This is a genomic window from Comamonas sp. Tr-654, from assembly GCF_011752915.1.
GTDB lineage: Bacteria > Pseudomonadota > Gammaproteobacteria > Burkholderiales > Burkholderiaceae_C > Comamonas.
This window is the reverse complement of the sequence record NZ_VWWQ01000001.1, coordinates 1,136,715-1,193,639: the sequence shown is the minus strand read 5'-3', so window position 1 is coordinate 1,193,639 and position 56,925 is coordinate 1,136,715. Positions and strand designations below refer to the sequence as shown.

The following is a 56,925-nucleotide window of genomic DNA, read 5'->3' as shown; positions in this document are numbered from 1 at the left end:
TTAGAGCCGATTGCCTGTCGGACCATAGCTTGCCTATGGCCGCTATAGGGGGAAATAGGCGTCCTGGGCGCTTGAAACACCTAAAATGAACCTCAACTAGGTCTGGAGTCCCCTCCGGGCCTTTACGTCTGAATATTCCATTGGAGCCCCGCTTGAACAATCAGTGGTTTTCAAAAGTCGCCGTCTGGCTGGTCATCGCCATGGTGCTGTTTACGGTGTTCAAACAGTTTGACACCCGAGGTGCTGGCGGTGCCTCTCATGTTGGCTACTCGGAATTCCTGGAGCAAGTGCGCAACAACCGTATCAAGAGCGCCACCATTCAGGAAGGTGCCGGCGGTACCGAGGTCGTAGCCACCACCACCGATGATCGCAAGATCCGCACCACTGCCACCTATCTGGATCGTGGCCTGGTGGGCGACCTGATCAACAACAACGTCAAGTTCGACGTCAAGCCACGTGAAGAAGGCTCGCTGCTCATGACGCTGCTCGTGAGCTGGGGTCCCATGCTGCTGTTGATCGGCGTATGGGTGTACTTCATGCGCCAGATGCAGGGCGGCGGCAAGGGCGGTGCCTTCAGCTTCGGCAAGTCCAAGGCGCGCATGCTCGACGAAAACAGCAACACCGTCACCTTTGCCGACGTGGCTGGTGCCGATGAGGCCAAGGAAGAAGTCAAGGAAGTCGTGGACTTCCTCAAGGACCCCAACAAGTTCCAGAAGCTCGGCGGCCGCATTCCCCGTGGTCTGCTGCTGGTCGGCCCTCCCGGCACCGGCAAGACGCTGCTGGCCAAGTCGATTGCGGGCGAGGCCAAGGTGCCTTTCTTCTCGATCTCGGGTTCCGATTTCGTTGAAATGTTCGTCGGCGTGGGCGCGGCTCGCGTGCGTGACATGTTCGAAAACGCCAAGAAGAATGCACCCTGCATCATCTTCATCGACGAAATCGACGCTGTCGGTCGCCAGCGTGGCGCTGGCATGGGCGGCGGCAACGACGAGCGCGAGCAGACTTTGAATCAGATGCTGGTCGAGATGGACGGTTTCGAGACCAATCTCGGTGTGATCGTGGTGGCTGCAACCAACCGCCCCGACATTCTGGATGCCGCCTTGCTGCGTCCCGGTCGTTTCGACCGCCAGGTCTATGTGACGCTGCCCGATATCCGCGGCCGCGAGCAGATCCTCAATGTGCACATGCGCAAGATCCCTGTGGGCCAGGACGTGAACCCCGCCATCATCGCGCGCGGCACGCCCGGCATGTCGGGTGCCGATCTGGCCAATCTCTGTAACGAAGCGGCTCTGATGGCGGCTCGCCGCAATGCGCGCACCGTGGAGATGCAGGACTTCGAGAAGGCCAAGGACAAGATCATCATGGGCCCCGAGCGCAAGACCATGGTCATGCCCGAGGAAGAGCGCCGCAACACGGCCTACCATGAAGCCGGCCATGCCCTCATCGGCAAGCTGCTGCCCAAGTGCGACCCCGTGCACAAGGTCACCATCATCCCGCGCGGCCGTGCGCTGGGCGTGACCATGAGCCTGCCCGAGAAGGACCGGTACTCCTACGACAAGGAGTACATGCTCAACCAGATCGCCATGCTGTTCGGCGGACGTATCGCCGAAGAAGTGTTCATGAACCAGATGACGACTGGTGCTTCGAATGACTTCGAGCGTGCGACCCAGATCGCCCGCGACATGGTGACGCGCTATGGCATGAGCGATGCGCTGGGCACTATGGTCTACTCCGAGCAGGAAGGCGAGCCTTTCCTGGGTCGTACCTTCAGCCGAGGCTCCAATCTGTCCGAGTCCACCATGCAGAAGGTCGACGACGAAGTGCGTCGCATCATCGACGAGCAATATGCACTGGCGCGCAAGCTGATCGAAGACAACAGCGACAAGATGCACGCCATGGCCAAGGCCATGCTGGACTGGGAGACGATCGACGCCGAACAGCTCAACGACATCATGGCCGGCAAGGAGCCTCGTCCTCCCAAGGACTGGACGCCTCGCAATCCGCCCTCGTCGGATGGCGGCAACTCCTCTGGAGGCAATCCCGCATCGAATGCCGAGCCTTCACCGACTACGGCTTGAGCGCCAAGTCTCCGCAACAAAAGGTCCCTCAGGGGCCTTTTGTTTTTGTACTCTCAGATATCTGAAGATCTATGTCGCAACACTGGCAAACCTCGCGTTTTCTCTTGCAGCTTGACAAGCCCCAGGTCATGGGCATCGTGAATGTGACCCCGGATTCCTTTTCCGACGGCGGCAAGCATGCCGGGGTATCCCAGGCCATGGCCCATGCAGAGTTGCTGCTGGCACAGGGCGCGCATATTCTGGACATAGGCGGCGAATCCACCAGGCCGGGCTCACCCGCAGTCAGCCTGGAGGACGAGCTGGCGCGTGTGCTTCCCGTGCTGCGGGAGGCCGTCAAGCTCGATGTGCCCATCTCCATCGATACCTACAAGCCCGAAGTCATGGCGGCCGCCCTGGATCTCGGAGCAGACATCATCAATGACATCTGGGCGCTGGGCCAGAGCGGCGCCTTCGAGGTGGTGAGCCGGCACGGCAGCTGTGGCGTGTGCCTGATGCATATGCACAAGACCCCGCAGGACATGCATCTGGAGCATATGCAGGGCAACGCCGTGGCGCAGGTGCGGGACTTTCTGCTGCAGGCGACGCAGCCCTTGCTCGATGCAGGCGTCGCGCGCTCGCGCATCGCCTGGGATTACGGTATTGGCTTCGGCAAGAGCGTGGTACAAAATTTTGCCTTGCTTGCACATCAGCGTGAGTTGCTGGACCTAGACTTCCCGCTGCTGGCAGGCTGGTCGCGCAAGGGCTCTCTGGGGCAGGTCAGCGGCCTGCCCGTTGATCAGCGCATGGTGCCCAGCGTGGCGGCGGCATTGCTGGCGGTCGAGCGAGGGGCCAGAATTGTGCGTGTCCACGACGTGAAGGACACGGTGGCAGCGCTGGCCGTCTGGCAGGCCATGCATGATGCGCAAGCACTGCAGGCCTGACGACAGAGTATTGAATCTAAAAAGGACAACGAAACTATGGCAAGACAGTACTTCGGCACCGACGGGATTCGCGGTACGGTGGGCAAGTCGCCCATCACGCCTGACTTTGCCCTGCGCCTGGCGCATGCCGTCGGGCGTGTGCTGCGCCGTACGCAAGAGCGTCCTCTGGTGCTGATCGGCAAGGACACTCGCATCTCCGGCTATATGCTGGAGAGCGCGCTCGAATCGGGCTTCAACTCTGCCGGTGTCGATGTCATGCTGCTTGGCCCCCTGCCGACACCGGGCGTGGCCTATCTGACGCGTGCCCAGCGCGCCAGTCTGGGGGTGGTCATCAGTGCCAGCCACAACCCGTTCTATGACAACGGCATCAAGTTCTTCAGTGCCGAAGGCACCAAGCTGCCCGATTCCTGGGAAGAGGATGTGGAGGCGGCCCTCAAGGAAGACCCCGTCTGGGTGGACTCGGCCTCTCTGGGCAAGGCACGGCGTCTGGCCGATGCTGCCGGTCGCTACATCGAGTTCTGCAAAAGCACCTTTGATCACAGCCTGTCACTACGCGGTCTGAAGATCGTGGTGGACGCGGCCCATGGCGCGGCCTATCAGATTGCACCCAAGGTCTTTCATGAGCTTGGTGCCAGCGTGGTGGAGATCGGCTGCTCTCCGGATGGCCTCAATATCAACGAGGGCGTGGGTGCGACCCATCCCGAGGCGCTGGTCAGGGCCGTGCGCGCCAACAAGGCCGACTACGGTGTGGCACTGGACGGCGATGCCGACCGGCTGCAGCTGGTCGATGCGCAGGGCCGTCTCTACAACGGCGACGAGCTGCTCTATCTCATGGCAGCCGACCGTCTGGCACGCGGAGATGCGGTGAGCGGCGTGGCCGGAACCCTGATGACCAATATGGCGGTGGAGCAGGCGCTCAGGGCGCAGGGCGTGGGCTTTGTGCGTGCCAAGGTCGGAGACCGCTATGTGTTGGAAGCACTCACTGCCAAGGGTTGGCAGCTGGGTGGCGAAAGCTCGGGCCATCTGCTGGCGCTGGACAAGCACACTACCGGCGACGGCCTGGTCAGTGCGCTACAGGTGCTGCAGGCCTGCGTGCGCTCCCAAAAGACCATGGCCCAGTGGCTGGAGTCCGTGAAGCTGTTTCCCCAGGTCATGATCAATGTGCGCCTGCAGCCGGGACAGGACTGGAAAAACAACGCCAAGCTCCCCGGCGAGCAGGCGGCTGTCGAGAAGCTGCTGGGCAGCGACGGCCGCGTGCTGATCCGCCCCAGCGGCACCGAGCCTCTGGTGCGCGTCATGGTCGAGGCCAGAAGTGCGGACATGGCCAACAACTGTGCCGAGCGCCTTGCCGAGGTGGTCAGGACCAGCTGACGCTGCACAGGGCAGGGTGATTGTCATGAACAACGATGACAGTCATATTTTGGTCATGCAATTGTCATAAACCACCGGCAGACTGCGGGCATGCCCTCAGGGGCGCTTCAAGCTTTCGCAGGCTGCTGCCACATGTCCCAATCCGTACCTGGTTCCGATTCTTTCTTTTCCGCTTCCATCACTTCTTCTTCAGGGCAGGATTGCGCCGCAGCCTCGCAGACCGGCAGCCAGTCGCAAGATGCGGGGCCTGCATCCCTGGGGCTGGCGCATCTATCGCTGGTGTCAGCAGCGGAGCAGGGCGGTACCGTGAAAGGCGCTGCGGGCGAGTCGCCTGCAGTTGCGCAAGCCGCCGGCACCGGGCACCATGAGGTGCCTGCTGCCGTTTCCGATGCGGCCCCTGCGGCATCTTCCGTCCCTGCCAAAACGCCACGCCGACGCCGGGCGGCGTCCAAGAACGAGGTAACCATGCCGCCTGTGATCGAGCCGACTCTGGAGCTGCTGGACCGCGATCAGAGCATTCTGGTCTTCAACGAGCGCGTGCTGAGCTGGGCCGAGCGCGAGGATGTGCCGTTGCTCGAGCGCCTGCGCTATCTGTGCATCGTATCCTCCAATCTCGACGAGTGGTTCGAGGTGCGCTGCGCCCCTCATGTCTCGGCCGCCAAGGTGGGGGACGAGCAGGGCACCTACTCGCGTGCCAGCTTCGAGCGACTGATGACCACGGCCCACGGCCTGGTCGCCAGGCAGTACCAGCTCTACAACCAGGCCATCATTCCTGCCTTCGACAAGCATGCGATCCGCCTGGTCTCGCACGGCGAGCGCAGCGTGGCGCAGCGCAAATGGGTGCGCGAGTACTTCATGCGCGAGGTCCAGCCCCTGCTGATGCCGGTGGGCCTGGATCCGTCGCACCCCTTTCCGCAGGTTGCCAACAAGGCATTGAATTTCATCGTGCGCCTCAACGGCGTGGATGCCTTCGGGCGCGCCAACGAGGTGGCCATCGTCAAGGTGCCGCGGGCCTTGCCGCGCCTGATCCGCTTGCCCGAGAAGATTTCGGGCAAGCAAAAGCTGTTCGTCAGCATCTCCAGCGTGGTGCGTGCCCATCTGGCCGAGCTGTTCCCGGGCCGGGAAGTGTCCGAGTTCTCCCAGTTCCGCGTCACCCGCCACTCCGATCTGGCCGTGGACGAGGACGATGTGGTGGATCTGCGCATGGCCTTGCGCCAGGGCCTGCACCACCGCCATTACGGTCAGGCCGTGCGCCTTGAAGTGTCTTCCTCATGTTCCGTGGTGCTCTCTGACCTGCTGCTGGAGCAGTACGGCCTGCCGGCCGAGGCGCTGTTCCGCGTCAAGGGTCCGGTCAATCTGGTGCGCCAGATGCAGCTGATCGATCTGGTCGACGACCCGGCCCTGCTGTTTCCCAAGTGGAAGCCAGCCTGGCCCACCCAGCTCGTGCCCGGCCGCTCCATCCTGGCGCAGATGCGCAAGAGCGACATCATCATCCACCAGCCCTTCGAGAGCTTTGATGGGGTGCTGGAGCTGCTGCGCGAGGCCGTCAACGACCCGCAGGTACTGGCCATCAAGCAGACCATCTACCGCACGGGAACCGACTCCGAGATCATGAGCCTGCTGGCCGAGGCCGTGAGCCGCGGCAAGGAAGTGCTGGCCGTGCTGGAGCTCAAGGCGCGCTTTGACGAAGAGGCCAACATCAACTGGGCGGAAAAGCTGGAATCGCTGGGTGTGCAGGTGGTGTATGGCGTGGTCGGTCTCAAGACCCACGCAAAGATGCTGCTGATCACGCGGCGTGAAAAGCGCAACAACCAGCTCAAGCGCTACGCCCATCTGTCCACGGGCAACTACAACGCCCGCAGCGCGCGTCTGTACACCGACATCAGCCAGCTGACCTGCAATGACGAGATCACGGCCGATATGGATGCGGTGTTCCGCCACCTCTCCAGTCACAACACCATGCCCAAGTTGCAAAAGCTGGTCATGGCACCCTTCCATCTGCAAAACCGCATGCTGGAGCTGATCGGCCTGGTGGCCGCCGCAGCGGCGCGGGGCGAGAAGGCGCGCATGGTGCTCAAGATGAATGCGCTGACCGACGAGCCGCTGATTCGCGCTCTGGTCGAGGCTGGCCGCAAGGGCGCGCAGATCGATCTCATCGTGCGCGGCTCCTGCATGCTGCCGGCCCAGCGCCCGGGCGTGACGGACAATATCCGCGTGCGCTCCATCATCGGCCGTTTCCTGGAGCATTCGCGCGTCTTCTACTTCGCCTGGGGCCAGGAGGAAGAGTTGCTGCTGTCCAGCGCCGACTGGATGAATCGCAATATGCTCAGCCGCGTGGAGCTGGCCTGGCCGGTGCTTGACAAAAAGCTGCGCCAGCGCGTGATTGACGAGTGCCTGGTGGCCTATCTGGGCGATGACCGCGATGCCTGGACGCTGGATGCTTCGGGCGCTTACCAGAAGCCCGAGCGCCCCCTGGAGGGCAAGGGCGCCCAGCAGGCGCTGATGGTGCGCTACGGTGGCAAGAGCCTCTAAGTTATCAAAGAAGGAGCTGGTTGCGCTTGTTAGTAAAGGATTTCAGATGTTTTACATGCTGAAATCATTATCTGACAGCCGTTAGAAGCTCTCTTTTTTGATGGCCGAATGCAAAAAAAGGGACTGCAAGGCAGTCCCTTTATCTTTGCCGGGCGGCGGCCGAATGGCCGGTCACATCAACGCAGCTGCAGCTTCAGGCTCCAGGGCGTCTTGCTCCATGCCATGGCTTCCTCTTCCAGCAGGCGCGCGGATTGTGGATAGGTCAGCATCCAGCCTGCGGGGGTGGAGAACTTGCATTCCGATCCCGAGCGCTTGATCTGCATGCCCTTCATGTCCGGCTCGCGGCGGGTGTGGCACAGCTGCACGGCAATGCGCAGCGCCATCAGCGGCAGGGCCAGCTGGGGCTCGTCGATGGCGTCCTCCAGCTTGCGCAGCTTGCCCTGGTGGCCCAGCACCAGCTGGCAGATGCGCTGGCGCAACTCCGGCTCCCAGGTGGCCAGGCCGCAATGCTCGACGATGTAGGCACCGTGGCGATGGTAGTTGCTCAGGGCCACGCGCATGCCGACTTCATGCAGCTGCGCCGCAATGGCCAGGGCCTGCGCGCTCTGCGCCGCCGTTTCGGCGGGCAGGATCTGTTGGTACAGCTCGGTGGCAATGCGCTGCACGCGCAGGGCATGGGGGACATCCACGCCGAAATCCAGCTGCAGGGCGCTGATTTCGGCGGCCTCCTTGTCGGCAGGAGGCTCGTGATCGAGCAGGTCGTGCAGGGCCCCCTGGCGCAGCGCTCCCTGGGCGACTTCGAGCTCGGTAATCCCCAGCAGGTCGACCACGGCCATCATCACGCTGATGCCGCCCGCGACCACGGGGCGGCGATCTTCCTTGAGGCCCGGCATGCGCAGGCGGTCCACATGGCCGATATCCAGCAGCATCTCGTAGAGGTGGCGCAGCTTGGCGGGGGTGATCACCTGTCCGTCCAGGCCCTGGGCCGTGAGGGCGTCGGCCACGGCATTGGCCGTGCCCGAGGAGGCATAGGCGCAGTCCCAGGCGGTGCCCGGGTAGGCGAACTGGGCCTGGGCCAGGCATTGCTTGGCGGCAGCAACGGCGGCCTGGAAATTGGCCTTGTTCAGTGCGCCATCGCTGAAGAAGCGACTGCTCCAGGAGACGCTGCCCAGCGCAAACGATGCCACCTGTAGCGGCTGACTGTGCTGGCCGATGATGATCTCGGTGGAGCGCCCGCCAATGTCGATGACCAGGCGTTTTTGCTGGCTGGGCGGCAGCGAGCTGGCCACGCCGCGATAGATCAGCCGGGCTTCTTCCTCGCCGGCAATGACTTCGATGGGAAAGCCCAGCAGCTGGCTGCCATGCGTCACGAATTCGTCGGCATTCAGGGCCTCGCGCAGGGTCTGGGTGGCGACGGCGCGCACATGCGTGGCATCGAAGCCTCTGAGGCGCTCGCCGAAGCGCGCCAGGCAGTCCCAGCCGCGCTCCATGGCCTCGCGCGAGAGTTCCTGGCGCGAGTTCAGGCCATTGCCCTGGCGCACGGTTTCCTTGAGGTATTCCACACGCTCTATGCGTTGATGCGAGCCGATGCGGCCTATTTCAAGGCGAAAACTGTTGGAGCCAAGGTCTACGGCGGCAAGCAGCGATTCTGGAGCCATTTCTGAGCCAATCAATGCGTTGTTGTTATGCGGGTTGGAGCACGAGTGGAGCATGAGCGTGAGGGAGCTGACGACACATGCATCGGGCAGTGGAATATGCAATATGCGCCGTCATTGGGCTATCAGGGGGCAAAGTTCAGCCTATGCCAAGTCAGGTATTTGCAGATATTGCCGGTCCTTGCCGTCGCCGAGGGGTCTCACGCTGTGTGACAGACTATGTCATACATTGCCAGTGCCCCGGCATCGGCCTTGCGACAAGCTGTTACCTGTGGTTTTACTCGGAGACCGAGCATGTAGGTCAAGGCTCAGCAGTTTGCGAATGAAATATGACAATTGCATGACCAGATTGAACGTCTTTCACTCGGTTGCGCCTTGAAATTTTCATGTCACGACGCTGTCATAAAAGGTTTTTAAAGTCCACTCCATCGAATCTTTCAACCCTAAGAGGTCGTTTCATGAAGTTGTCCTTGATTCACGTTCTGGTAGCTGGTGCTCTGTCTGCCGCAGGTATTGCCAACGCCAGCCAGGAAGCTACAGGTGCCGGTGCGAGCTTCCCGGCTCCTCTGTATTCCAAGTGGGCTGCTGACTATAACAAGGCCACTGGCGTCAAGATTAACTACCAGTCCGTTGGCTCCAGCGCCGGTGTCAAGCAGATCGATGCCAAGACCGTGGACTTCGGTGCCTCGGACGCTCCCCTGACCGATGAAGAGCTGCAGAAGAAGGGTCTGCTGCAGTTCCCCACCGTGATCGGCGGCATTGTTCCCGTGGTCAACATCAAGGGCGTGGCTCCCGGCCAGCTGAAGCTGTCGGGCCAGGTGCTGGGCGACATCTATCTGGGCAAGATCACCAAGTGGAACGATCCCGCCGTTGTCGCTCTGAACCCCGGCGTGGCGCTGCCTGATGCTGCCATCGCTCCCGTGCGCCGCGCTGACGGCTCCGGCACCACCTTCGGCTTCACCAACTACCTCTCCAAGGTCAACGCCGAGTGGAAGGACAAGGTTGGCGAAGGCACGGCTGTGAACTGGCCCACCGGTGCCGGCGGCAAGGGTAACGAAGGCGTTGCCGCCTTTGTGGGCCGTCTGCCCAACTCCATCGGCTACGTCGAGTACGCCTATGTGAAGCAGAACAAGCTGACCTACGCACAGCTGCAGAACAAGGAAGGCGCTTTCGTCTCTCCTGACGACGATACCTTCAAGGCTGCCGCTGCTGGCGCCGACTGGGCCAAGAGCTTCTACCAGATCCTGACCAACCAGCCCGGCAAGAGCGCCTGGCCCATCACCTCGGCCACTTTCATCCTGATGCACAAGACCCAGGACAAGCCTGCCCAGGCCACCACTTCGCTGAAGTTCTTCGAGTGGGCCTACAAGCAAGGTGACAAGACTGCTGCCGATCTGGACTACGTGCCCATGCCCGAATCCGTCAAGAACGTGATCTACAAGTCCTGGAACGACATCAAGGACACTTCGGGCAAGGTTGTTGCCAAGTAATCTCGTGTAATCAGTGAGCAGCGGACTGCCGTGCCGGACGGCATCTCCGCTGCTTGTTTCAACCCTTTGCGAATAAAGGCGCTCACGTGTCCACTACGTCGCCCTCCAGTTCGCTGGCTGCTGCCTCCACCGATGCCGCCAAGCGACGCTCTCCTTCTCCGCCACGTGCTCCGATGATCTCGGGACGTATGGCGGATCGTTTGTTTGGTGGCCTGGCACGCAGTGCAGCGATTCTGACGCTGGTGCTGCTGCTGGCCATCATGGCTTCGCTGATCGTCGGCGCCTGGCCCGCCATTTCGGAATATGGTCTGGGCTTTCTGACCAGCAGTGTCTGGGACCCCGTCCAGAATCGCTACGGCGGCCTGGTCATGATTTATGGCACGCTGGCCACCTCGGCCATCGCGCTCTTGATTGCCGTGCCCGTGAGCTTCGGCATCGCGCTATTTCTGACGGAACTCTCTCCCGCCTGGCTCAAGCGCCCCCTGGGAACGGCCATCGAGTTGCTGGCCGCAGTGCCATCCATCGTCTACGGTATGTGGGGTCTGATGGTGTTCGGCCCCGTGCTGGCCACCTATGTGCAGCAGCCGCTGCAGAACCTGCTGAGCGGCGTGCCCTATCTGGGCGCCTTTGTCTCCGGGCCTCCCGTCGGTATCGGCATTCTCTCGGCCGGCATCATCCTGGCCATCATGATCATCCCCTTCATCGCCTCGGTGATGCGCGATGTGTTCGAGGTCACGCCGGCACTGCTCAAGGAGTCGGCCTACGGTCTGGGCTCCACGACCTGGGAAGTGGTCTGGAAAGTGGTGCTGCCCTATACCAAGACCGGTGTGCTGGGCGGCGTCATGCTGGGCCTGGGCCGCGCGTTGGGCGAGACCATGGCCGTGACCTTTGTGATCGGCAATATGAACCAGCTCAACTCGCTGTCCGTGTTCGAGGCTGCGAACAGCATCACCTCGGCCCTGGCCAATGAGTTTGCCGAAGCCGGCGAAGGTCTGCATCAGGCATCGCTGATCTATCTGGGTCTGGTGCTGTTCTTCATCACCTTCGTGGTGCTGGCCTGCTCCAAGGTCCTGCTCAACCGCCTGCAGAAGAACGAAGGAGCCCGCTCATGAGCCCGACCTCCACCTCCGCCAAGATGCTTGATGCGGCCGACCTGGCTGCCGTGCGTCAGGCCAAGTACGACAGGCGCAAGCGCCTCAATCAGATTGCGCTGACCCTGTCCATGGCCGCCATGCTGTTCGGTGTCTTCTGGCTGGTCTGGATTCTCTGGGAAACCATTCGCCAGGGCGTGGGCGGTCTGAACTTCGCCCTGTTTACGCAGATGACGCCTCCGCCCAACGAAGAGGGCGGCATTGCCAACGCCATCTGGGGCTCGCTGATGATCGTGACGCTGGCCACTTTTGTCGGCACTCCGATCGGCGTGATGGCCGGCGTCTACCTGGCCGAGTACGACAAGAAGAGCTGGCTGGCTTCCACCACGCGCTTCGTCAACGACATTCTGCTGTCGGCCCCCTCCATCGTCATCGGTCTGTTTGTCTACACCGTGGTGGTGGTGCGCTTCAAGAGCTTTTCCGGCATGGCCGGCGTGATCGCGCTGGCGCTGATCGTGATTCCCGTGGTTATCCGGACCACGGAAAACATGCTGGTGCTGGTGCCCGCCAGCCTGCGTGAAGCGGCTTATGCACTGGGCACGCCCAAGTGGAAGGTCATCATCATGGTGACCCTGCGTGCGGCCCGTGCCGGTGTGATCACCGGTGTGCTGCTGGCCGTGGCCCGTATCGCGGGCGAGACCGCTCCGCTGCTGTTCACGGCGCTGAACAACCAGTTCTGGAATGCCGACATGAGCAAGCCCATGGCCAGCCTGCCGGTGACCATCTTCAAATTTGCCATGAGCCCCTATGAGAACTGGCAGCAACTGGCCTGGGCCGGTGTGTTCCTCATCACGGTGGCTGTGCTGGGTCTGAATATCCTGGCGCGTTTCATCACCCGTCAGAAATAATTCCAAGGTTCAAGATCATGACTGCAACCATTGCTCCCGCCAACGTCAAGCTGGCCGTGCGCGACCTGAACTTCTATTACGGCAAGTTTCACGCGCTGAAAAACATCAACCTCGATATTCCCGAGAAGAAGGTCACGGCCTTCATCGGCCCCTCGGGCTGCGGCAAGTCCACGCTGCTGCGCACCTTCAACCGCATGTTCGAGCTCTATCCCGAGCAGCGCGCCGAAGGCCAGATCATGCTGGACGGCGACAATCTGCTGACCAGCAAGCAGGATGTGGCACTGATTCGCGCCAAGGTCGGCATGGTGTTCCAGAAGCCCACGCCGTTTCCCATGTCCATCTATGACAACATCGCTTTCGGCGTGAAGCTGTTCGAGAATCTCAACGCCTCCGACATGGACGACCGCGTGGAGTGGGCGCTGCGCAAGGCTGCGCTGTGGAATGAAGTCAAGGACAAGCTGCAGCAAAGCGGCTCGGGTCTGTCGGGCGGTCAGCAGCAGCGTCTGTGCATCGCACGCGGCATTGCCATCAAGCCCGAGGTGCTGCTGCTGGACGAGCCTTGCTCGGCGCTGGACCCCATCTCCACGGCCAAAATCGAAGAGCTGATTGCGGAACTGAAGAACGACTACACCGTGGTCATCGTGACCCACAACATGCAGCAGGCAGCCCGTTGCAGCGACTACACGGCCTATATGTATCTGGGGGACCTGGTGGAGTTTGGCGACACCGAAAAAATGTTCTTCAAGCCCCAGCGCAAGGAAACGGAAGACTACATCACAGGCCGCTTCGGCTAAGGACTCAAAAATGACAGAAAAACATTTGTCCACACAGTTCGACTCCGAACTCAACCGTGTCTCCGCCCGCGTCATGGAGCTGGGCGGTCTGGTCGAGTCGCAGATCAGCAATGCCGTCTACGCATTGACCAGCTTCAGCACCGAAGCCGTGGAGCAGGTCATCAGTACCGAGCAGCGCGTCAACGCCATGGAAGTGGAGATCGACCATGAGCTGTCGTCCATCATCGCGCGCCGTCAGCCCACGGCGCGCGACCTGCGCCTGCTGATCGCCTTCTCCAAGGCCACGGCCAATCTGGAGCGCATGGGCGACGAGGCCTGCAAGATGGCCCGCATGGTCAAGTCCATCATCGACAGCGGCGCCGCCCGTTCGCTGCCCAGCGGCGAGCTGCGCATGGCTGCCCAGATGGCTTCCGAGCTGCTGCGCAAGACCCTGGATGCCTTTGCCCGCCTGGACACCAAGGCGGCGGTGGCCATCTTGCGCGAAGACGATCTGATCGACGAAGAGTTCGACGGCTTTGTGCGCAAGCTCATCACCTACATGATGGAAGATCCGCGCACCATCTCCGCCAGCCTGGACCTGCTGTTCCTGGCCAAGGCCATCGAGCGTATCGGCGACCATTCCAAGAACGTGGCCGAGCTGATCATCTACCTGGTCGAGGGCAAGGACGTGCGCCACCAGACCATGGCTGAAATCGAATCTGCGGTGTTGTAAGACGGAGGCTACCCAGGGATGAAGAAGATGCCCATGGTCCTCATCGTGGAGGACGAACCTGCGATTGCAGAGTTGATCGCGGTCAATTTGAGGCATAACGGCTTCCAGCCCGTCTGGGCGGAAGACGGTGTGTCGGCGCAGCGCGAGCTCGATGCCGTGCTGCCCGATGTGATCTTGCTCGACTGGATGCTGCCCGGTGCCAGCGGCCTGTCGCTGGCTCGCAAATGGCGTGCCGACAGCCGCACCAAGGCCGTGCCCATTCTCATGCTCACGGCGCGCGGCGACGAGCCCGACAAGGTGGCAGGCCTTGATGCCGGAGCCGATGACTACATCACCAAGCCGTTCTCCACCCAGGAGCTGCTGGCCCGCATCCGTGCCGTGCTGCGCCGTCGCGCGCCCGAGCAGGTGCAGGACAAGGTCAGTATCGGTGAGCTGGTGCTGGATGCCGCAGCCCATCGTGTGAGCTGGCAGGGCGATCTGCTCAAGATCGGACCCACCGAGTTCAAGCTGCTCAACTATCTGATGAAGCACCCCGAGCGCGTGCACAGCCGTGCACAGCTGCTTGACAAGGTCTGGGGCGACCATGTCTTCATCGAAGAGCGTACGGTGGATGTGCACGTCAAGCGCCTGCGCGAATCGCTGGGCGTAGCAGGTGTTCTGATTGAAACCGTTCGCGGCGCAGGTTACCGTTTCAGCGCTCAGGCCATGGCCTGATAGCACTTCCCCCAAAACCTCGGCCCGGTCTGGCTGGGTCGACAAAAATCACAACTGAAAGCAAATATGGGGTGGCGTGGTTTTCGATTGTTGGCCTCTCAGATCGCGGCAGCCATGGTGGTATGGCTGCTGTGGGCCTATCTGGTCGCACCCGATGCGACGGTGGGGCAGCAATCTGTGGCGGCCATGGCAGGTGCCTTGATAGGTGGCTGGATCTGGTGGCTGGTGGATAGCTGGAATGGTGCGCGCCTGTTGCGCTGGCTGCGCCAGTCGGAGCTGGGTGCCGTGCCCAACCTGGCGGGCATCTGGGGCGAGGCTGGCGTGCGCATGCGCCGCTGGATTCGCCAGAGCGTGCAGCAGGTGCAGCAGGGCGATCAGCGGCTCAACGATATCTTGTCGGCCCTGCAGGCCAGTCCCAATGGTGTGGTGCTGCTCGATGCGCAGGGGCGCATCGAATGGTGCAACCAGATTGCGGCCAAACAGTTCGGCTTCGACGCCGAGCGCGACGTGCTGCAAAGCATAGGCAACCTGGTGCGCAATCCCCAGTTCAGTGCCTATTTCGTAGCGCAGGACTTCACCCACGATCTGGTCATGCAGGGGCGCGAAAGCACGCCTTCGCGACCGGTCAAGCTGTCGGTGCAGCTCTACGGTTACGGCGAGGGGCGCAAGCTGCTGCTGGCGCGCGATGTGACGGCTCTGGAACAGGCCGAAGCCATGCGACGCGACTTCGTGGCCAATGTCTCGCATGAAATCCGCACGCCGCTGACGGTGCTGGCCGGTTTCGTGGAAACGCTGCAGAACCTGCCGCTGGAGGAGGACGAGCGCAATCGTTATCTGGAGCTGATGGCCCAGCAGGCCGAGCGCATGCAGCATCTGGTGGAGGACTTGCTGACCTTGTCGCGTCTGGAGGGCAGCCCGCTGCCCGGCAACAACGACTGGGTCTCGGTGGCGCAGTTGCTCACTCGCTGCGAGAACGAGGCGCGTGGCCTCTCCAATGCCTTGACGCGCAAGCAGGCCAAGCCCCATGTGCTGAACTTTCCCGACGAGCAGGCGCTCAGGCAGGCCGGAGAGCTGGCAGGTGCCAGTGCGGAGCTGCACAGCGCGTTCTCCAATCTGCTGGCCAATGCCATGCGCTACACGCCTGCCGGCGGGCAGATCGATGTGCGCTGGCAGTTGCTGCCCGACGGGGCGGCCCGCTTTGCCGTCAAGGACTCCGGCCCCGGCATCGATGAAAAGCATGTGTCGCGCCTGACGGAACGCTTCTATCGCGTGGACCGCAGCCGCTCACGCGACACTGGTGGCACCGGCCTGGGACTGGCCATCGTCAAGCATGTGCTGCAGCGGCATGGTGCCAAGCTCAGCATCGAGAGCGAGCTGGGCAAGGGCTCGGAGTTCGCTGTGACTTTTCCGCCCGGCCGTGTGAGGGCCGTGACCGAGGTGCCGGTCAAGACGCTGTCTCATTGAGCGCCTCGGGGGCTGGTCTGGGGCTTGGGAGGTCGTATGGTTTTGTGCAGGACGGTGCTGAATGCCAGGGCCGTGATCAGCAGGGCGGCTGCGCTGCATATCCACAAGGGCATGGGTGTGGCCTGCCAGTCCTGCCAGCCGGGAGCGGCCTGCCAGCGGTAGGTCAGCCAGTAGCCAAGGCCCAGGCCACCACCCCAGAGCAGCAGGCAATAAATCACCAGAGGCGCCACGGTCACGCGGTAGCAGCGCAGCACGAAAATGCAGTAGGTCTGCACGCAGTCCGCCACATGGTATGCAGCCACGCAGATCAGCAGCCAGGACGTCATGGCCAGCACCTGCGGGGAGTCGGTATAGATGTCTGCAATCCAGCTGCGGGCGATGAGTAGGGTGGCAGCTGTCACCATGCCTATCATCAGTGCAAGTTTGAAGCACTGCTGAATCAGTGTTCTGGCCTGGGCTTCATCGCCTGCGCCGCGCCAGTAGCTGACGCGGGCGCTGGTGGCAATGGCCAGGGACAGCGGCACCATATAGCAGATGGCGGCCAGATTGGCGGCGATCTGGTGGCTGGCGGACGAGAGCGAGCCCTGTCTTGCCACATACAGGGCCATGAGCGTGAAGGAGGTAACCTCCACCAGAATGGCCAGACCTGCAGGAATGCCAAGGCGGCAGAAACGGCCCAGCTGTAGCCAGTCAGGGGGCTCCAGCTTCTGCCACAGCGCCAGCGGTGCATAGAAATCCTGGGTGCGCATCAGCCACAGGGCCACGGCAAACATGATGTAGTTGACCAGCAGCGTGGCCAGGGCGCAGCCCACGGCTCCAAGGGGAGCGAGGCCCAGGCCGCCAAAGGTGAACCAGACGGACAAGGGGATTTTGATCAGCAGCGAGATGAGCTGCAGCCAGGTGACCAGCTTGGGGTGACCCAGCGCTTGGTTGAGCGCGCTGTATATGCGAAACAGCAGCGCCGGCGGCAGGCCCCAGGCCAGCACGGCGAGATAGCGCTTGACCTCCAGCTGCAGAGTATCGGGCACATCGGTCCAGCGCAGCAGCGCGTCGGGCATGAGCAGCACTGTCATGCCCAGCACGCAGGCCATGGCACACAGATAGATGGACTGGCGCAGCGAATGGCCTATGGCCTGGGGCTGGCCGGCGCCACGCTGCTCAGACCACAGGGGCAAAAGAGCCTGAAAAATACCCATCAGCGAGGCATAGACACTGATGAAAATGGCCGAGCCCACGGACAGGGCGGCCACGGCCTCGTTGGAATAGCGACTGGCGACGATGGTGTCGGTGGTGCCGAAGGCCATGACGGCCAACTGGCCGGCCAGCACGGTACCCGCATGGCGGCCTATGTATTGCAGCTCACCCTTCATGGTGCGGCTTTGGGGCCGGCGTACTTGAGCAGAACCAGAACTTCCTTTTGACCGGCCAGGCGGGTGATGCGGCTGACCTCGCTCCAGCCCTGGCGCAACTTGCGATTGTGGTCGCCTGCCCAGCGGTCTGCATCGACCAGCGCCCAGCCGCAGGCGCCGGGATCGCTGCGGCGCAGCAGTGCCGTATCCACGTGGGTGTAGTAGCGCACGGCCGCAATCTGCGATCGGCCCAGGCCATAGGTCAGCACGCAGCTTGTGGCGCCGTTTTGCCTGAGCTCGTCGTTCAGCTGTGTCATCTGGAATTGATAGCTGCGAGCATGGTCCAGCGGCTCCATCCAGAGCGTGGACAACAACACCCAGCTCAGCGTGGCGCCACCGGCCGGCAGCACCAGGCTCTTCCAGATGGCTGCGCGGTTGCGCGAAGTGCGCCAGACCACCAGCGCAAACCAGCCGGCAGTGGCGACGAGTGCCACGATGACCGTGGGCCAGGAGATGCTGGCTTCAAACTGCGGGGCAAGGCGCGCAATATTGGCGGCGATCTTGGGCGGAAATCCGGTCTGAAATGCCAGCCAGACCACCCAGATGGCAATCGCGGATGCCGTAAAGAACAGCAGCGTGAACCAGTCGATCAGCGCGCTGATGCTGCGCCTGAAGGTGGGCAGGGCGAAGGCTGCCAGGGTGGCAATGGCAGGAAGTCCCAGCAGCAGCGCGCGATCGGCCGGGGTGCTGCTCAGGCAGGCGGCCACCGGGACGGCGGCAAACAGCAGGGCGATGGACAGATGCGGGTTGTGGCCGGGGTAGGCAATCTGGCGGCGCCAGACCCACAGCGTCCACAAAGCCAGGGGCCAGGCAGGCCAGCAGAACCACAACAGCAGCTGCAGCAGTGCGCTCCAGTCCTTGAGCGAATCGACGAGATGCCAGACCCATTGATCCAGTGCAGTGGTCAGGCTGGCGGCCAGCACCGTGGCGGCCATCCAGGCTGCCGCCCAGATGCGCGCCTGGCGGTGTGAGCGGCCCGGATTGTCGCCCCAGCTGCGCTGGGTGAAGGCGATCACGCTGCCCCCCAGTCCGAACAGCACGGCAAGCGTGGGGGCGCCGCTCAGAGCCAGTCCCAGCAGGCCGAATATAAGTGCTGCTGCTGACTTCCTCGGGTGATAGGCCATGGCTGCAGCGGCGAAGAACAGCAGCGCCGTGCAGCCCAGCTGGGTGACGTAGCTGGTGGTTTCATGCGAGAGCTGGGCCAGACCCAGGCAGGCCACCAGGGCCAGCAAGGCCGCGTCAGCCATGGCGCGGGCGTAGTCGATCAGCTGCGCCTCTCCGCCAAAGGCGAAGGCCACGGGCTGCGCGCCTGGCGTGCGTGCCAGATAGTAGGCACCCCACCAGGTGGCTCCCAGGGTCAGGATCAGCAAGGCGATGAACGGAAGGCGCGCCGCCATTTCAGCGCCGAGCAGCCACTCGAAGCCCAGCAGTGACAAGGCGCCCAGCCAGTAGGGCAGCAGGCCGTCGATGCTGGGAGCCAGACCCGACAGCGTGGGAGACAGCCAGTCGGTATGACCCAGCGCCAGCTCGCGCATATAGCCGAAGGCCTCCATATCGTTGGAGCGCCAGGGGCCACGCATGACAAAGCCGGGAATTACATAGGCCAGGCACAGCAAAAGCAGGGCCCAGCGCGGCAGTCGGCGCACGGCGCTTTGGGCAACAATGGCAGGTGTGGGCTGGTTCACGCAATCAATCCGGTAGCGGCGGTGCGAGTCTGCACGGCCTGATCAGGCGAGAGCGCCCGGGTTCGGAGCGCTTGGTGCTCCGATGATAGGAGCATTGAGGGGCCGCAGGGCAGCTCCCAAAAAGAAAAGGCAGCACGGTTGCCCGAGCTGCCTTCCCAGCAAAAAAGTAAGATTTACTTCTTGCCGAAGCGGTTGCGGAACTTCTCCACGCGGCCACCCATGTTGTCCACCGACTTTTGTGTGCCAGTGTAGAAGGGGTGCGATTCAGAAGTGGTATCCAGCTTGAACAGAGGGTACTCTTTACCTTCGAAGTTTTCGGTTTCCTTGGTGGAAACGCAAGAACGTGTCACGAACTTGAAGCCGTTGGACATGTCAACGAACAGAACTTCGCGGTAATTGGGGTGAATGCCTTCTTTCATGATCTTTCCTTTGGTCAAGTGCGGGAGCCGCACCAGCCTGTCCGGTGTACTTTCCGCATAAAAGCTCTCCATTATTGCACACAATGGGGAATCGGTGCCTGACGCGCCGGCCGACTGTGGTCGGCACCTGCCGTTTGCAGGCCATTGCAGACATTGTCTGTAGGTCTGGACGCCGAGTCATTTCACCAGCAGCGCTGCAAGCTGCGCCATCCGGCGTCTAGGGCCGCAGCGCTCGCCAACCTGGATTTGATGTGGCTCAAGCCCCCGTGGACGGCGGCTATGCAACAACTTCTTCAGCACATAAGATGTTGTGATATTGCCATGCAGCAAAAAGGGGCCGCTATGGTTGACCGCGAGGCCGAGAAGCAGTTCAGTTCCAGCCAGCAGCTTGATCAGGCTGTGCGCGCGATGTGGGCGCAGCAGTGGCAGTCGGTTTCTCCCGAGTCCCAATGGCAGGCCTGGCTGGACTGGGCTGGCAATCTTGCCATCAGTCCGGGAAAGCGTCTTGATCTCGCGCGACTGGCGCTGGAGGAATGGGCAAGTCTTTGCTATGGCGGACCCAGGACCTCAGAGCCCGATCAGTTCTTCAAGGCGGCTCAATGGCAGCAATGGCCATTCAATGCCATCAGTGCGGGCTTTGCCGCTCAGCAACGCTGGTGGCAGGCTGCCAGTCAGGGCGTTGCCGGTGTTGAACCGCATCACGCGCGCCTTGTCGGGTTCTGGGGCAAGCAGTGGCTGGATATGTGCTCGCCTGCGAACTTCTTTGCCACCAACCCGATTGTTCAGGAGCGTACCCTCAAAGAGGGCGGGGCGAATCTGGTGCGTGGCTTGCAGTTCCTGATGGAAGACCTCCAGGCCCAGATCGCAATCCAGCGGCCTGCAGGTTCCGACGCATTCCAGCCAGGGCGCGATGTGGCCCTCACGGCTGGCAAGGTGGTGCTGTGCAACCGGCTGATGGAGCTGATCCAGTACACGCCCACTACCGACAAGGTCCACCCCGAGCCGGTATTGATCGTGCCTGCCTGGATCATGAAGTACTACGTCCTGGATCTTTCCCCGGGCAATTCGCTGATCAAGTATCTGGTCGACCAGGGGCATACGGTGTTCTGCGTCTCCTGGAAGAACCCCGATGCCGATGACGGGGAGCTGGGCATGGACGACTATGTCGAACTGGGCTGGCGTGCTGCGCTGGATGCCGTCACGGGCATCGTCCCGGGCAAGAAAGTGCATGCAGCCGGCTATTGCCTGGGCGGAACCCTGCTGGCCATTGCTGCAGCAGCGATGGCGCGCGACGGCGACGACCGTCTGGCATCGATGAGCCTGCTGGCCGCACAGACCGATTTCACCGAGCCCGGCGAGCTGGGGCTGTTCATCGACGAAGCGCAGATCAGCCTGCTTGAGGCCCAGATGGCTCGGCAAGGCTATCTGCGCGCCGAGCAGATGGCCGGCGCATTCCTGATGCTGCGCTCCCAGGATCTGCTGTGGTCACGCATGGTCGATCACTACCTGCTGGGCGAGCGTGCGCCTATGAGCGATCTCATGGCCTGGAATGCCGATGCCACGCGCATGCCTGCGAGGATGCACTCGCAATATCTGCGCCGTCTGTTTCTGAACAACGATCTCAGCGAAAACCGCTATCCGGTCGACGGCAGGCCGGTCTCGTTGCTCGATCTCAGAGCGCCCATCTTCTGCGTGGGAACGCTTACCGATCATGTGGCACCCTGGCCATCGGTATACAAGCTACACCATCGCACCCCGGCCGAAATCACCTTTGTGCTGACGAGCGGCGGCCATAACGCCGGCATTGTCAGCGAGCCCGGTCATCCGCGCCGTAGCTACCAGCTGCGCATGCGTCCGGCCGGTGCACAGGACATGCCTGCCGCGCAGTGGCAGCAAGAAGCCGAGCGGCACCAGGGCTCCTGGTGGCCGGCATGGAGTGCCTGGCTCCAAACCAGATCAGGCACGCCGCTGGCTGCTCCGCGCATGGGCGGCAAGAGCGGCAAGCCTTTGTATGACGCTCCGGGCCGGTACGTGCTCGAGCATTGAGTTCAAGACCTGAGTCGACCAGGATGCACGACGGGTATTTCTCTGTATGAAACGCCATGCGCCATCCGGGTTTGCGCAAGTCACGGAGTTTTCATAGGCCGTCTGGTCACGGTGATAGGCCGGACGGTCCGCCAGCCTCTCGATAGGCACCACCATCACCATAGGGAGACCGATATGAGCATCCAAGCGACCCCCCTGAGTCTGTTCAAGGCCAATGCCGAGCTGCAACTGCGCATCGCTCAGCTTATGCGTGAGAGTGGCCATCGCTGGCTGGAAGCGGCGCAGCACAGCAGTGCTACCGGCATCAGCGAAACCACCTCTGAGCTGCAAAGCCTGCTGAAGGCCGAGGACTGGCAATCACTGGCCAGCCTGCCCGCCGAGGCGTTCATGCGCAGGATTGAAGACCGCATGAGCGATGCCAGGAGCGCCAGCGACATCGCGATCCGGAACCAGCAGGCTTTTGCCAGCGGTCTGCAGCAAGCCCTGGAGGCCTGGCAGAAGGCCGTGGCCGACGCCATGCGTGCAGACGGCTCGTCCAATCTGCCTGCTTTGCCGCTGCAGGACATCTTCAAGCAGTGGCTGTCCGTCTGGACGCCGCCGGGTCTGGACGCGGCTCAGGCCAAGGGCGGCAAGACGGCACAGAAATAGGGAGACAGAGGGGCGGGGCCGCAGCATGGCTGCCGCTTCGTCGCCGGATGATCTGCTGCCCAGTCATGGCAGGAATTCCGGCTTTTCGGCGTTTGGCTGATCCACAAAGCGCCGGCAGCTATTGTTTTTGAGTCTTCTTGCGAGAAGCTTGTGACTTCGGGAGCACGATATGAGCAAACCCAGCGAGGCCGGCCCATCAACTCAGGGGTCTGTCGATCCTTTGGCATGGTGGCGAGCCGCCGCAGCCTATATGCTGGATGCTGCCCAGCGCAGCGTGCTGTATGCCGATATCGAGCGCCAGGTCGGCGATCAGTACCGGGTGCAGCGCGAGGCCAGGATGCCGAATGTGCTGCATTTCCCTGCCGAGCTGGTGATGTCGGGACTGGAACTTCCCAGGCCCGTCAACTATGGTCTGGTGCGCATTCAGGCGCCTGAGAATCAGCCGGCCGATCCGGGCAAGCGACCCTTCGTCGTGGTCGATCCGCGCGCCGGCCATGGTCCGGGCATAGGCGGCTTCAAGCCGCATAGTGAGATCGGCGCGGCACTGGAGGCCGGCCACCCTTGCTACTTCGTCGGCTTTCTGCCCGACCCGGTGCCGGGTCAGACGGTGGAGGACGTGATGCGTGCCGAGGCCGCATTCATGCGTCGCGTGGCCGAGCTGCACCCGGAGAGTGAGGGCAAGCCCGCGGTCATCGGCAACTGTCAGGCGGGCTGGCAGATCCTGATGACGGCAGCGGTCTGGCCAGAGCTGTTCGGGCCCATCATCGTCGCCGGTGCGCCCCTGTCGTACTGGGCCGGAGACAACCCCATGCGCTACTCCGGTGGCCTCCTGGGAGGCAGCTGGATGACGGCGCTGAGCAGCGATCTGGGCAACGGCCGCTTCGACGGCGCCCATCTGGTGCAGAACTTCGAGCAGCTCGATCCGGCCAACACGCTGTGGAGCAAGCAGTACAAGGTCTATGCCAATGCCGACACCGAGGCCGAGCGTTATATAGGCTTCGAGAAATACTGGGGCGGTTACGTCTTTCTCAACGATGTGGAGATGCAGTACATCGTCGACAACCTGTTCATCGGCAACAAGCTTTCGACGGCCCGGCTGCTGACCTCGGACGGGGTGCGCATCGATCTGCGCAACATCCGCTCCCCCATTCTGGTGTTTTGCTCCTATGGCGACAACATCACGCCGCCGGCCCAGGCCCTGGGCTGGATCACCGATCTTTACGCCAGCGACGACGACGTGCGCGCGCATGATCAGACCATCATCTTCAGCACGCATGACAGCATCGGCCACCTGGGCATCTTTGTGTCGGGTGCAGTCGGCAGCAAGCAGCACCGCAAGTTTGCCAGCGCCATAGAGCAGATCAATCTGCTGCCCGCAGGCATCTACCGCGCCAGCGTGGACGACGCCACGGCACAGGAGCAGAAGCTGCTTCACGATCCCTATCTGCTGAGCATCCGGGCCAGCGACATTGCCGAGGTGCGCGATATCGTCAAGCCCGATGCCCAGGCCGAGCGCCGCTTCGACGCGGCGGCCCGGGTCTCCGACATCAATCTCGCGCTGTACCGCAGCCTCTGGCAACCCTGGGTGCGCGCATTCAGCACCTCCGAGTCGGCGCGCTGGCTGCAGACCCTGCACCCGATGCGCCTGCAGTTCGAGGCCTGGAGCAGCCAGCACCCGCTGGCCGCCCTGATACGCGGCAGTGCTGAATACATACGCGAACATCGCCAGCCCGTGGATGATGCCAATCCCTGGCTGCAGATGCAGCAGCAGGGCTCGGCCGCGCTGGAGCGCTCCCTTGATGACTATCGCGACCGGCGCGACCATATCTATGCCCTGTGGTTCGACATGCTCTACTGCTCGCCCCTGATGCAGGCGCTGGCCGGGCATGCCTATGGCGAAAGCGGGCCGGTGCGCCAGCATCCTGGCACCACGCCAGAGCATCTGGCCCTGATGGCGGGCAGGCAGCGCCAGATCGAGGACGGTGTGGATCAGGGCGGCGTGCTTGAAGCCACGTTGCGCGGCTTGCTGAGCGTGCTGTCGCTGCGCCGCGCCGTGGACGAGCGTTACTACCATCTGGCTGCGCAATTGCTGGAGCAGGAGGCGCCGGGGCGCTGGAGCCTGGCCGAGCTACGCGCCGCCATCCGCGAGCAGACCCTGCTGATGAGGCAATGCGGCAGCGCTGCCATCGATGCCATTCCAGGCCTGCTCAAGAACACGCCTGCCGACACCATACGCAAGGCCAGCCAGGCGATTACCAGTATGGCTGCCATCGATACGGGAGCGAAGGCCGAGCAGCATGCCGTGAAAAGCGCTCTGCAGCAGGTGCAGGCCTTGTTCGAGCAGGCCGCGCTGGCGCAGCAGGCCCCGATTGTCGAGGCTCAGGTACCGCAGCTGGCGCCGGCCCGGGCTTCCGCCACCGTCACGCGGCCCAAGCCTGCCGCGCGACGTCAACCGGCCGCAAGCCGCGGCAAGAAAGGAGTGCGATGAGTCAATCGAGTCCAGAGGCGATGCGGGAGCCGTTCAAGGGCCTGGCTGTCGGCGACAGCCTGCATGCCACCGTTGCCGCCCGTGATGCGAGCACGTTGACCCTGCGCTGCGTCCGCGAGGCCCAGGCCCAGGCCCAGGTTTTCACCACAGCGTCACCGCAGGTGGCCGACCTGTCTTCGGGCGGGGCGGAGCAGCCGCTGGACGTGGCCACCCATCATGGCCTGATCCGGCTGCTGGCGGCCGTCAAGGAGCTGCCGCCGGTGCGCATGGGCGTGGTTCATCCCTGCGATGCGATCAGTCTGTCCGCAGCGCTTGACGCACACAGGCTGGGGCTGATCGAGCCGGTCCTGATCGCTCCGCGCGCCAAGCTTGAGGGGATTGCGCTGGCGCAGGGGTTCGAGCTGCAGGGCTTGCGCATCGAGGACGTGCCGCACAGCCACGCCGCCGCCGAGCATGGCGCCAGGCTTGCCGCCAGCGGCGAGTTGGAGGGTTTGATGAAAGGCAGCCTGCACACCGATGAGCTGATGGCAGCTGTCGTTGCTGGCAGTGCCGGGCTGCGCACCAAGAGGCGTGTCAGCCATTGCTTTGTGCTGCAGACGGCCAGCTATCCACGGCCCTTCATCGTCACCGACGCGGCCATCAATCTGGCCCCCGATCTGTTGCAGAAGGCGGATATCGCACGCAATGCCATCGAGCTCGCGCAGGTCCTGGGCGTGGCCAGGCCCAAGCTGGCCATTCTCGCTGCCGTCGAGACGGTCAACCCCAGCATGCCCGCAACCCTGGATGCCGCCGCGCTGTGCAAGATGGCCGACCGGGGCCAGATCACCGGAGGCGTGCTGGACGGCCCGCTGGCTTTCGACAATGCCGTCTCCATCGAGGCCGCGCGCACCAAGGGCATCACTTCGCACGTGGCCGGCCAGGCCGACATCCTGCTGGTGCCCGATCTGGAAAGCGGCAATATGCTGGCCAAGCAACTGATGTACCTGGGCGGCGCCGCCAGCGCAGGCATCGTGCTCGGCGCCAAGGTGCCCATCGTGCTGACCAGTCGCGCCGATTCGCGCGAATCCCGCATTGCATCCTGCGCGATTGCGCTGCTGCTCGCACATCACTACCGGCAGGCGCCGCCCTGAAATGCATGGCCGATGGCGCCAGGCTGGCCGTTGCTTCAGCCTGTGCCCTGTCGGCAGACAAAGGTACTGCCATGAGCAATTCCGTCATCATCGTCCTTAACTGCGGCTCGTCGAGCATCAAGTTCGCCGTATTCGAGGCCGCCACGCCGCTGCCGCGCAAACCCCTGTGGAACGGCAAGGTACAGGGCATTGGCGGGCCCGGCCCCGATTTCGGCGAAACCGGCGTCCCGCCCTTTGCCATTGAGCTGGGCGCCGAGCACCCCTATCGCGATGCGCTGCGCATCATTCGTGAACGCATCACGGCGCGGCTGGAGGACCGGCCCGTGGCCGCGATCGCTCACCGGGTGGTGCATGGCGGCAGCAAGTATTTCGAGTCCACTCGCATTGATGCGCAGGTCCTGAAGGACCTGCGCAGCTATGTGCCGCTGGCACCGCTGCACCAGCCGTTTGCGATGGAGGCCATAGAGATCCTGCTTGGCGAGCGGCCCGATATCGCGCAGATCGCCTGCTTCGATACCGGCTTTCATCACAGCCTGCCCAAGGTGGAGCAGATATTGCCGCTGCCCTACGAATGGTGGCAGCGCGGCGTGCGCCGCTATGGCTTTCACGGGCTTTCGTACGCCTATATGGCGACCGCGCTGGCAGAGCGTCATGGCGACAGGGCCAGGGGCCGAACCATCGTCGCCCATCTGGGCAGCGGCGCCAGCCTCTGCGGCATGCAGCAGCTGCAGAGCATGGCGACCACCATGGGCTTCTCGGCCCTTGACGGGTTGATGATGGGCACCCGTACCGGTGCGCTGGACCCGGGGGCCGTGCTCTATCTGATGGAGATCGAGAAACTGACGCTTCAAGAGGTGGGGCGCCTGCTCTATCACGACTCGGGGCTGCTTGGCGTATCGGGCATCTCGTCCGAGCCGCGCGTGATCCTGCGCCATATCGAGGAGCAGGGTGAGGCCGGCGAGCGCGCACGCATCGCGCTGAAGCTCTTTGTGCGCCGCGTCGTGCGCGAGATCGGTTCGCTGGCTGCGGCACTGGGCGGGCTGGACATGCTGGTCTTCACGGCAGGCATCGGCGAGCACAGCGAGGAGATTCGTGCCCGCGTCTGCGCCGATCTGGCCTGGCTGGGTCTGGAACTCGATGCCCAGGCCAATGCGGGGCATGCACCCGTGATTTCAGCGGCCGGCAGCCGGGTGCTGGTGGGCGTGGAGCCCACCAACGAGGAGTGGGTGGCAGCCCGCGATACGCTGCGCATTCTTGGCGCGCAACCGTCTTCTTGAGAGAGGCCGCCTGCCGCTCAGGCCTGCGCTGCTGCAAAGATATGCATGAGGGCGCAGGATGGGGCAGTGCTGGTTCCAGCGAGTGCTTAGCTCTTCTGCACTGTCTGCTGCCTGGCTGCGTCGATGGTGGCCTGGATGGCGGCGCGTGCCTGAGGGCTGTTCTTCCAGCAGCTGGAGCCCGTGAGCGCAGAGGCCTTGGCGACGATGTCCAGGGCATTGGCCTCACGCAAATGCGCGAACGAGCCATAGCCCAGGGATTCGAGCCGGCTCAGCACTGTGGGGCCCACGCCCTTGAGTGCAAGCAGTGATTGTCGTTCTTCGGTGGTGAATGGCATGGGCGCAATACTGTAGCTGGAATTGGAGAGATCTTTGGCACAAGCAGGCGGCTTGCGCCTTGTTGCTGGCGTGGCAGGCCGCCGGATGGCGGCATGAAGACGCTATCAGGCCATGCTGGACAAGGTTTTTCTGAACCGCATCAGCGACAGCCAGAACAGCACGGCGCCTATGCCCGCCAGCCACAAAAAGGGCTTCCACACGGTTTCTATGCCGGCGCCGCGATACAGGATGGCCTGACCAAGCTCCACAAAATGCGTGGTGGGGGCGAACAGCATCACGTCCTGCACCAGTTGGGGCATGGACTCGCGCGGCGTCATTCCGCCCGACAGCAGCTGCAGCGGCAGCAGCGTCAACACCATCAGCAGACCGAACTGTGGCATGCTGCGCGCCACGGTGGCCAGGAAGATGCCCATGGCCGTGGTGGCGAACAGGCACAGGGCCGAGCCTGCCATGAACAGCAGCAGACTGCCTTCTATGGGCACCTTGAGTGCGCCGCGCACGACCAGATTGAGCGAGACGGCGGCTGCCAGCAGCACCACTGCACCCATGGACCAGACCTTGGCCAGCATGATCTCGGTGGGCGTTACCGGCATGACCAGCAGGTGCTCGATGGTGCCGTGTTCGCGCTCGCGGATCAGCGCTGCCCCCGTGAGGATGATGGAGAGCATGGTGACGTTGTTGATGATCTGCATCAGTCCGCCGAACCAGATCTTGTCCAGCCCTGGGTTGAAGCGCGCGCGCAGCTCCAGGTCCACGGGCAGGGCGCTCGCGCCCCGGTAACGCTGGACGAACTCGTTGATCTCGGCCAGCACGATCTGCTGCACATAGCCGCTGCCCGAGAAGGCCTGGCTCATGCGGGTGGCATCCACGTTCAGCTGCAGCTCGGCCTTTTTGCCGGCCAGCACATCGCGCTGGAAGTTGGGCGGGATGGTCAGCGAGAAGGTGAAGTCGCCCGCATCCAGCCCGGGGTCTACATGGCTGAAATCCACCATCTGCGGCGGCATGAACTGAGGTGGGTAGAAGGCCGAGGCGATGCGTGCCGACAGCGGCGACTGGTCTTCGTCGACGATGGCAATCGGCGCCTTGTGCAGCGTATCGGGCATGGCCGTGGCCGCCGTGTACACCGAGGCCGTGAAGGTATAGACGATGAGCACCAGCATCACCGGGTCGCGCCACAGGCTCCACAACTCCTTGACGCCCAGGCGCCAGATATTTTTCAGGCTATGCCACATGGTGTTTCTCCATGACGAAAACGAGGGGCTGTTGCTGAAATTGGCGCTGGCCCACCGCCAGGACAGCGAGCAAGGGCCGCCCCGTAGCGAGGCTGTCGTCCCCCTCCCGCGTTAGCGAGAGAGGGGGAAGCTGCGCAGCAGCTCAGGGGGGGCATCTTCACTTCTCCTGCTTGGGCAGGGCCCAGATGGCGATGCCCATGATCACGGGAACGGCGATCAGCAGCGGCAGCAAGGTCGGCGCCAGATCGTTCAGGCCCAGCGCCTTGTTGAAGACGCCGCGGCTGATGGCGAACATGTAGGTGGCCGGGTAGATCTCGCCGATCCAGCGACCGGCGCCTTCGAGCGAGGACACCGGGTCGGTCAGCCCCGAGAACTGCGTGGCCGGGATCAGCGTGCCCAGCATGGCAAAGAACATGGCGGCAATCTGGCTGCTGGTGACGGCCGAGGCCAGCAGGCCCATGCCCGTGGCAATGACGCTGAAGAGCAGGGCGGCCAAGACGAGCAGCGGGAAGCTGCCGGTCATGGGCACGCCGAAGACGAATACCGCCATGGCGCACATCAGAAAGAAGTTCAGCATGGCCAGCACCACATAGGGCAGCTGCTTGCCCAGCAGAAACTCGGTGCGGGTCACGGGAGTGACGTAAAGGTTCACGATGGAGCCCAGCTCTTTTTCGCGCACCACGGCCAGGGCCGTGAGCATGGCCGGCAGCATCATCAGCAGCAGCGGAATCACGGCCGGCACCATGGCGGGCAGGCTTTTCACATCGGGGTTGTAGCGAAAGCGGGTCTCCAGGCTGACCTGGCTGGCTAGCTGCACGCCCAGACGTTCGCGCGCCTGCTGTGCCAGCCAGAGCTGGTGCATGGCCTGGACATAACCCTTGACGGTCTCGCCGCGCTGGGGCATGGCACCGTCGAACCAGGCGCCCACGGCTACCTTAGAGCCGCGCAGCACATCACGGCCAAAACCGGGTGGAATCTCGATGGCCAGTGCCAGCTCGCCGCTTTTCATGCGGCGGTCCAGGTCCGCATAGTCCTGGATGGGCGGCATTTCAATGAAGTAGCGCGAGCCTGCGAGGTTGTTCACATAGTTCTGGCTGATGGTGCTCTGGTCGCGGTCGAGCACGGCAAACTTCAGGTCTTCGACGTCCATGCTGATGCCGAAGCCGATCACCACCATCAGCACCAGCGATCCCACCAGGGCCAGCGTGGCGCGCACGGGATCGCGCTGCAGCTCCAGCGACTCGCGCCACAGATAGCTCCACAGGCGTTGCAGGCTGAAGCCCGGACCGCGGGAGTGTGCTTCTGAAACAGGAGCTTGTTGCGCTTCATCCATTTGGGAATCAGCATGATTTAAGTTTGAAAGTGAAGCAGAGAGAGCGGTGGCAGCTTCTTTTTTGATATCGAGCACGGGTGCAGCTTCACCCGAGGCCTCGACCAGATAGCCGATGAAGGCCTCTTCCAGCGTGGCCGCACCGCGCTTGGCGGTCAGGGCTGCCGGCCGGTCGCTGTCCAGCACCTTGCCTGCATGCATCATGGACATGCGGTCGCAGCGCTCGGCCTCGTTCATGAAGTGCGTGGAGATGAAGATGGTCACGCGATCGCGGCGCGAAAGCTCGATCAGCAGGCGCCAGAACTGGTCGCGAGCCACGGGGTCCACGCCCGAGGTGGGCTCGTCGAGAATCAGCAGCTCCGGCTTGTGCACCATGGCCACGGCCAGCGACAGACGCTGGCGCATGCCCAGCGGCATATTGCCGGGCAGGGTCTCGCGCACCTCGGCAAGGCCGAAGCGCGTGATCATTTCCTCGACCCGCGCGGGGATCTGGGCCGGGTCCACGTGGAAGAGTTCGGCGTGCAGCACCAGGTTCTGCAGCACGGTCAGCTCGCCGTAGAGCGAGAAGGCCTGGGACATATAGCCCACGCGCTGGCGCGTGGCCACATCATGCGGATCGATCTTCTTACCGAACAGCCAGGCATCTCCCTCGCTGGCGGGCAGCAGCCCGGTCAGCATCTTCATGGTGGTCGACTTGCCGCAGCCGTTGGAGCCCAGAAAGCCGAAGATCTCGCCGCGTCGGATGCGGAAGTTCACATGGTCCACGGCCACAAAGTCGCCAAAGCGCATGGTGAGATCGCGCGCCTCGATGGCGATATCGTCATCGCGGGTCTGCAGCGGCGGGATCACCACGGCGGCATGGCCGCGTCTTTTCTCCTCGGGCAGCAGGGCGATGAAGGCGGCCTCCAGCGCTGGCATGCCGGTGCTCTCCAGCAGCTCGGCGGGCGTGCCGGTGGCCAGAATCCGGCCGTCATCCATGGCGGCCAGCCAGTCGAAGCGCTGGGCCTCGTCCATATAGGCTGTGGCCACGATCACGCTCATCTGCGGGCGCTGGCCGCGGATGCGGTTGATCAGATCCCAGAACTGTGCGCGCGCCAGCGGGTCCACGCCGGTCGTGGGCTCGTCGAGAATCAGCAGGTCGGGGTCGTGGATCAGGGCGCAGCACAGCGCCAGCTTCTGCTTCATGCCGCCCGAGAGCTTGCCGGCTGGGCGGGAGAGGAATTTCTGCAGTCCGGTGCTCTGGGTCAGATCGTCGATGCGCGCCCGGCGCTCGGCCGCGTCATGCCCGAAAAGGCGCCCGAAGAACTGCAGATTCTCTTCCGCCGACAGCGTGGGGTAGAGGTTCTTGCCCAGGCCCTGAGGCATGTAGGCAATGCGCGGGCAGACTGCATCGCGGTGCTTTTTGCTGCGCATATCGCCGCCCAGCGCCTGTATCTCGCCGCCTTGCAGCGCGCGCGCTCCTGCAATCAGCGACAGCAGGCTGGACTTGCCCACGCCGTCGGGTCCGATCAGGCCGACCATGAGGCCGGCCGGAATTTCCAGGCTCAGGCCGCGCAGCGCCTGTGTCTTGCCGTAGGCGAGCGTGACTTCACGCAAGGTGGCTACATGCTGGGTCATGGCAAACCGGGTCCCGGTATTCACGAGGCCGAAGCGTCGCCGGTGCGCAGCTCCAGCCGGGCTGGCCATTCGCGCTCCTTATCGAGCTTGATCCAGGCCACGCCGGGCAGGCCTGTCTTGACCTGTGTCAGATGCTTTTGCAGCAGATCCGGTGCAATACGTGCCTTGACGCGGAACATCAGCTTCTGTCTTTCGCTGGCCGTTTCCACGGTCTTGGGCGTGAACTGGGCGGTGCTGGCGACAAAGGACACCTGGGCCGGGATCACATATTGCGGTGCCGCATCCAGCACGATGCGCACCTCGGTGCCCAGGGCCACGCGGCCAGCCACGGTCTCGGGCAGGAAGAAGCTGATGTAGACATCCGAGACATCCACCATATTGAGCACCTTGCCGCCCGCGCCGATCACCTCGCCGGGCTGGGCCAGCCGGTATTGCACGCGGCCATCGCGCGGAGCGGTGAGTTCGCTGTCCTTGACGTCGGCATCGATGCGCTGGACGGTGGCGGCGGCGGCCGTCACCGCCGATTCCGCACCGATGGTCTGGGCCTTGGCTGCGTCGATGGCTGCCTTGGCGGCCGTCGCCTGGGCCTCGGCGGCCTTGAGCGCGGCCCGGGCGCCGCGCACGCGCGCCCGGTCGTCGTCCAGCTCCTGCTCCGAGGACGCACCTTCGCGCGCCAGTGTTTCGGAGCGATTGACGCGGCGCAGCGCTGCATCCAGCTCGGCCTCGCGTTGCGCAACCGTAGCGATGGTGGCCGCATACTGGCTTTCGCGCAGCGCGATTTCGGCACGTGCTGAGGTCACTGCATGAGAGGCGCGCTCGCGGCCGGCGATGGCTTCGCGCTGCTGAGCCTGAAGGCTCTCGATCTGCATGCGGGCCAGGGGCTGACCGGCTTTGACGAACTCGCCCTCCTGCACAAGGACTTCGGCAATGCGGCCGGCGTATTTGGTGGCGACGTCGATCTCGGTGGCCTCGATGCGGCCGTTGCCGCTGACCAGGCCTTCGGAAGCCTGGGCGCTGCGCCATTGCTGCCAGCCATAGGCACCCAGGGCGGCTGCGGCAACGATGAGCGCGGCGATGGTCAGTTTCTTGTTCATGGGCATGGACATGGGTTCGCGGATCAGGGTTGGAGGACGGCGGGGGCGCTGTTCTGGCCTTGGGAGGTGTAGCCTCCGCCCAGGGCCGCATAGAGTGCGACCTGGGTGGACAGCAGGGCTTCGCGGCCCTGGACCAGCTGCTGCTCTGCGCTCAGCAGGTCGCGCTCGGCATCCAGCACATCGAGATAGGGCGAGGCTCCCTGGTCATAGCGCAGCCGCGCCAGCCGGGCACGCTCCTTGAGGGCTGCGCGCTGCTCGGTCAGTACCAGCAACTGCTGCTCCAGCGTGCTGCGGCTGGACAGTGCGTCCAGCACCTCGCGCATCGCCGTCTCTATGGTTTTCTCGTACTGGACCACCGCGATGTTCTGTCGCACGGCCTGCAGATCCAGGTTGGCCTGGCGCTGGCCGCCGTCAAAGATCGGTAGCGAGATCGACGGGACGAACTGCCAGGCACGACTGCCGCCCTTGAACAGGCCGTCGAGTTCGGCGCTGGCCGTGCCCCAACTGCCGGTCAGCGCGATACGGGGCAGGAACGCGGCGCGCGCGGCGGCCACATTGGCCTTGGCGGCCTGCAGGCCGTACTCGGCGGCAATGATGTCGGGGCGCTGCGTGAGCAGAGCCGAGGGCAGGCCTTCGGCAACGGGTTTGAGGTTGACCGGTGTGGACAGCTGCTGCGGCAAGCGCTCTGCATCCAGACCCGTGAGCTGCTGCAGCGCATTGGCCTGCAGCGCGCGCTGCTGCGCAAGCTGAGTGCCTATGAGCTTGGCCTGGTGGACCAGCGTCTGTACCTGTGTGAGCGCATAGCGCGAAGTGGAGCCCACCTCGGTGCGCCGCTTGAAGATGCGCAGCGATTCCTCGCGGCTGGCAATCGTGCGCTCGGTCAGGGCCAGACGCTCATCGAGGCTGCGCAGGGCCAGATAGTTCAGCGCCACCTGTTTGATGAGACTGGATTGGACGGCATGCTGCGTGGCATCCAGCGCCAGATAGTTTCCGAGGGCTGCATCGCTGAGGCTCTTGACACGGCCCCAGAGGTCGAGCTCCCAGCTGTTGAGGCCCACAAAGACCTCCTGATCGCCGGCAACCACGGAGCGGCCGCTGGCATTGAGGTCGGCGGGCACTCGTGCTCTGGCATGGCTGCTGCCAAGCCCGATGGTCGGCAGCCTGGCCGCGCTCTGGATGCCGTAGGCCGCCTGGGCCTCCTGTACGCGCAGCAGCGCCAGGCGCTGGTCCTGATTGTGGGTGAGAGCCGCTTCTATCAGCTGCTGCAATACCGGGTCCGCGTAGAAGTCCTGCCAGGCAAGCGGCGCTGCGGTGCTGTTCTGCTGCGTCCAGGCCTGGGGCCACTGGCCCGGCAGCCTTGCCTGCGCCTGTGGCTGCAGCATCGGCACGCTGGTGCTGCAGGCAGCCAGAGCGGCCAGCAAGGCGGCTGATGCCAGCAGGCGCATCGATGTGGGGATAGGAGGTGATGGGCGATTCGCTGATGGGGGCATGAATGCAGAACCTGCGACTTGGAAGCTTTTGGCTTCCGCTTGGCGCAAGATTTGTATAGATGTGAACCCCAGTATTGGGGGGCGGCTCGCAAACCAGTTTGAGCTATATCAAGTAAGACGGTCAAGCTCCAGAAACAACAAAGCCCCGCGAAGCGGGGCTTTGTTTGGCATGGCGCTGCAGCTTAGCCGCCGCGGCGCATCATGTCGAAGAACTCCACATTGTTCTTGGTGGCCTTCATGTTCTTGATCATGAGCTCCATGGACTCGATCTCGTCCATGTTGTACATGAACTGGCGCAGGATACGAGTCTTTTGCAGAATCTCGGGAGCCAGCAGCAGCTCTTCGCGGCGTGTACCGCTCTTGGTGAGTTCGATGGCTGGGAACACGCGCTTTTCATACAGGCGACGGTTCAGGTGCAGTTCGCTGTTGCCGGTGCCCTTGAATTCTTCAAAGATCACTTCGTCCATGCGGCTGCCGGTGTCGACCAGTGCCGTGGCGATAATGGTCAGCGAGCCGCCTTCTTCCACGTTGCGGGCCGCGCCGAAGAAGCGCTTGGGGCGCTGCAGTGCGTTGGAGTCCACACCGCCCGACAGCACCTTGCCCGACGAGGGCACGACGTTGTTGTAGGCGCGGGCCAGGCGGGTGATGGAGTCCAGCAGGATGACCACATCCTTGCCCAGTTCCACCAGGCGCTTGGCGCGCTCGATCACCATTTCGGCCACGTGCACGTGACGGGTAGCTGGCTCGTCGAAGGTGGAGGCAATGATTTCGCCCTTCACCGAGCGCTGCATTTCCGTCACTTCTTCAGGGCGCTCGTCCACCAGCAGCACCATCAGATGCACATCGGGATGGTTGGCGGTGATGGCGTGCGCAATGCTTTGCATCATCATGGTCTTGCCGCTCTTGGGCGGTGCCACGATCAACGCGCGCTGGCCGCGGCCAATGGGGGCGATGATGTCGATGATGCGGCCGGTGATGTTTTCTTCGCCCTTGATGTCGCGCTCAAGGCGCATCTGCTCCTTGGGGAACAGAGGAGTCAGATTCTCGAACAGCACCTTGTGCTTGTTTTGCTCGGGTGGGCCGCCGTTGACCTTGTCGAGCTTGGTCAGGGCAAAGTAGCGCTCGCCATCCTTGGGGATGCGCACTTCGCCTTCGATCATGTCGCCGGTGTGCAGGTTGAAGCGGCGCACCTGGCTGGGCGAGATATAGATGTCGTCGGTGCTTGCGGTGTAGCTGGTATCGGGGCTACGCAGGAAGCCGAAGCCATCGGGCAGGATTTCCAGCACGCCGTCGGCGAAAACCTGTTCACCGGCTTTCGCGCGCTTTTTGATGATGGCGAACATCAGTTCCTGCTTGCGCATGCGGCCGACGTTTTCGATCTCAAGCGCTTCGGCCTGCTTCAAGACTTCAGACACGTGCAGTGCCTTGAGTTCATTAAGGTGCATGAAATGACTCCAAGCGTGGAGTGAGAATAACCAGGGGGGAGAGGCGTAGAGCCTAACGAAACACTGTAGTAGTGGGCAGGCTTGCCTGAAGAAAATCCAGCGCGGTCCCATGCGGTGGCCGGCGGTTCGTACATTATGACAGGAAAACTGGCGCAGCTTGCAAGCTATTTATCGAGGACTGGTCATCTGCGGCCTGCGCAAGGTCTGTGGCAGATGTGAAAGAGGGGCCCCGAAAGCAAACAGAGCTCCATCTGGAGCCCTGTTTGTCAAACACATCAGATGTGCTGATCGAGGAAGGCAGACAGCTGAGTCTTGTTCAGCGCGCCAACCTTGGTGGCGGCCAGCTGACCGTCCTTGAACAGCATCAGCGTGGGGATGCCGCGAATGCCGAACTTGGCGGGGATTTCACGGTTTTCATCCACATTCATCTTGGCGATCTGCACCTTGCCTTTGTAGCCTTCGGCCACATCGTCCAAGATGGGGGCGATCATCTTGCAAGGGCCGCACCACTCAGCCCAGTAATCCACCAGCACGGTCGTGCCGGGTTGCAGTACGTCAGATTCAAAGCTGGCATCCGTGATGTGCTTGATCAATTCGCTGGCCATTTGTAGTCCTGGATTTTCTTGAATCAAAAAAGGTCGGCGGTCTATTCGCCGAGTGAGTTGATTGTGACAGAAACTCATCTCCCGTCATGGTGTGTGGGTGGTTGTTTGCTGCTATCGCGCTAATAGTGCCCGCGGTATTGCAGAAATGCCGTCGATGGTATTCTGCGCACCCTTTGGCGGCCTCTGGCCGCGAGCTGATTGAGGTAGTAGAACTATGAGTGTCCCGGAACCGTTGATGACCGATGTTGAATTGGCCTGTGATGTGGCTGTGGTCGGCGCCGGCCCTGCAGGCCTGATGGTGGCCGAGCAACTGGCAAAGGCCGGCCTGTCGGTCAGAGTCTTCGAGGCGAAGGCCTCGGCAGCCAGAAAGTTCCTCATGGCCGGCAAGGGCGGCCTCAATCTCACGCATTCCGAAGAGTTCTCCAGTTTTGTGACCCGTTATGGCTCCCGCTCTGGCGATCTGGCCCCTTGGCTCGAAAGATGGGGTGCGGACGAGCTTCGGGCCTGGGTCAAGGAGCTGGGCTTTGATACCTTTGTGGGTACATCCGGGCGCGTGTTTCCGGCGGATATGAAGGCTGCGCCGCTGCTGCGGGCCTGGCTTGTGCGCATGAAGTCGCAGGGCGTGCAATTCCATATGCGTCACCGCTGGACAGGCTGGTCGGAGGATGGCCAGCCGGTTTTCCAGACGGAGGGAGCCAGGGTCAAGATCGGCTGCAAGGTCCTGGTGCTGGCGACCGGCGGAGGCAGCTGGGCGCGTCTGGGCTCGGATGGCGCCTGGGTTGCGCTGTTGCAGGACAAAGGTGTGGACATTGCTCCCTTGCAGGCCGCCAATTGCGGCTTTGATGTGGGTTGGTCGCAGGGGCGTGAAGCAGGCTGGAGCGAAGTGTTTGCCCAGCGTTTTGCGGGCCAGCCGTTCAAGTCGGTGGTTCTGAGATTTATGGATGGTCAAGGTGTCCGCTTTGAGCGCCAGGGAGAGTTTGTTGCGACGCAAAGCGGTGTGGAAGGCAGTCTTGTCTATGCAGTCTCATCCCTGCTGCGAGACAGCATTTCCCGCCAGGGCGCAGCCTGCTTCGAGCTGGATCTGCTGCCGCAGTGGAGTGCGGAGCGTGTGCAGCAGGAGGTGGCGCGGCCGCGCGGCTCGCGCAGCCTCAGCAGTCATCTCAAGGGACGTCTGGGGCTGGATGGCATCAAGACGGGCTTGCTGTATGAGGTGCTCGGCAAGGACGGCATGGCGGACATGAAGCGTCTGGCATCCACGATCAAGGCCGTGCCCCTGACCGCCATTGCGCCGCGTCCCATCGATGAGGCCATCAGCACGGCAGGCGGGGTCCGTCTGGAGGCTCTGGACGCGCGCGGCATGTGTGCGGCGCTTCCCGGTGTCTTCTGTGCCGGGGAGATGCTGGACTGGGAAGCTCCGACCGGCGGCTACCTGCTTACGGCCTGCCTGTCATCAGGCGTTCATGTGGCTCAAGGTATCCTGGACTTTCTGCAGGCTGGCGAAGCCTGAGGCAGGGCCTGGGCAGCAGGCGTGCTGCATTGATTTCTAAAGGAGGCGGGGCGTGGCGGCGGTCCTTGGGCCGTAAGGCTTGGGGCGTAGGGTGTCTCGGGTTCAAAGGCCGGCTCGATGTGCTGGACAAGCCCTGGCCTGGGCCACGCGGCAACGCCATTGCGCTTTGATGCTTCACAGGATGCGTGGGACGCCGGCTGGAAGGTCTGGGGTCTGCCAAAAGACGCCGCAAAGCACCCAGGCAATGTGTCTGTTTGATGTCTGGGCATTGTCTTTGTGATGCGGAAAAAGCCTTCGAAGCCCGGCGGGCGGCCGGCTTCGAGCGGCTTGCCGTAGGGAGCGGGTCTCCATCCTACGAGGCGAACTCTTGCTGTGGGACAGATGCCATGTGCCAGAGACAGTACGCTGGCAGCAGCGCCTCATCGCATGATGGGTATGACGGATTTGCGTTGTTACCGGAAAAGGAGGTTGGACATGTTTTTCGGCAAGATCTTCGGGTTTGGACGTTCCGAACCACGCTATATCCGCCGCACGCGTGCCTATCTGCAGGAAGCTCGCATGGCCATTCTTGAGCACTCCATCGCGGCGGAGTACTACCAGTCCTCTGCTCAGATGTATGCCGAACGCGCTGCGCGACTGGAAGAGGAGTTGCGGGCCTGGGAGGAGGGCGAGCAGCACCACATTCCGGCCGTGCCGCACCACTATCCCTATGTTCCTCACTCGGCACACAAGGCCGTCGCCGTAGATGCGCCACCCGTGGGTGCATCCGTGGGCGTGGTTAGAGCGGCCTGAGCGGATAAAAGAAAAGCCTGTATGCGTGCATACAGGCTTTTTGATGGCTCCTCAACCTGGGCTCGAACCAGGGACCTACGGATTAACAGTCCGGCGCTCTACCGACTGAGCTATTGAGGAATATGTCGGTGTGACTGCCTTGAACGATTGCAAGGCGATTGAACTTTGGCTCCTCAACCTGGGCTCGAACCAGGGACCTACGGATTAACAGTCCGGCGCTCTACCGACTGAGCTATTGAGGAATGTGTCGGTGTGACATGCCTTGAACGATTGCAAGGCGATTGAATTTGGCTCCTCAACCTGGGCTCGAACCAGGGACCTACGGATTAACAGTCCGGCGCTCTACCGACTGAGCTATTGAGGAATGTGTCGGTGTGACATGCCTTGAACGATTGCAAGGCAATTGAATTTTGGCTCCTCAACCTGGGCTCGAACCAGGGACCTACGGATTAACAGTCCGGCGCTCTACCGACTGAGCTATTGAGGAATATGTCGGTTTGATGCTTTGATATCCGCAAAGCATCGAAATTCTTGGCTCCTCAACCTGGGCTCGAACCAGGGACCTACGGATTAACAGTCCGGCGCTCTACCGACTGAGCTATTGAGGAAGAAGACCTAGATTATAGGGTGTAAAAATAGGCTCGCAGGAAGTTCATCACAATTTCATCAAATTCTCTGTGCCTGATGCCCCAAACAGGTCGCAGGGTTCAGGTGGATTGGGGTTGACGCTATGCTTTTGAAGAATGAAACAGTGCGGTGGCCCGGTGGCTGCTGCGCGCTATATTGATCCATGACCGTACGTGCCATTTTGAAGATGGGTGATCCCCGTCTGTTGCGGCTTGCCAAGCCGGTGACTGAATTTGATACCGATGAGCTGCATCTGTTGCTCAAGGATTTGCTGGACACCATGCATGCCGCCAACGGCGCAGGTCTGGCTGCGCCGCAGATCGGTGAGGATCTGCAGATGGTGGTGTTCGGCTCGGGCGAGCCCAACCCTCGCTACCCCGATGCACCCATAGTTCCCCGCACCGTGCTGATCAATCCTGTCATCACCCCAATCGGTGAAGAGGAGCAGCTGGATTGGGAAGGTTGCCTGTCCGTGCCCGGCCTGCGAGCCATGGTGCCGCGCTGGAGCAAGGTTCGCTATACCGGCTTTGACCTCTATGGCGATCCGATCGACCGCACGGTCGATGGCTTCCACGCGCGCGTGGTTCAGCATGAGTGTGATCACCTCTGGGGCAAGCTCTATCCGATGCGCGTGAGCGATTTCAGCCAGTTCGGCTTTACCGATGTGCTGTTTCCCGGCATCGCGCAGGCCGAAGACGACTGAGCCTGAGCGGACAGGCGCTCTTGATTCCTTCTCTGACTTACATCAGGTGCAAGCCTCCATGAGAGTGGAGCTTGCATCTTTTTGTTTCTTGCCGGGTCTTGAGGTCCGGGTGTCCATGACTTAAGTCAATTTTTAGCGCTCAACAGCAGGCAACTGGCCTGCTTTTGAGCTTTGGAAAGGTTCTGGTCAGCACTTTGTATACAAAACTGTAGACAATTTTAGTGTCCTGGCGACGTACAGTCTCGACTCATGCCCTTCAGGGTATGGCTTTGATTGCGCAATGGAATAGTCCGTCCGGCGGATGTCATGCAATCAGAGGAGATTGAAAGACTGACTTGGGTGAATGAAAGAGTGGTTTGCTCTTTTCTATAGGTCGGATCGCTCTCGCAGAAGAGCGACTGGCTGCAGCACAAGGCCTCGCTGGGGCGATCGGAAAACAGATCGCTGCCATGGGCAGTCGCTGCAAGTCGACTGGACAGAGCAAAAGGCCTCAAGAGCCTTGGTGAGTTGGTAATTTAGGAGACAAAGATGAACGATCAGACCGGAGCATCCAGGGATGCGACCGTCAAGCGCCCCGAAGATGAGAATCTTGGCGTCACCGCCAACCTCATGTATGGCTTGCAACATGTGTTAACCATGTACGGCGGCATAGTGGCAGTGCCTCTGATCGTGGCCGAAGCGGCTGGCATGTCCGCTGCCGATGCCGGCCTGCTGGTGACCGCCTGCCTGTTCATGGGTGGTGTGGCAACCTTGCTGCAGACCCTGGGCATCCCGTTCTTCGGCTGCCGCCTGCCTCTGGTTCAAGGCGTTTCATTCGCAGGCGTGGCCACCATGGTCAGCATTCTGCATACCGGCGGCGGCATGCAGGGCGTGCTGGGCGCTGTCATGTACGCCTCAGTACTGGGCCTGATCATTGCGCCAGTTTTTTCGCGCATCACCAAATTCTTCCCGCCGCTGGTCAATGGCTGCGTGATCACGGTGATCGGCATGTCGCTGATGCCTGTGGCCGCGCATTGGGCCATGGGCGGCAATGCCAAGTCGGCTGATTACGGCAGCATGGGCAATATCGGTCTGGCCGGGCTGTCGCTGTTCATGGTGCTGCTGTTCAGTAAGCTGGGCAATGCCATGCTGTCGCGCCTGTCGATTCTGGTGTCGATCGTGGTGGGCACCATCACGGCCGTGTTCATCGGCAAGGCTGATTTTTCGCAGGTGTTCAACGGCCCCATCTTTGCGGTGCCCACGCCTTTGCATTTCGGCTGGCCCACTTTTGACATGGCGGCCACCATCTCCATGTTCATCGTGATTCTGGTGATCCTGGTGGAGACCTCGGCCGATGTGTTGGCCGTGGGCGAAATCGTGGACAGCCCCGTGGACGGTCGTCGTCTCGGTGACGGTCTGCGCGCCGACATGCTGTCCAGCATCGTGGCTCCCATCTTCGGCGGTTTCACGCAAAGCGCTTTTGCCCAGAACGTGGGTCTGGTGGCCGTGACTGGCATCAAGAGCCGCTTTGTGGTGGCTTTCTCCGGCCTGATCCTGATCGTGTTTGGCGTGCTGCCGGTGATGGGCCGTATCGTGGCCTGCGTGCCTCCCTCCGTGCTGGGCGGCGCCGGCCTGGTGCTGTTCGGTACCGTGGCTGCCAGCGGCATCCGTACTCTGGCCAAGGTGGAATACAACAACAATATGAATCTGATCATTGTTGCCACCTCGGTGAGCGCGGGTCTGCTGCCGGTAGTGGCTCCCAAGTTCTATGACCAGTTCCCTGCATGGTTTGCCACGATTTTCCACTCGGGCATCAGCGCAACTGCTCTGGTTGCAGTGACTCTGAACCTGCTCTACAACCACTTCAAGCAAGGCAATTCCGATCAGCCTTCCGTCTTTGAAGCCGGCTATGGCCGTGCCCTGAGCCAGCATGTGCTGGAAGCCCTTGCCGATGGCGACCGCGTCGAAGGTGGCAAGGTCTACGACAAGGAAGGCAAGGAAGTGCCCATCATTCCGGTCAAGCCGGCACATGGCCATTGACTAGAGATCAAAGTGCGCGCGGTGGGGTCTGACCCCGTCGTGATTTACACCGCTATCCCGCATACGAGGGATAGCGGTTTTTTTATGCCTGTCTGAAAAGTGGCGCTGTCTCGAGAGTGCGGGAAATGCGCCGCAAGCGCTTCAGTGCGACACGCCCAGGATGGCATGCAGGCGTGCGCTGGTCGTCGTGTATTCCAGCAAAGGCTTGCTGCCCTGCAGATATTCGGCGGCAGCGAACGCGGCCATGGTGGCCTCATGAAAGGCGCAGAGGATCAGCCGCTTCTTGCCGCTGTAGCTGACGATGTCGCCGATGGCATAGATTCCCGGGGCACTGGTGGCAAGCGTTGCCGGATCCACCGCCAGCTGCTTGCGTTCCAGCGCCAAGCCCCAATCCGTCAAGGGGCCCAGCTTGGGCGAGATGCCCTGATAAACCAGCAACTGCTCGACGGGCAGCATATGTTCATCGCCTTCGCCATCCATCCATTGCACGGCCTGCAGCCGGCCATTGTCGTGCCGCACTTCGGTGATCTGGCCAATCAGCACTTCGACGGCGCTAGATTCGCGTAGCTGCTGCAGCTGCGCCAGTTGCGCAGGCTCGGCATTGAAGCTGTCACGGCGGTGCATGAGAACGGTTCTGGCTGCATTGGCGGTGCACGCAATGGCTGCGGCCACGGCTTCCTCATCGCCGCCATAGATCAGCGTCTGGCGGCCTGCAGCCATGTCCCGTTGCTGCGGGTGATAGTGCAGCTGGCCTGGTTCTAGTCCATCCACTCCCGGCGCCTTGAGTGCCTTGGGAACAAAGGCGCCGACGCCTGCGGCGATGAAAACGGTGCGTGTGTGAAAGACGGCTCCAGCCGTGGTGCCGAGCTGCCAGCGCCCGTCCTCAAGGCTCTGCAGGCTCTGCACTTGCTGGGACAGGTGACGTGTCACCTGCATGGGCGCGATCTGCTTTTCCAGCAGTTGCACCAACTCCAAGCCCGTGCAGACGGGAATACCGGGAATATCGTAGATGGGCTTGTGCGCGTAGAGCTGGCTGCACTGGCCGCCGACATGGGGCAGGGCATCGATCAGATGGGTTTGAATGCCCTGAAGGCCGAGCTGGAAGGCCTGAAACAAACCCGCCGGACCTGCGCCAATGATGATGGCGTCGGTTTCCACGGCGGGTTGTTGTTGAGTGAGGAAAGCGTTGGTCGTTGCGTTGGACAGGCTCATGCCGGCAAGCGTAGCGCAGTCCAGGCGCTGACTGGCTCAGCGCTCCAGCAAATCCACTTTGTTCGGCTTGCCATTCCACTCGTCGGCGTCGGGCAGCGAGGCCTTGCGCTTGGTGATGCTCTTCCAGCTCTTGAGCTGGGACAGGTCCACGTTCAGCTTGATGAAGGCCAGTTGATCGGCAGGCACATCTTCTTCGGCAAAGATGGCATTGGCCGGGCATTCAGGAATGCAGACGGCGCAGTCAATGCATTCATCGGGGTCGATCACCAGAAAGTTGGGGCCTTCACGGAAGCAGTCCACGGGGCAAACGTCCACGCAATCGGTGTACTTGCACTTGATGCAGTTTTCGGTAACGACGTGAGTCATTGAGAATCTTCTTCTTGGGTGGGGATTGGTAAACCCCGTGATTTTAGGTTTTTTCCCGCGCAGCGCCAGTGCCTGGCTGGATAAGGCCGTATGGAGATCTGGTTTGACAGTCAGATCGCCGTTGCGGCCTTGTCTTCATTGGCTTCAGTTCACCAGCGCAGCACCGGCTGTTGCGTTGCTGGCAGTGTCCACCAGAATCAGCGAGCCCAGCTGGCGAGCCTGGGTGAAGGGGGCCGCCGGAATCGCTTCCTGCAGCACCAGTTCCACCTGGCCTATGGCGTTGGCTTCGAGCTGCTGGGCATCTTCCTTGTCCAGCGTGTTGATGTTGAGACGGTGCACCAGGCGGCGGGCCTTGGCCTTGACCCAGCGGTGACCATGCAGCGCCCAGTAGACACGGCCGGGCACCAGGGGCTCGTTGTCCATCCAGGCCACGGTGGCAGTGATTTCGCGGCTGCTGGGCCAGGGGCTTGTGGCAGCAGGGGCATCGAAGTCATCGTCGGCCACTTCTGCTTGCACAGGCGCAGCAATGATCCAGTCGCCGCGCGATACGTCGACTTCGCGATCCAGCGTGATGCCGGCGGACAGGCCGGCGGCCACTTCCTTGGGGGCGCGGGCGTGATCTATGACCTGGGCCACGGTGGCGAGCTGGCCGCTGGGCAGAATCTGCACCTGGGCACCGACCTGGGCCAGGCCCGTGGCGACACGGCCCCAGAACACGCGGCGGCCCTGGCTGGTGTCGGACGAGGAGGAGAACTTTTCCACCCACTGCACGGGGAAGGCCAATGCCAGATCGCTGTCGGTGGGCGTGTTGGGCAGTTGCTCCAGCAGCTGCAGCAGGCTGGGGCCTTGGTAGCCGGCCCAGCCGTCGGCGCTGTTGACCACGTTGTAGCCCTTGAGCGCGGACACAGGCACGGTGGCCGTGATCTTGATGTCTGCGGAGGCCGTGAACTTCTGCAGTGCGGCGCTGATATGGGCAAAGGCCAGGGCCGGGTCCTGCACGGCGTCGAGCTTGTTGACGGCAAACACCAGTGAGTTCACGCGCAGCAGATGGGCCAGCAGGCTGTGACGGCGGGTCTGGGGCAGCAGCTCCAGATCGGCATTCTTCCAGTCCAGCTTGGTGGCATCGACCAGCACCACGGCGGCATCGGCGCTCGATGCGGCCGTCACCATATTGCGGGTGTATTGCTCGTGACCGGGTGCATCGCCAATGATGAACTTGCGCGACTCGGTGGCGAAGTAGCGGTAGGCCACATCGATCGTGATGCCTTGCTCGCGTTCGGCGGCCAGGCCGTCGGTCAGCAGGGCCAGATCGGTTTCGCCGGACTTGGTGACGCCGGCCAGCTGGTCCTGCAGCACGGCGCGGGTGTCCACCAGCAGGCGGCCGATCAGCGTGCTCTTGCCGTCATCGACCGAGCCGCAGGTTATAAAGCGCAGTGCACTGCTGGTATGTGCATCAAATTGGTCTGCAACGCTTGATGGGCTTGCGCTAGCAGCTATGGAATTAATAGTTTCAGTCATCGCATTCTTTCCTCAAACAGGCATGTCCCAACTCAAAGACGCCAAGCAAGAGCCGTCTTGCGGCAATGGCGTCGTCCCCCTCCCGCAAGCGCAGCGAAGCGAGAGAGGGGGAAGCGGCGCAGCCGCTCAGGGGGAGCCTTAGAAGTAACCGTCTTTCTTGCGCTTTTCCATGGACGCTTCGCTGGTCTTGTCATCCATGCGCGTCGCGCCACGTTCGCTGACCTCGGCAGCCAGGGTTTCGATCACGATGTCCTCGGCCGTTGCTGCCGTGCTTTCCACGGGGCAGGTGCAGGTGATATCGCCCACGGTGCGGAAACGCACATCGCGCACCACCACTTCTTCGCCGTCCCTGGGAGGCGTCAGCTCGGTCACGGGTACCAGCAGCCCTTTGCGCTCCACCACATCGCGCTTGTGGGTGTAGTAGATCGATGGCAGGGCAATGTTCTCGCGGGCGATGTATTGCCACACATCCAGCTCGGTCCAGTTGCTGATGGGGAAGACGCGGAAATGCTCGCCCTGCGCAATGCGGGTGTTGAACAGCGTCCACAGCTCGGGGCGCTGGGCCTTGGGTTGCCACTGGCCGAAGCTGTCGCGGTGGCTGAAGATGCGTTCCTTGGCGCGGGCCTTTTCCTCGTCGCGGCGCGCGCCGCCGATCAGGGCGTCGAAGCGGAACTCGTCAATCGCCTCCAGCAGCGTCACGGACTGGTGCACATTGCGCGATTCGCCGGGGTGGGCCAGGCGCACGGTGCCGCGCGCCATCGAGTCTTCCACGCTGCGCACGATGAGCTCGGCGCCCAGTTCCTTGGCGCGCTGGTCGCGGAAATCGGTCACTTCGGGGAAGTTGTGGCCGGTGTCGATCATCAGCAGAGGATAGGGAATGCGGCCTGCGCCAAAGGCCTTTTCGGCGCAGCGCAGCATGACCAGCGAATCCTTACCGCCCGAAAACAGCAGGGTGGGGCGTTCAAAAGCGGCGGCCACTTCGCGCAGGATGAAGATGGTTTCTTCTTCCAGCGCATCCAGGTGGCGATTGCTGAGATGGCTCAACACGGAAGTATCCACACGGGCGTTCATAAATACACTTTCAAGCGAAACAGTTCTCTAGCGCATATGTAGCAAGCGCTGGTTGCTATTTTTTAGTGGGCAATGTGGAGGCCGCACTCGCGGTTGTCTTCGCCCTTGGTGGGGTCCACATAGTCAAAGTTGTTGGGCAGGCCGTGCTTTTCGCAGTATTCGTACAGCTCCTTGGACGACCAGTGCAGCAGCGGCGCAACCTTGATCAGACCGTCGGGGTTGATGCTCACGGGGTCCATCTGCGCACGCACGGCGGTGTCGGTGGCGCGCAGGGCGGTGAACCAGACCTTGGGTGCGGTTTCGCGCAGGGCGCGGGCAAAGGGCTCCAGCTTCACCTCTTCGGTGAAGGCCGCATGGCGCGGATCGTCCAGTGCCGGTGTGGCACCTTCCACGGCCTCGCGGTGGGCGCGCGAGCGCAGCGGCAGGTAGATCTTGAGCTTGAGCCCCAGCTGCTTGGTCACCGCATCGGCAAACTGATAGGTGGCTTCGGTGTTGTAGCCATTGTCCATCCAGACCACGGGCAAGTCGGGGTTGGCGCGCGTCACCATGTGCAGGATCACCGCCTCGAAGGGACGGAAGTTGGTGGTAACTATGGTGGATTGACCCAGGCCCACGGCCCAGTCCACCAGTGCCTGGGCGTCTCGGCCCAGCTCGGCATTGATTGTTGCCAGATCCAGGTCGAGGGTGCTTACGGGGGCGAGCTGGCTCATGCTTGCACCTCGGCGAAATGAGGCTGGGTGTGCACGGCATCGGCCTGGTAGAACCCGCCAAAGCGCTCGAACTGGCGCTGGGCATCGGCGGCGTCCACGCCTTCGCGCAGCACGGCGCTGCTGAAGCCTGTGCGCTCCATCTGAACCAGCTGGTCGATCAGCACATCGCCGGTGGCGCGGATGTCGCCCGCAAACTTCAGGCGGCGACGCAGCAGATAGGCCTGGCTGAAGGCACGGCCATCGGTGAAGTTGGGGAAATGCAGATCCACCTGCGTGATGCCGTCCAGATTGGCTTCGAGAGCGTTCACGTCATTGGCCAGCACCAGCACATTGCCGGTGCTTTCGGTGGGGGCCTGGTATTCGTTGCTTGCCAGAATTTTCATGACTCTATCCTTGTTCTTATGGCTTCAGGCCAGCGCTTCTTCTTCGGCTTCCACAGGGTGGCGGGCGCCCTTGCCGGCTTCCTTGAAGGGGTCCAGGCCGATGCGGCGCACGGCGTCGATGAAGTGCTCTCCAGGCTGGCGCAGGTCGCGGTAGGTGCTGAGCACGGCTTCGATCACATCGGGGATTTCGGCTGCGCTGAACGAGGGGCCGATGACCTTGCCGGCCACGGCTTGGCCGGACAGGGTCGAGCCGTCGGAGCCGCCCAGCGTGACCTGGTACCACTCCTTGCCGTCCTTATCCACGCCCAGAATGCCGATATGGCCGCTGTGGTGGTGGCCGCAGCTGTTGATGCAACCGCTGATATGCAGATCAATCTCGCCGATGTCGTCGAGTTCGTCCAGGTCCTGGTAGCGGGCCGTGATGGCGTCGGCAATCGGCAGGCTGCGGGCGTTGGCCAGCGCGCAAAAGTCGCCGCCGGGGCAGGCGATCATGTCGGTGAGCAGGGCCACATTGGTGCTGGCCAGACCCAGGGCCTTGGCCTCGGTCCACAGTGCATGCAGCTGGCCCACCTGTACCCAAGGCAGCATCACGTTCTGGTCGTGCGTCACGCGGGCTTCACCGGCGGAGAACTTGTCCACCAGATGGGCCAGTGCGTCGAGCTGTTCGCTTTGTGCATCGCCGGGGGCTTGGCCCACACGCTTGAAGGACAGGGTCACAGCGCGCAGACCGGCCACGCGGTGGGCGTGGACGTTGCGGGCAATCCAGCGTGCAAAAGCGGGTTCCTTGGCAGTCTGCTCGACCAGGGCCTGCTCGTCGCCTGCGGCATCGGACACCACCGGCAGAGCGGGCGTGGTGAACATGGCAGACACGCGATCGAACTCGGCCTGGGGCACGGTGTGAGGGCCTCCATCCACGTCGACGATCTGGCGGAATTCCTCTTCCACGGCATCGATATAGGCCTGGCCTTCGGCCTTGACCAGAATCTTGATGCGCGCCTTGTACTTGTTGTCGCGGCGGCCCAGCTCGTTGTAGACGCGGACGATGGCCTCGATGTAATTCATGATCTGGTTCCAGGGCAGGAACTCGCGGATCACGGTGCCGATCACGGGGGTGCGGCCCATGCCGCCGCCCACGAAGACCTTGAAGCCGATTTCGCCGGCTTCGTTCTTGACCATGTGCAGGCCCACGTCATGCCAGCCCGTGGCGGCGCGGTCTTCGCTGGCGCCGGTGATGGCGATCTTGAACTTGCGCGGCAGAAACGCGAACTCAGGGTGCAGCGTGGTCCACTGGCGCAGGATTTCTGCGTAGGGGCGGGGGTCGATGATCTCGTCGGGTGCGATACCGGCCAGTGCATCGGTGGTGGTGTTGCGGATGCAGTTGCCGCTGGTCTGGATGCCGTGCAGGTTCACGGAGGCCAGCAGGTCCATGACATCGGCAGACTTGCTCAGCGGAATCCAGTTGAACTGCACATTGGTGCGCGTGGTGAAGTGGGCGCAGTTCTTGGGCAGATAGGTGGTGCCCAGCTTGCCCTGGCCTTCCAGGGCCTGTTTGAAGACTTCGGCCTCGGGCTCGTCATACTCGCGCGCCACCCTGGCCAGTACGCGGATCTGGGCGGAATTGATTTCACCGTAAGGCACGGCCACACGCAGCATGGGCGCATAGCGCTGCACATACCAGCCGTTTTGCAGACGCAGCGGGCGGAAGTCGTCTTCCGTGAGCTTGCCTGCCTGCCAGCGCTGGAGCTGGTCACGGAACTGGTCGGCGCGTTGCTTGACGAACGCTTTGTCGAAATCGGTGTATTGATACATGTCTTCAGTTCTTCCGTGGAGCGTATGCCCTGCCGCGGGCGGCATTGCACTTGGATCGTTGGACTGAACTGTAGAGAGGCTTTATATAAAAACAAACGATTATTTAGTGCTTCATATATATCCGATTGAATATGTGAGAGGGCTGGTTCACAGGTCGAACAGGGTGCCTCGGTGAATTTCCTTTCTGCGCGCTTGCATTTTGTGAGCGGCCCTGCGCCGCGCATTCTCTAGAATCGGGGCTTGTTCAATGATTGAGGCGCCTGGATTGAAAGCGGGTGCCTGACTATGGAAATAGCCATACTTTTCGCTCTCATCTGTCTGAACGGCGTGTTCGCCATGTCGGAAATCGCGCTGGTCACCGCCCGCAAGAGCCGCATGCAGAAACTGGTGGATGAGGGCGACAGCGGCGCTGCAGCTGCTATCAAACTGGGAGAGGACCCGACGCGCTTCCTCTCCACCATCCAGATCGGTATCACCTCCATCGGCGTGCTCAACGGTATCGTGGGCGAAGCCGCCCTGGCCGGCCCTCTGGCCGTCTGGATGACCGAGTCCGGCATGCAGGCCAAGACCGCAGGCTATGTCTCCACCGGCCTGGTGGTGGTGCTGATCACCTATTTCTCCATCGTGGTCGGTGAGTTGGTTCCCAAGCGCCTGGGTCAGACCCATCCCGAGGCCCTGGCGCGCCTGATTTCGCGCCCCATCAACTTTCTGGCCCTGGCCACCAAGCCTTTTGTCTGGCTGTTGTCGGCATCGACGCGCGCCCTGCTCAAGATCCTGGGCGTCAAGGAGAGCAATGGCAGCGTGGTGACCGAAGAGGAAATCCAGGCCATTTTGGTGGAAGGCCATACGGCAGGCGTGATCGAGTCGCAGGAGCACACCATGGTGCGCAATGTGTTCCGCCTGGACGATCGCCAGATCGGCTCGCTCATGGTGCCGCGCAGCGATGTCATCTGCCTAGATATCGACGAGAGCCTGGACGAGACTCTGGCCCGCCTTGAGGAGGCCGATCACGCGCGCTTCCCGGTCGTACGCGGCGATATGAACAATATCGTGGGCGTGCTCAATGCTCGCCAGTGGCTGGCGCAGGCCCTGCGCAACAAGAGTCAGCAAGCGCTCAAGGACCAGCCTCTGCAGGCGGCCCTCTATGTGCCCGAGACCATTACCGGCATGGAGCTGCTGGACAACTTCCGCACCTCCGATCTGCATATGGCCTTTGTGATCGACGAGTACGGCGAAGTGCAGGGCATCGTGACGCTGCAGGATCTGATCGAGGCGATTACCGGCGAATTCCAGCCGCGTGACCCCGAGACCAGTTGGGCCGTGCAGCGCGAAGACGGCAGCTGGTTGCTGGACGGCCATATTCCCGTGCCCGAACTCAAGGACCGGCTGAGCCTGCATGCCGTGCCTGAGGAAGAGCGCGGTCGCTATCACACCCTGAGCGGCATGATCATGCTGCTGCTGGGCCGCGTGCCCGCCGAGGCCGATGTGGTGGAGTGGGAAGACTGGCGTTTTGAAGTCGTGGATATGGACGGCAAGACGCTGGATAAGGTACTGGCGACCCGGCTGGAGCCACTGGTCACCGTGGCCTCGTTGGGCAGCGAATAAGCCCGGGCCTGCAAAGCCAGGCTAAAAACAGCACGCAGCGCTTGTCTGTAAAGCGTTGCGTGCTATTTTTTTGCGAGCTTCTTACCTGGGTTGCTGCAGGGCACGGCTCCACAGGCGCTGCGTGCCCAGGGCCTGCGCCAGCTTTGCATCCAGCGGCAGCGGCTCGCCATGCAGGCGTGCCGCCAGCAGCTCGCCGCACAGCAGCGACAGCGTCAGCCCGCGCGAGCCCAGCCCCGTCAGCACCCACAGGCCTGGCAGCTCATCCGCCGTCTGTCCCGCAGGGCCGGCCAGCGGCAGGCGGTCATAGGCCGCACAGCGAACACGCGCCCAGGTGGCGGGCGGCTGCGCCGCCTCAAAGAATGCGTGCAGTGCCTGTCTGCACCCGGGCAGCAGGGCAGCCAGCTTTTCGCCATTGCTGGCGTGGGCGGCCTGTTGATCGGCAGCAGTGGGAGGCAGTGCCGTCACATCGCGCTCGAAGGTCGATCCCATGACCCATTGGTGCGCTCCGGCATGGCTGGCCGAGGGAAAGTCCGGCACCAGATTGCCGTGGCCGTTGACGGGGAAGGGCGGCATGGCGGCCAGCGTCCTGGCATCGTGCTCGGCCACGCTGACCTGGCCGCGTATGGCTTGCAGCTCCCATTCGCCTGAAGCCAGGCCGCTGGCTCGCAGCAAGGGCTTGGTGTCAGGGCCCAGGGCCAGCACCAGCATCGGGGCTTCGGCAAGGGTCTGGCCCTGGGCATCCTGCACTTGCCAGAGTTGGCGCAGCGGATCGCGAAGCAGCCTTGAGGCCGGGGCATGACCTTGCCAATGAATGCCGGGGGATTGCAGCAGCGCCTGCACCAGTTGCGCAGGACGGACCCAGCCCGCCTGCTCATGCCAGACGGCCTGACTGTCTGCGGGCAGATGGGCCGCAGACAGCTGGGCTGGTTGCACGGGTGCGCTCCAGTGCAGACCCCAGGGGTAGGTATCGCTTCCAGGCTGCAGCCATGACTTGGGCAGATGGGAGGGCTCGTTCAGGTCGTGTTCGAGAACCCCGTCATGAGCCCAGTCCCGGGACGGTTGCAGTTTGTTTGCCTGGCTCAGTTGCTGCAGATTCTGTAGCGTTGCGCGCACGCCGCTTCTGGACAGGCGCGACAGTACGCTGTCGTCGGGCGAAATATGCGGGCAGAACAGGCCGGCAGGCAGGCCCGAGGCCCCTGCAGCCGGCGCGGCCGCCGCATCCAGCACGGTCACTTCCCAGCCGCGCCTGGCCAGGCTGGCAGCGGCGGCAGCACCGGCCAGACCCGCACCCAGCACCAGACAGCGACTGGCCTGGCTCACCGGCGCAGGCAGGCCGTCGCTGCGATGGCGCGGTTCCCAGGCCGGGTTGTAGGTCGCATGCAGGTTATGGCGCTTGGGCGGCACGCCGGTGCGCTTCTTGACTTCAAAACCCTGCGCCTTAAGCGCTTGGCGCACATGGCCAGCTACGCACCAGGTGGCCAGCTGGGTGCCCCGGTGGCAATGGCGGGCAATGTTCTTCATGGCGTCTTCGTCCCACATCTCGGGGTTGAGCTGGGGAGAAAAGCCATCCAGGTACACGCTGTCTGCCGTCAGCTGCTGCTTGCGCAACATGGTCTTGGCGTCGCCTATATAGAGCGTTAGCAGCAATTGGCCATCGTCGAACGAGAGCCGGTGCACGCCGGGCAGCAGCCCCCACCATTGCGCGGCCAGTTGCTCGCCAAGCGGACGCAGTGTCTCGTCGGCGGGCAAGGACTTGAGCAGATCCTCGCGCGAGACCGGGTGGGCTTCCACCGAGACAAAATGCAGCATGCGCGGGCGTCGCGGGTCGGCTTTCCACGCCGCCCAGGTGACGAGAAAGTTCAGGCCCAGGCCGAAGCCGGTTTCCAGAATGCGCCACTGGGCCGCATCAGCCCAGGCCGCAGGCAGACCGCAGCCGCCGAGAAAGACCTGGCGGGCCTGGTCAAGGCCGCCCAGCTCGCTGTGATAGCGGTCGCCAAATCGGGTGTTGTAGGGGGTGCCATCCGGCATCCATGTGATGGGTTCAGACATGGCAGGAGAAAAGCGCCAACGGATATGGCGTGGAAAACTGGCGCAGCTGGAAGGAAAAAAGGGCTGCAATCAGCCGCCCGGGCAGTCCCGCCGTCGAAGGCAGCTGGGGCCGCTCCAGAGCGCCCCGGAAGCCTGATCTTATTCCCAGCGCTGCTGGTAGGAGAAAACGGGCAGGCGCCATTTGAAACGAATGGCTGCCAGACGGAAGGCCAGGCCGCCTGCAAAACAGACAAGGGTGCTGATATTGGAGCTTACCTCCAGATAGCGCAGGCCCAGGAACATCAGGCATACGGACAGCGACACGCTGGCATACAGCTCGCGGCGGAACACCACGGGGACCTGGTTGCAGAGCACGTCACGCAAAATGCCGCCGCTGATGCCGGTAATCATGCCGGCCATGATGATGACGATGGTCGGGTAGCCCAGTTCCAGTGCCGTATTGCAGCCGATCAGTGAAAAGGCGATCAGGCCCATGGCATCCAGCAGCAGAAACACCTGCTTGAGGCGGTGCATATGGCGCGCTATCACCGTGGTCAGCAGACCGAAGCTGATGACCAGATACACATATTCGGGATGCTGGGTCCAGCCTATGGGATAGTGGCCCAGCACCATGTCGCGGATGGTGCCGCCGCCCAGTGCGGTGACGAAGGCGATGACCACGACGCCAAAGATGTCCATATTGCGCCGGCCTGCAGCGAGGGCGCCGGACATGGCTTCGGCGGTAATGGCCACCAGATAGATGACCAGCATGACGGTGAAGTTGGAGGCCTGGAACGAGTCCAGCAAAGAGATGGAGGGAAGCATGAAGGCACTTGAAAATAGACCAGCCACTCGCATCAGCGGGAGTGTCCGGCTTGCCTCTCCCGCTGTCCTTTTACCTGAGAGTTGCACATGGGCACCTTCGCGGCGTACATGCTTGCCCCTTCGGTGAGCCCTGCAGACTTGTGGTTGCGGGCTGCTCTCCAGTTGGCGATATCCGGGTCCTGTCAGACCCACCCGCGGTACTTATTGCCTGAGCGATTATGGGAGTTTGCGCCTTCGGCGGGAACCGTTGACAGGTTCCGCTCTCCCGCGGGATGGGCGCGATTCTAGCCAGTTCCAGAGACCGTATTCGGGTTAGTACCTGTATCAATTGGGTTTGAGCAGTGTTGCGACTGCCGGCCTCGGGCACCCCTGGGCTGCCTGGGCGCGCCCTTGGTCTCACCGGTCGGTTGTTCGGCAGCCCGCAAGAAAAAAGCCCCGAGGCCTTGGCCAGGGGGCTTGGTGTCCAGGTCTGCCGGAATTACTCGGCGCTGGGAGGCACGTAGCCTGCTGCGGCATCTGCGCCGCCGCCAAAGAAATGGTTTTCCATCTGACGGGCCAGGTACTGGCGAGCACGGGCATCGGCCAAGTTCAGGCGGTTTTCATTGATCAGCATGGTCTGGTGCTTGAGCCAGTCGGCCCAGGCCTGCTTGCTCACGCTTTCATAGATGCGCTTGCCCAGTTCGCCGGGGGCAGGAGGGAAATCCAGGCCTTCAGCGTCTTGACCAAGCTTGATGCAGTGAACGGTACGTGCCATGTGTAGGGTCCTCTTGGTTGATCTCAGATGTTTGGGTAATAACAAACTGAAATCTTAGTAGTTTGAGTTTTAAGAATGCAGCTCAAGAATGCGCAGCAACGGGGCAGAAGCCCGTTATCCATTCACTCGAAGAACACAGTCCAATGAAAAATCGTCGCAACTTTATCAAGTTTCCTCTGGCTGCCGGTCTGATTGCTGGCTTGACCCTCTCGGCTCTGCCCACATTGCCCGCTTTTGCGCAAACTGGCGTGCAACTGCTCAACGTCTCCTACGACCCGACACGCGAGCTCTATGTGAACTACAACCAGGCATTCGCCAAGCACTGGAAGGCCACGCAGAACCAGGATGTGACCATCAAGCAGTCACATGGCGGCTCGGGCAAGCAGGCACGCTCCATCATCGACGGCATCGAAGCCGATGTGGCCACGCTGGCCCTGGCCGGCGATATCGACGCCCTGGTCAAGAACGGCAATGTCAAGGCCGATTGGCAAAAGCGCCTGCCGCACAACAGTGCTCCCTATAGCTCCACCATCGTGTTCCTGGTCAAAAAGGGCAATCCCAAGGGAATCAAGGACTGGGACGATCTGGTCAAGCCCGGCATCCAGGTGATCACGCCCAACCCCAAGACCTCGGGTGGTGCACGCTGGAACTATCTGGCGGCCTGGGAATTTGCCAAGCGCAAATACGGCGGCGACGCACAGGCCAAGGACTTCATCACCAAGCTCTACAAGAACGTGCCCGTGCTGGACACCGGCGCGCGCGGCTCCACCGTGACCTTTGTGCAGCGCGGTCTGGGCGATGTGCTGCTGGCCTGGGAGAACGAGGCCTATCTGGCGCTCAAGGAGTTCGGTCCCGAGAAGTTCCAGATCGTCGCGCCTTCGCTTTCCATCCTGGCTGAGCCTTCGGTGGCCGTGGTCGACAAGGTGGTCGATAAAAAGGGTACGCGCACCGTGGCCGAGGCCTATCTGAAGTATCTGTACTCCGAGGAGGCACAGCGCATCGCTGGCAAGAACTTCTACCGTCCGACCGATGCCAAGGTGGCTGCCGAGTTCGCGAGCCAGTTCCCCAAGCTGGAGCTGTTCACCATCGACAAGGCTTTTGGCGGCTGGGCAGCGGCAGACAAGGCCCACTTTGCCGACGGCGGCAGCTTCGACCAGATCTACACCAAGAAATAAGTGAAACGCGAGACGGGGGCGCGATCAGTGCTCCTGTCTTTGCAATAACAAAAAGATAGAGCCAAGCCATGTCGATTTTGCTGATTGCCGGTAGTCCCTCGCAGCCTTCGCGCTCCAGTGCCCTGCTCAATGCCGTGGCTGCGCGTCTCCAGGACCAGGGCCTGAGCACCGAACCCGTGCTGCAGCTCAACCAGCTGGACCCCGCAGCCCTGCTGCATGCCCGCTTCGATCATGCCGAGATTCGCGCTGTGACCGAGCGCGTGGCCCGAGCCGATGCGGTGGTGGTGGCCACCCCCGTCTACAAGGCCGCCTATAGCGGTCTGCTCAAGGTCTTTCTCGATGTGCTGCCGCAGACGGCGCTCAAGGGCAAGCTGGTCCTGCCCCTGGCCACGGGGGGCAGCCCCCACCATATGCTGGCGCTGGACTACGCACTGCGCCCGGTGCTGCAGTCGCTGGGTGCGCGTCACATCTTGCCGGGTATCTATGCCACCGACCAGGGCGTGCCGCTGCTGCCCGAAGGCGGTTACGGCCTGGCTCCCGAGATTGCCGAACGCGTCGAGGATGCCGCCCAGCTGCTGGCCACCGATCTGCGCCGCAGTGCCCAATGGGCTGCTGCCAACGACTTTGAAAGCATCGCGTTTGCCGACGTGCGATGTAGCGTTTGAATTAGCGCCCCCTGAGCCGCTTCGCGGCTTCCCCCGAGGGGGACGACAGCCTCGCGGCGGGGCAGCCCTTGCTTGCTGTCCCTTGATGGGGCGGTGCCCATTTCTCCATGTCTCTGTTTTTGATAGCAGTCCCCGCACTGCGAAGGCCGAGCTGCGCCTGAAATCAGGCCCAAGAAATGCCTGAAGTGTGTGGACTGGGAACTCCAAGGATTGATTTCTCATGACCGATAGCAACAACACTTCTTCGGCTATTTCGTCGCAATTGCCGAGTGCCTCGCGCCGCCAGTGGCTGGCGGGCACGGCTGTTTCTGCCCTGGCCCTGGCTTCGGGCCATCTGCATGCGCAGCAGGGCAATGGCACGACAGGCGGCCAGCGCGTGCTGCGCGTGGGCCATCAAAAAGGCTGGCTGTCGATTCTCAAGAATCGCGGCACGCTGGAAAAACGCTTGAGCCCGCTGGGCGTGGCCGTGCGCTGGGTCGAGTTCAACGCTGGTCCCGTGCAGCTGGAAGCGCTCAATGTAGGCTCCATCGACTTTGGCGATGTGGGCGAGGCCCCACCCATCTTTGCCCAGGCCGCTGGTGCACCCCTGGTCTATGCCGGTGCCACCGTGGCACGTCCCGGCCTGGAAGCCGTGATCGTGCCCAAGGGCTCGCCGATCCGCAGCGTGGCCGATCTCAAGGGCAAGCGCATTGCCTACAACAAGGGCTCCAACGTCCATTACTTCCTGGTCAAGCTGCTGGAAAAGCATGGCCTCAAGTACGGCGATGTGCAGTCGGTCTTTCTGGCACCTCCCGATGCGCGGGCCGCCTTTGAGAAAGGCTCGGTCGATGCCTGGGTGATCTGGGATCCGTTCCTGGCCTCGGCGCAGAAGACCCTGGATGCGCGCCTGCTGGCCGATGCCAGGGGCGTGGTCAACAACCGTGCCTACTACTTCACCTCGCGCGACTATGCAAGCCGCAACGCAGATGTGCTGCGCATCGCTATCGAGGAAATTGCCGCCATCGATGCCTGGGCCAGCAAAAACAAGAGTGCCGCCGCCGGGGAGCTATCTCAGATTCTGGGCCTGGACACCGCTGTGACCGAGCTGTATCTGAACCGTACCGAATTCGGCACCAAGGCCGTGAATGCCGAAATCCTGGGCGAGCAGCAAAAGATTGCCGACACCTTCTTCGATCTCAA

At 62.5% G+C, this 56,925-nt stretch carries 45 protein-coding genes, 5 tRNA genes and 2 riboswitches (1 of these 52 cut by a window edge); of the genes, 24 read left to right on the top strand and 26 right to left on the bottom strand.

The window, feature by feature from the left end; translation table 11 throughout:
* Positions 1-152: 152 nt before the first annotated feature.
* The 4 genes from ftsH to ppk1 all read left to right on the top strand — a co-directional run bounded on the left by ftsH (position 153) and on the right by ppk1 (position 6,898).
* Positions 153-2,075, top strand: a complete 1,923-nt coding sequence (ftsH, locus tag F3J24_RS05470) for an ATP-dependent zinc metalloprotease FtsH (protein ID WP_003067340.1) — start codon at positions 153-155, stop codon at positions 2,073-2,075.
* 71 nt (positions 2,076-2,146) lie between these two features.
* Entirely contained in the window at positions 2,147-2,995 is an 849-nt protein-coding gene (gene folP, locus F3J24_RS05465) for a dihydropteroate synthase (RefSeq protein WP_167003301.1), read from the top strand.
* A 36-nt stretch (positions 2,996-3,031) separates the two neighbouring features.
* Positions 3,032-4,366, top strand: a complete 1,335-nt coding sequence (gene glmM / locus F3J24_RS05460) for a phosphoglucosamine mutase (protein WP_167003299.1) — start codon at positions 3,032-3,034, stop codon at positions 4,364-4,366.
* Positions 4,367-4,831: 465 nt separating this feature from the next.
* Entirely contained in the window at positions 4,832-6,898 is a 2,067-nt protein-coding gene (gene ppk1 / locus F3J24_RS05455) for a polyphosphate kinase 1 (RefSeq protein WP_167003513.1), read from the top strand.
* A 176-nt stretch (positions 6,899-7,074) separates the two neighbouring features.
* On the opposite strand, the gene F3J24_RS05450 is transcribed toward ppk1, so the two are convergent.
* Positions 7,075-8,556: a Ppx/GppA phosphatase family protein gene (locus F3J24_RS05450; protein ID WP_167003297.1), complete on the bottom strand. Its 1,482-nt coding sequence runs from the start codon at positions 8,554-8,556 to the stop codon at positions 7,075-7,077.
* Between the two features lie 455 nt (positions 8,557-9,011).
* On the opposite strand from F3J24_RS05450, the gene pstS reads away from it, so the two are divergent.
* The 7 genes from pstS (at position 9,012) to phoR (ending at position 15,726) form a co-directional block, all read left to right on the top strand.
* Entirely contained in the window at positions 9,012-10,043 is a 1,032-nt protein-coding gene (gene pstS / locus F3J24_RS05445; RefSeq protein WP_167003295.1) for a phosphate ABC transporter substrate-binding protein PstS, read from the top strand.
* Between the two features lie 173 nt (positions 10,044-10,216).
* Complete coding sequence (pstC, locus tag F3J24_RS05440) at positions 10,217-11,155, top strand: phosphate ABC transporter permease PstC (RefSeq protein ID WP_043005430.1); 939 nt, start codon at positions 10,217-10,219, stop codon at positions 11,153-11,155.
* Positions 11,152-12,042, top strand: coding sequence for a phosphate ABC transporter permease PstA (gene pstA / locus F3J24_RS05435; RefSeq protein WP_167003293.1), 891 nt, complete (start codon positions 11,152-11,154; stop codon positions 12,040-12,042). The genes pstC and pstA overlap by 4 nt, the downstream gene beginning before the upstream one ends.
* Before the next feature lie 17 nt (positions 12,043-12,059).
* The gene (gene pstB, locus F3J24_RS05430; RefSeq protein ID WP_003053452.1) at positions 12,060-12,836 is read left to right on the top strand and encodes a phosphate ABC transporter ATP-binding protein PstB; all 777 of its coding nucleotides are present in this window, start codon (positions 12,060-12,062) and stop codon (positions 12,834-12,836) included.
* Between the two features lie 10 nt (positions 12,837-12,846).
* The gene (phoU, locus tag F3J24_RS05425; RefSeq protein ID WP_167003291.1) at positions 12,847-13,548 is read left to right on the top strand and encodes a phosphate signaling complex protein PhoU; all 702 of its coding nucleotides are present in this window, start codon (positions 12,847-12,849) and stop codon (positions 13,546-13,548) included.
* An 18-nt stretch (positions 13,549-13,566) separates the two neighbouring features.
* Positions 13,567-14,262, top strand: coding sequence for a phosphate regulon transcriptional regulator PhoB (phoB, locus tag F3J24_RS05420; protein WP_003053455.1), 696 nt, complete (start codon positions 13,567-13,569; stop codon positions 14,260-14,262).
* An 87-nt stretch (positions 14,263-14,349) separates the two neighbouring features.
* Positions 14,350-15,726 (top strand): phosphate regulon sensor histidine kinase PhoR, encoded by a 1,377-nt coding sequence (phoR, locus tag F3J24_RS05415; RefSeq protein WP_167003289.1) that lies wholly within the window; start codon positions 14,350-14,352, stop codon positions 15,724-15,726.
* Here the strand turns inward: phoR and F3J24_RS05410 are convergent.
* The 3 genes from F3J24_RS05410 to F3J24_RS05400 all read right to left on the bottom strand — a co-directional run bounded on the left by F3J24_RS05410 (position 15,720) and on the right by F3J24_RS05400 (position 19,239).
* Positions 15,720-17,096, bottom strand: coding sequence for an MATE family efflux transporter (locus tag F3J24_RS05410; RefSeq protein WP_167003287.1), 1,377 nt, complete (start codon positions 17,094-17,096; stop codon positions 15,720-15,722). The two genes, phoR and F3J24_RS05410, sit on opposite strands and share 7 nt — an antisense overlap.
* The gene (locus tag F3J24_RS05405; protein ID WP_167003285.1) at positions 17,093-18,820 is read right to left on the bottom strand and encodes a hypothetical protein; all 1,728 of its coding nucleotides are present in this window, start codon (positions 18,818-18,820) and stop codon (positions 17,093-17,095) included. Before F3J24_RS05405 ends, F3J24_RS05410 begins: the two co-directional genes overlap by 4 nt.
* 173 nt (positions 18,821-18,993) lie before the next feature.
* A complete protein-coding gene (locus F3J24_RS05400; protein ID WP_003053459.1) occupies positions 18,994-19,239 on the bottom strand; it encodes a type B 50S ribosomal protein L31 in 246 nt (81 codons plus the stop codon).
* Positions 19,240-19,581: 342 nt separating this feature from the next.
* Between F3J24_RS05400 and F3J24_RS05395 the strand changes: the two genes are divergently transcribed.
* The 5 genes from F3J24_RS05395 to F3J24_RS05375 all read left to right on the top strand — a co-directional run bounded on the left by F3J24_RS05395 (position 19,582) and on the right by F3J24_RS05375 (position 26,828).
* Complete coding sequence (locus tag F3J24_RS05395; protein ID WP_167003283.1) at positions 19,582-21,285, top strand: alpha/beta hydrolase; 1,704 nt, start codon at positions 19,582-19,584, stop codon at positions 21,283-21,285.
* 174 nt (positions 21,286-21,459) lie between these two features.
* Entirely contained in the window at positions 21,460-21,933 is a 474-nt protein-coding gene (locus tag F3J24_RS05390; protein ID WP_043005437.1) for a phasin family protein, read from the top strand.
* Between the two features lie 169 nt (positions 21,934-22,102).
* A complete protein-coding gene (locus tag F3J24_RS05385; protein ID WP_167003281.1) occupies positions 22,103-24,421 on the top strand; it encodes a DUF3141 domain-containing protein in 2,319 nt (772 codons plus the stop codon).
* Positions 24,418-25,551 carry a bifunctional enoyl-CoA hydratase/phosphate acetyltransferase gene (locus F3J24_RS05380; RefSeq protein WP_167003279.1) on the top strand — a complete coding sequence of 378 codons (1,134 nt, stop codon included), beginning with the start codon at positions 24,418-24,420 and terminating at the stop codon, positions 25,549-25,551. Before F3J24_RS05385 ends, F3J24_RS05380 begins: the two co-directional genes overlap by 4 nt.
* Positions 25,552-25,622: 71 nt before the next feature.
* The gene (locus F3J24_RS05375; RefSeq protein ID WP_167003277.1) at positions 25,623-26,828 is read left to right on the top strand and encodes an acetate/propionate family kinase; all 1,206 of its coding nucleotides are present in this window, start codon (positions 25,623-25,625) and stop codon (positions 26,826-26,828) included.
* 86 nt (positions 26,829-26,914) lie between these two features.
* Here the strand turns inward: F3J24_RS05375 and F3J24_RS05370 are convergent, their stop codons facing one another.
* From F3J24_RS05370 to trxA, 7 genes are all read right to left on the bottom strand, one after another.
* Positions 26,915-27,163 (bottom strand): helix-hairpin-helix domain-containing protein, encoded by a 249-nt coding sequence (locus tag F3J24_RS05370; RefSeq protein ID WP_167003275.1) that lies wholly within the window; start codon positions 27,161-27,163, stop codon positions 26,915-26,917.
* Positions 27,164-27,268: 105 nt separating this feature from the next.
* Positions 27,269-28,396 carry an ABC transporter permease gene (locus F3J24_RS05365; RefSeq protein ID WP_167003273.1) on the bottom strand — a complete coding sequence of 376 codons (1,128 nt, stop codon included), beginning with the start codon at positions 28,394-28,396 and terminating at the stop codon, positions 27,269-27,271.
* A 157-nt stretch (positions 28,397-28,553) separates the two neighbouring features.
* A complete protein-coding gene (rbbA, locus tag F3J24_RS05360) occupies positions 28,554-31,343 on the bottom strand; it encodes a ribosome-associated ATPase/putative transporter RbbA (RefSeq protein ID WP_167003271.1) in 2,790 nt (929 codons plus the stop codon).
* Positions 31,344-31,363: 20 nt separating this feature from the next.
* Positions 31,364-32,443, bottom strand: a complete 1,080-nt coding sequence (locus tag F3J24_RS05355) for an HlyD family secretion protein (protein ID WP_167003511.1) — start codon at positions 32,441-32,443, stop codon at positions 31,364-31,366.
* 17 nt (positions 32,444-32,460) lie between these two features.
* On the bottom strand, positions 32,461-33,882 hold the full coding sequence (locus F3J24_RS05350) for an efflux transporter outer membrane subunit (RefSeq protein ID WP_167003269.1): 1,422 nt from the start codon (positions 33,880-33,882) through the stop codon (positions 32,461-32,463).
* Positions 33,883-34,109: 227 nt separating this feature from the next.
* Positions 34,110-35,372: a transcription termination factor Rho gene (rho, locus tag F3J24_RS05345; protein WP_003053478.1), complete on the bottom strand. Its 1,263-nt coding sequence runs from the start codon at positions 35,370-35,372 to the stop codon at positions 34,110-34,112.
* Positions 35,373-35,647: 275 nt separating this feature from the next.
* Positions 35,648-35,977, bottom strand: coding sequence for a thioredoxin TrxA (trxA, locus tag F3J24_RS05340; protein ID WP_003053480.1), 330 nt, complete (start codon positions 35,975-35,977; stop codon positions 35,648-35,650).
* A 214-nt stretch (positions 35,978-36,191) separates the two neighbouring features.
* On the opposite strand from trxA, the gene F3J24_RS05335 reads away from it, so the two are divergent.
* Entirely contained in the window at positions 36,192-37,484 is a 1,293-nt protein-coding gene (locus F3J24_RS05335) for a TIGR03862 family flavoprotein (protein ID WP_167003267.1), read from the top strand.
* Positions 37,485-37,958: 474 nt separating this feature from the next.
* A complete protein-coding gene (locus F3J24_RS05330) occupies positions 37,959-38,276 on the top strand; it encodes a hypothetical protein (protein ID WP_043005443.1) in 318 nt (105 codons plus the stop codon).
* Between the two features lie 44 nt (positions 38,277-38,320).
* Here the strand turns inward: F3J24_RS05330 and F3J24_RS05325 are convergent.
* The 5 genes from F3J24_RS05325 to F3J24_RS05305 all read right to left on the bottom strand — a co-directional run bounded on the left by F3J24_RS05325 (position 38,321) and on the right by F3J24_RS05305 (position 38,884).
* Positions 38,321-38,396: transfer RNA gene (locus F3J24_RS05325), tRNA-Asn, on the bottom strand.
* Between the two features lie 46 nt (positions 38,397-38,442).
* Positions 38,443-38,518, bottom strand: a tRNA-Asn gene (locus tag F3J24_RS05320).
* A 46-nt stretch (positions 38,519-38,564) separates the two neighbouring features.
* Positions 38,565-38,640: transfer RNA gene (locus tag F3J24_RS05315), tRNA-Asn, on the bottom strand.
* A 47-nt stretch (positions 38,641-38,687) separates the two neighbouring features.
* A tRNA-Asn gene (locus tag F3J24_RS05310) sits at positions 38,688-38,763 on the bottom strand.
* A 45-nt stretch (positions 38,764-38,808) separates the two neighbouring features.
* Positions 38,809-38,884 (bottom strand) — tRNA-Asn (locus F3J24_RS05305).
* A 182-nt stretch (positions 38,885-39,066) separates the two neighbouring features.
* Here F3J24_RS05305 and def point away from each other — a divergent pair.
* Complete coding sequence (gene def, locus F3J24_RS05300; RefSeq protein WP_167003264.1) at positions 39,067-39,606, top strand: peptide deformylase; 540 nt, start codon at positions 39,067-39,069, stop codon at positions 39,604-39,606.
* 528 nt (positions 39,607-40,134) lie between these two features.
* Positions 40,135-41,625 (top strand): nucleobase:cation symporter-2 family protein, encoded by a 1,491-nt coding sequence (locus F3J24_RS05295; RefSeq protein WP_167003262.1) that lies wholly within the window; start codon positions 40,135-40,137, stop codon positions 41,623-41,625.
* 141 nt (positions 41,626-41,766) lie between these two features.
* On the opposite strand, the gene F3J24_RS05290 is transcribed toward F3J24_RS05295, so the two are convergent.
* The 7 genes from F3J24_RS05290 to F3J24_RS05260 all read right to left on the bottom strand — a co-directional run bounded on the left by F3J24_RS05290 (position 41,767) and on the right by F3J24_RS05260 (position 48,694).
* A complete protein-coding gene (locus F3J24_RS05290; protein WP_167003261.1) occupies positions 41,767-42,837 on the bottom strand; it encodes an NAD(P)/FAD-dependent oxidoreductase in 1,071 nt (356 codons plus the stop codon).
* A 36-nt stretch (positions 42,838-42,873) separates the two neighbouring features.
* Complete coding sequence (gene fdxA / locus F3J24_RS05285; protein ID WP_003053491.1) at positions 42,874-43,203, bottom strand: ferredoxin FdxA; 330 nt, start codon at positions 43,201-43,203, stop codon at positions 42,874-42,876.
* Between the two features lie 144 nt (positions 43,204-43,347).
* Positions 43,348-44,721 (bottom strand): sulfate adenylyltransferase subunit 1, encoded by a 1,374-nt coding sequence (locus F3J24_RS05280; RefSeq protein ID WP_167003259.1) that lies wholly within the window; start codon positions 44,719-44,721, stop codon positions 43,348-43,350.
* Between the two features lie 138 nt (positions 44,722-44,859).
* Positions 44,860-45,792, bottom strand: a complete 933-nt coding sequence (gene cysD / locus F3J24_RS05275) for a sulfate adenylyltransferase subunit CysD (protein ID WP_043004100.1) — start codon at positions 45,790-45,792, stop codon at positions 44,860-44,862.
* 62 nt (positions 45,793-45,854) lie between these two features.
* Positions 45,855-46,502: a phosphoadenosine phosphosulfate reductase family protein gene (locus F3J24_RS05270; RefSeq protein WP_167003257.1), complete on the bottom strand. Its 648-nt coding sequence runs from the start codon at positions 46,500-46,502 to the stop codon at positions 45,855-45,857.
* Positions 46,499-46,885 carry a DUF934 domain-containing protein gene (locus tag F3J24_RS05265; protein WP_167003255.1) on the bottom strand — a complete coding sequence of 129 codons (387 nt, stop codon included), beginning with the start codon at positions 46,883-46,885 and terminating at the stop codon, positions 46,499-46,501. Before F3J24_RS05265 ends, F3J24_RS05270 begins: the two co-directional genes overlap by 4 nt.
* Positions 46,886-46,909: 24 nt before the next feature.
* A complete protein-coding gene (locus F3J24_RS05260) occupies positions 46,910-48,694 on the bottom strand; it encodes a nitrite/sulfite reductase (RefSeq protein WP_167003252.1) in 1,785 nt (594 codons plus the stop codon).
* 285 nt (positions 48,695-48,979) lie between these two features.
* Between F3J24_RS05260 and F3J24_RS05255 the strand changes: the two genes are divergently transcribed.
* Entirely contained in the window at positions 48,980-50,299 is a 1,320-nt protein-coding gene (locus tag F3J24_RS05255; protein WP_167003250.1) for a hemolysin family protein, read from the top strand.
* An 81-nt stretch (positions 50,300-50,380) separates the two neighbouring features.
* Here F3J24_RS05255 and mnmC read toward each other — a convergent pair whose 3' ends face one another.
* From mnmC to F3J24_RS05240, 3 genes are all read right to left on the bottom strand, one after another.
* Positions 50,381-52,327 carry an FAD-dependent 5-carboxymethylaminomethyl-2-thiouridine(34) oxidoreductase MnmC gene (gene mnmC / locus F3J24_RS05250; protein ID WP_167003509.1) on the bottom strand — a complete coding sequence of 649 codons (1,947 nt, stop codon included), beginning with the start codon at positions 52,325-52,327 and terminating at the stop codon, positions 50,381-50,383.
* Between the two features lie 159 nt (positions 52,328-52,486).
* Positions 52,487-53,152, bottom strand: coding sequence for a trimeric intracellular cation channel family protein (locus F3J24_RS05245; protein WP_003053501.1), 666 nt, complete (start codon positions 53,150-53,152; stop codon positions 52,487-52,489).
* Positions 53,153-53,204: 52 nt separating this feature from the next.
* Positions 53,205-53,324, bottom strand: a riboswitch (glycine riboswitch).
* A 13-nt stretch (positions 53,325-53,337) separates the two neighbouring features.
* A riboswitch (glycine riboswitch) is annotated at positions 53,338-53,430 on the bottom strand.
* 200 nt (positions 53,431-53,630) lie between these two features.
* The gene (locus F3J24_RS05240) at positions 53,631-53,906 is read right to left on the bottom strand and encodes an oxidative damage protection protein (RefSeq protein ID WP_003053502.1); all 276 of its coding nucleotides are present in this window, start codon (positions 53,904-53,906) and stop codon (positions 53,631-53,633) included.
* A gap of 143 nt (positions 53,907-54,049) precedes the next feature.
* Here F3J24_RS05240 and F3J24_RS05235 point away from each other — a divergent pair, with 143 nt between their 5' ends.
* The 3 genes from F3J24_RS05235 to F3J24_RS05225 all read left to right on the top strand — a co-directional run.
* The gene (locus tag F3J24_RS05235) at positions 54,050-55,081 is read left to right on the top strand and encodes a sulfate ABC transporter substrate-binding protein (RefSeq protein ID WP_003053504.1); all 1,032 of its coding nucleotides are present in this window, start codon (positions 54,050-54,052) and stop codon (positions 55,079-55,081) included.
* 68 nt (positions 55,082-55,149) lie between these two features.
* Positions 55,150-55,746, top strand: coding sequence for an NADPH-dependent FMN reductase (ssuE, locus tag F3J24_RS05230; RefSeq protein WP_167003248.1), 597 nt, complete (start codon positions 55,150-55,152; stop codon positions 55,744-55,746).
* A gap of 220 nt (positions 55,747-55,966) precedes the next feature.
* Positions 55,967-56,925 carry the 5' portion of a sulfonate ABC transporter substrate-binding protein gene (locus tag F3J24_RS05225; protein WP_167003246.1) on the top strand. Its footprint extends 64 nt past the window's final position, so the window shows 959 of its 1,023 coding nt (coding positions 1-959); the start codon lies at positions 55,967-55,969; its stop codon lies beyond the right edge, outside the window.

Bases quoted from the DNA above. Each gene is read 5' to 3' on its own strand.
- folP (WP_167003301.1), top strand. From the start codon at position 2,147: ATGTCGCAACACTGGCAAACCTCGCGTTTTCTCTTGCAGCTTGACAAG.
- glmM (WP_167003299.1), top strand. From the start codon at position 3,032: ATGGCAAGACAGTACTTCGGCACCGACGGGATTCGCGGTACGGTGGGC.
- ppk1 (WP_167003513.1), top strand. From the start codon at position 4,832: ATGCCGCCTGTGATCGAGCCGACTCTGGAGCTGCTGGACCGCGATCAG.
- F3J24_RS05450 (WP_167003297.1), bottom strand. From the start codon at position 8,556: ATGGCTCCAGAATCGCTGCTTGCCGCCGTAGACCTTGGCTCCAACAGT.
- pstS (WP_167003295.1), top strand. From the start codon at position 9,012: ATGAAGTTGTCCTTGATTCACGTTCTGGTAGCTGGTGCTCTGTCTGCC.
- pstC (WP_043005430.1), top strand. From the start codon at position 10,217: ATGATCTCGGGACGTATGGCGGATCGTTTGTTTGGTGGCCTGGCACGC.
- pstA (WP_167003293.1), top strand. From the start codon at position 11,152: ATGAGCCCGACCTCCACCTCCGCCAAGATGCTTGATGCGGCCGACCTG.
- pstB (WP_003053452.1), top strand. From the start codon at position 12,060: ATGACTGCAACCATTGCTCCCGCCAACGTCAAGCTGGCCGTGCGCGAC.
- phoU (WP_167003291.1), top strand. From the start codon at position 12,847: ATGACAGAAAAACATTTGTCCACACAGTTCGACTCCGAACTCAACCGT.
- phoB (WP_003053455.1), top strand. From the start codon at position 13,567: ATGAAGAAGATGCCCATGGTCCTCATCGTGGAGGACGAACCTGCGATT.
- F3J24_RS05410 (WP_167003287.1), bottom strand. From the start codon at position 17,096: ATGAAGGGTGAGCTGCAATACATAGGCCGCCATGCGGGTACCGTGCTG.
- F3J24_RS05400 (WP_003053459.1), bottom strand. From the start codon at position 19,239: ATGAAAGAAGGCATTCACCCCAATTACCGCGAAGTTCTGTTCGTTGAC.
- F3J24_RS05395 (WP_167003283.1), top strand. From the start codon at position 19,582: ATGGTTGACCGCGAGGCCGAGAAGCAGTTCAGTTCCAGCCAGCAGCTT.
- F3J24_RS05390 (WP_043005437.1), top strand. From the start codon at position 21,460: ATGAGCATCCAAGCGACCCCCCTGAGTCTGTTCAAGGCCAATGCCGAG.
- F3J24_RS05385 (WP_167003281.1), top strand. From the start codon at position 22,103: ATGAGCAAACCCAGCGAGGCCGGCCCATCAACTCAGGGGTCTGTCGAT.
- F3J24_RS05380 (WP_167003279.1), top strand. From the start codon at position 24,418: ATGAGTCAATCGAGTCCAGAGGCGATGCGGGAGCCGTTCAAGGGCCTG.
- F3J24_RS05375 (WP_167003277.1), top strand. From the start codon at position 25,623: ATGAGCAATTCCGTCATCATCGTCCTTAACTGCGGCTCGTCGAGCATC.
- F3J24_RS05370 (WP_167003275.1), bottom strand. From the start codon at position 27,163: ATGCCATTCACCACCGAAGAACGACAATCACTGCTTGCACTCAAGGGC.
- F3J24_RS05365 (WP_167003273.1), bottom strand. From the start codon at position 28,396: ATGTGGCATAGCCTGAAAAATATCTGGCGCCTGGGCGTCAAGGAGTTG.
- rbbA (WP_167003271.1), bottom strand. From the start codon at position 31,343: ATGACCCAGCATGTAGCCACCTTGCGTGAAGTCACGCTCGCCTACGGC.
- F3J24_RS05355 (WP_167003511.1), bottom strand. From the start codon at position 32,443: ATGCCCATGAACAAGAAACTGACCATCGCCGCGCTCATCGTTGCCGCA.
- F3J24_RS05350 (WP_167003269.1), bottom strand. From the start codon at position 33,882: ATGCGCCTGCTGGCATCAGCCGCCTTGCTGGCCGCTCTGGCTGCCTGC.
- rho (WP_003053478.1), bottom strand. From the start codon at position 35,372: ATGCACCTTAATGAACTCAAGGCACTGCACGTGTCTGAAGTCTTGAAG.
- trxA (WP_003053480.1), bottom strand. From the start codon at position 35,977: ATGGCCAGCGAATTGATCAAGCACATCACGGATGCCAGCTTTGAATCT.
- F3J24_RS05335 (WP_167003267.1), top strand. From the start codon at position 36,192: ATGAGTGTCCCGGAACCGTTGATGACCGATGTTGAATTGGCCTGTGAT.
- F3J24_RS05330 (WP_043005443.1), top strand. From the start codon at position 37,959: ATGTTTTTCGGCAAGATCTTCGGGTTTGGACGTTCCGAACCACGCTAT.
- def (WP_167003264.1), top strand. From the start codon at position 39,067: ATGACCGTACGTGCCATTTTGAAGATGGGTGATCCCCGTCTGTTGCGG.
- F3J24_RS05295 (WP_167003262.1), top strand. From the start codon at position 40,135: ATGAACGATCAGACCGGAGCATCCAGGGATGCGACCGTCAAGCGCCCC.
- F3J24_RS05290 (WP_167003261.1), bottom strand. From the start codon at position 42,837: ATGAGCCTGTCCAACGCAACGACCAACGCTTTCCTCACTCAACAACAA.
- fdxA (WP_003053491.1), bottom strand. From the start codon at position 43,203: ATGACTCACGTCGTTACCGAAAACTGCATCAAGTGCAAGTACACCGAT.
- F3J24_RS05280 (WP_167003259.1), bottom strand. From the start codon at position 44,721: ATGACTGAAACTATTAATTCCATAGCTGCTAGCGCAAGCCCATCAAGC.
- cysD (WP_043004100.1), bottom strand. From the start codon at position 45,792: ATGAACGCCCGTGTGGATACTTCCGTGTTGAGCCATCTCAGCAATCGC.
- F3J24_RS05270 (WP_167003257.1), bottom strand. From the start codon at position 46,502: ATGAGCCAGCTCGCCCCCGTAAGCACCCTCGACCTGGATCTGGCAACA.
- F3J24_RS05265 (WP_167003255.1), bottom strand. From the start codon at position 46,885: ATGAAAATTCTGGCAAGCAACGAATACCAGGCCCCCACCGAAAGCACC.
- F3J24_RS05260 (WP_167003252.1), bottom strand. From the start codon at position 48,694: ATGTATCAATACACCGATTTCGACAAAGCGTTCGTCAAGCAACGCGCC.
- F3J24_RS05255 (WP_167003250.1), top strand. From the start codon at position 48,980: ATGGAAATAGCCATACTTTTCGCTCTCATCTGTCTGAACGGCGTGTTC.
- mnmC (WP_167003509.1), bottom strand. From the start codon at position 52,327: ATGCCGGATGGCACCCCCTACAACACCCGATTTGGCGACCGCTATCAC.
- F3J24_RS05245 (WP_003053501.1), bottom strand. From the start codon at position 53,152: ATGCTTCCCTCCATCTCTTTGCTGGACTCGTTCCAGGCCTCCAACTTC.
- F3J24_RS05240 (WP_003053502.1), bottom strand. From the start codon at position 53,906: ATGGCACGTACCGTTCACTGCATCAAGCTTGGTCAAGACGCTGAAGGC.
- F3J24_RS05235 (WP_003053504.1), top strand. From the start codon at position 54,050: ATGAAAAATCGTCGCAACTTTATCAAGTTTCCTCTGGCTGCCGGTCTG.
- ssuE (WP_167003248.1), top strand. From the start codon at position 55,150: ATGTCGATTTTGCTGATTGCCGGTAGTCCCTCGCAGCCTTCGCGCTCC.